This window comes from Phenylobacterium sp. 58.2.17 (assembly GCF_026411515.1).
In the GTDB taxonomy this organism is placed as follows: Bacteria; Pseudomonadota; Alphaproteobacteria; order Caulobacterales; family Caulobacteraceae; genus Phenylobacterium.
In genome coordinates this window covers 106,305-153,679 of sequence record NZ_JAPMTQ010000005.1, presented here as the reverse complement: position 1 = coordinate 153,679, position 47,375 = coordinate 106,305, and the positions used below count along the sequence as shown (strand labels likewise).

The window sequence follows — 47,375 nt, the reverse complement described above, 5'->3', positions numbered from 1 at the left end:
CCGGCGGCCGAACCGGCCGCGTCCCCCGCCCAGCGCCCGGCGCAGCCCGCGTCGACCGTGGAATCCATGGCCTATGCCGACGACGCCGACGATCTCGACGACGGCGACACCGTCGCCAGCCCGGTGGCGATCAAGCAGCCCAAGCCCGCGCCTAAGGAATCCGGCCGCGAGCAGCGCGAGGCCCAGGGCGCATTCGATTTCGTGAAGACCGGCGGCTTCGCGCTGCCCGAACTGGCCATGCTGGCCAAGCCCAAGCCGCGCGCCTCGCAGTTCGACGAAGGCGCCCTGCGCCAGAACGCCCAGCTGCTGGAAAGCGTGCTGGCCGAATTCGGCGTGCGCGGCACCATCGACCAGATCCGCCCCGGCCCGGTGGTCACGCTCTACGAACTGGTGCCGGCGGCCGGGGTGAAGTCGGCCCGCGTCGTGGCCCTGGCCGACGACATCGCCCGCTCGATGTCGGTCGCCGCCTGCCGCGTCAGCGTCGTGCCCGGCCGCAACGCCATCGGCATCGAACTGCCGAACGCGCGGCGCGAGACCGTCTATCTGCGCGACCTGCTGGCCAGTTCGGAGTACGAGCGCTCGACCCAGGCCCTGCCGATGGCGCTGGGCGAGAACATCGGCGGCGAGCCCTATATCGCCGACCTGTCGAAGATGCCCCACCTGCTGATCGCCGGCACCACCGGCTCGGGCAAGTCAGTCGGCGTCAACGCGATGATCCTGTCGATCCTGTACCGGCTGCCGCCGGACCAGTGCCGGTTCATCATGATCGACCCCAAGATGCTGGAACTGTCGGTCTATGACGGCATCCCGCACCTGCTGGCCCCGGTCGTCACCGACCCGAAGAAGGCCATCGTCGCGCTGAAGTGGACGGTCCGCGAGATGGAGGACCGCTACCGGCTGATGTCGAAGATCGGGGTGCGCAACGTCGCCTCGTACAACGAGCGCGCCAAGGAAGCGGCCGCCAAGGGCGAGCACTTCGAGCGCACCGTGCAGACCGGCTTCGACGACAGCGGCCGGCCGATCTACGAGAGCGAGCGGATCGACCCAAAACCGATGCCCTACCTGGTGGTGGTGATCGACGAGGTCGCCGACCTGATGCTGGTCGCCGGCAAGGACGTGGAAGGCGCGGTGCAGCGCCTGGCCCAGATGGCGCGCGCCGCCGGCATCCACCTGGTCATGGCGACGCAACGCCCGTCGGTCGACGTCATCACCGGCACCATCAAGGCCAATTTCCCGACCCGGATCTCTTTCCAGGTCACCTCGAAAATCGACAGCCGCACCATCCTCGGCGAGCAGGGCGCCGAGCAGCTGCTGGGCCAGGGCGACATGCTCTACATGGCCGGCGGCGGCCGCATCACCCGCCTGCACGGGCCGTTCGTGTCCGACGGCGAGGTCGAGGCGGTGGCCAAGTTCCTGCGCGACCAGGGCGAACCGCAGTACCTGGAGGACGTCACCGCCGGCGGCGACGACGAGGACGGCGGCGGCGAGGCCTTCGGCGACGAGGGCGGCGGATCGGGCGACGACCTCTATGACCGCGCCGTGGCCGTGGTCACCCGCGATCGCAAGGCCTCGACCAGCTACGTCCAGCGCCGGCTGCAGATCGGCTACAACCGCGCCGCCTCGCTGATCGAGCGGATGGAGAACGAGGGCGTGGTCAGCCCCGCCAACCATGCCGGCAAGCGCGAGGTGCTGGTCGGCGCGCCGCCGTAGTGCTTCTCCCTCCCCCCGAGGGGAGGGGAAAAGGGACGGTCTTCACCCCACCGCCGCAGCCACCGCCGCGCCGAGCTCGCCTGGGAACACCCCGCTCATGCCTTCGATGGCGGTGTTGGTCAGGGCCACGACCGTCGTCTCGCGGTCTGGGACGATCTGCCAGGAGTGGCCGTAGACCCCGCCCCAGCTGACCGTGCCCTGGCGCAGCGGCGAGCCGGCCGCAGCCGGGTCCTTCAGCACCGCCCCGGCGTAGCCGAAGCCCCAGCCGGGCCCGTGGGTGGTGACTGTCAACTCGCCGATCTGGTTGCTGAGCATGGATGCGGCCGAGTCCTGCGACAGGACCGGCCCGCCGCCGGTGCGGACCGCCTCCAGCAGCTTCAGCACGTCGCCCGCCGTGCCGACCATGCCGGCGCCGCCGGACGGGAACGAGGCCGGCCGCGTGGCGCGGGCCGGCGAATAGCGGATGCCGGACAGCTCGAAGAACGGCGAGACGTCCGGCTCCTGCATCGGGCGCGGCGGCCGGCCGTCGATATAGGGGGTGGCGAGCTGACCCGCGCTATCGACATAGAAGCCGCTGGCGCTCATGCCGAGCGGGCGCAGGATCAGCTCGTCGACCAGCTGCGGCAAGGGTTTGCCGACCGCCTGCTCCATGACCGCGCCCAGGACATCAAGGCCGACCGAGTAGTTCCAGGCCGCGCCGGGCGGGAAGAACAGCTCGATCTTGCCCAGCCGGGCCAGGTTGTCGGCCATTGCACGGTCGGGCAGGTCGAGGCCGTCGGAGACCCCCGCCGCCAGATAGGGGCCGCCGTCAGGCTGCAGGAAGCCGTAGCTGAGCCCGCTGGTGTGGCTCAGCAGCTGGCCGACGGTGATCTCAGCGGGCGCGCCGCCTGGGCCCGGGGGCCGGAAGTCCGGCAGCCAGCGGCTGACCGGAGCGTCGAGCGCCAGATCGCCGCGCTCGACCATCGCCAGGGCCGCGGCGGCGACGATCGGCTTGGTCACCGAGGCCAGGCGGAAGACCGTCTCCAGCGCCATCGGCAGGCCGCGTTCGCGATCGGCGTCGCCGGCGGCGCGGGCGTAGACGAGGTCGCCGCCGCGGGCGACGAGCACCACCGTCCCGACGATCCGCTGGTCGGACAGCGCCCGGTCGATGACGTCGTCGAGGCTGGCGTCGAGGTTGTGAGTCATGGCGCGCTCCATCCGGTTTCCAGATCAGATGGACGGCGCAGCTTGCAGCGCAAGCCTGCCGTGGCGTCAGCTCCCGGTCGACGCGCAAAGAAAAGGCCGGGGCGGCGAACCGCCCCGGCCAACTTGTCTGAAAGGCCCGACGCTACTCGGCGGCCTGGGCCTGGGCGCCGAGGCGGCGGCCGAGGGCGGCGTGCTGGTCCCAGAGGGCCTTAGGCAGGCGATCGCCGAATTTCTCGTAGAATTCGGGGATCAGGGCGGCTTCCTCGGTCCAGACTTCAGCGTCGACCGACAGCAGGGTGTCGAGCGCGGCCGGATCGATCGAGATGCCGGACAGGTCGAGCGAGTCCTTGCTCGGCACGCGGCCGATCGGAGTGTCGACGGCCTGGGCCTCGCCCTCGAGACGGCCGACGATCCACTTCAGGACGCGGGCGTTCTCGCCATAGCCCGGCCACAGGAACTTGCCGTCGGCGCCCTTGCGGAACCAGTTGACGAAGTAGATGCGCGGCAGCTTGGCGGCGTCGGCGCCGGCGCCGACCTTCAGCCAGTGGCCGAAATAGTCGCCCATGTTGTAGCCGCAGAACGGCAGCATCGCGAACGGATCGCGGCGCAGCTCGCCGACCTTGTTCTCGGCTGCGGCGGTGCCTTCCGAGGCGACGTTGGCGGCCAGGAACACGCCGTGCTCCCAGTCGAAGGCCTCGGTCACCAGCGGCACCGCGCTCGCACGACGTCCGCCGAACAGGATCGCCGAGATCGGCACGCCGGCCGGATCGTCCCACTCGCCGGCGATCACCGGGCATTGGTCGGCCGGCACGGCGAAGCGGGCGTTCGGGTGGGCGGCGGGCTCGCCGAGCTCGGGCGACCAAGCCCGGCCCTTCCAGTCGGTCAGGCCTTCGGGCGGCGTATCGGTCAGGCCTTCCCACCAGACGTCGCCGTCGGCGGTCAGGGCCACGTTGGTGAAGACGGTGTTGGCGTGCAGGGCGTCGACCGCGTTCTTGTTGGTCGCAACGCCGGTGCCCGGGGCCACGCCGAAGAAGCCCGCCTCCGGATTGATCGCATAGAGGCGGCCGTCGTCGCCGAAGCGCATCCAGCAGATGTCGTCGCCGACGGTCTCGGCCTTCCAGCCGGGGATGGTCGGCTGCAGCATCGCCATGTTGGTCTTGCCGCAGGCGCTGGGGAAGGCGGCGGCGACGTAGCGGACCTGCCCTTGCGGCGAGGTCAGCTTGAGGATCAGCATGTGCTCGGCCAGCCAGCCCTCGTCACGGGCCATCACCGAGGCGATGCGCAGCGCGTAGCACTTCTTGCCCAGCAGCGCGTTGCCGCCATAGCCCGAGCCATAGGACCAGATCTCGCGGCTCTCGGGGAAGTGAACGATGTACTTCTCTTCGTTGCAGGGCCACGGCACGTCGGCCTGGCCGGCCGCGAGCGGCGCGCCGACGGTGTGCAGGGCGGGGACGAAGAAGCCGTCGTCGCCGAGCATGTCGAGCGCGCCCTTGCCCATCCGGGTCATCACCCGCATCGAGATGGCGACATAGGCGCTGTCGGTGATCTCGACGCCCAGGGCGGAGATCTTCGAACCGAGCGGGCCCATGCAGAACGGCACGACGTACATGGTGCGGCCACGCATGGCGCCCTTGAACAGGCCCTGCAGCTTGGTCCGCATTTCCTGCGGGTCGAGCCAATTGTTGGTCGGGCCGGCGTCGGCCGGATCCTGCGAGCAGATGAAGGTGCGGCTCTCGACCCGGGCCACGTCGCGCGGGTCCGAGGCGGCGTAGAAGCTGTTGGGCCGCTTCTGCGGATTGAGCGGCTTGAGCGTCCCCGACTTCACCAGCTCGGCGGTGAGGGCGTTCCACTCCGCGTCGGAGCCGTCGCACCAATGGACCCGGTCGGGCTGGGTGAGTTCAGCGACTTCACGTACCCAGGCCAGGAGTCCGGCATGTTTGGTCGGGGCCTCGTCGAGACCCGGAATGGCCAAGCCCATCAGGCTGCGCCCCTTATGTTACCCACGCGTCATCGCCGGCCACGGAGACCCTCTGGCGGGGTCGCTCAGGCGGCCGACGGCCCGGTGATATGTACGATTTTTGACGCGCACAAGCTTGCTGCACTGCGGAATCGCTCCGGAGCGGGTGAAATGTCGCCTGCCTGGGGTAAGTTTTTGCTCACAATCAGGTGGGCGCAACCAAGCGCCAGCTTCGCCGTTCTTGCGCCCTAATGAGGCCCACGGCGCCGTATAGAAGGCTCGCCGAAACTGGAGTTCGCCCTCGCATGACCCGACTGACCCGCCGCGCCCTGGCGCTGGGCCTGGCCGCCCTGCCCCTCCCCGCCCTGGCCCAGCGCGCGCCCGCCGCGCCGCTGTCGGCAGCGGACAAGGCGCTGGTCGATCGCGCCGCGGCCTATCTGGAGGGCCTGACCGAGGCCAAGGGCCGGTTCGTGCAGACCGACGCGCGCGGGGCGATGACCCAGGGCTCGCTCTATCTGAAGCGCCCGGGCAAGGCGCGCTTCGAGTACGACAAGCCCTCCGGCCTGCTGGTGGTCTCGGACGGCGGCAATGTCTCGATTGCGGACTCGCGGCTGAAGACCTTCGACGCCTACCCGCTGATGGCCACGCCGCTTTCGATCTTCCTGGCCCGCCAGATCCGGCTCGACCGCGGGATCAACGTCACCCGCGTCGCACGGCTGACGGACGGCTTTTCGATCACCGCCCGCGACGCCAAGAAGCAGGCCGAGGGACAGATCACCCTCACCTTCTCGGACGGCCCGCTGGCGCTGGTCGGCTGGACGGTCACCGACGCGCAGGGCTCGTCCACGCGCATCCGCCTGACCAGCCTGACCAAGACCAGCGGCCTGGCCCCGTCGCTGTTCGTCCTCAAGGACCCGCGCCCGAAGAGCGTCGGCCGCGGCAAAATGTGACACATTCACAACAGGCAAGATGCCGCGTGATTTTTGATTGACTTTTTATCGCCGCGAGTGGCATTAATGACACTATTGGGTTCGCGCGATCGCGACCCCATTCCGTGCCGGACCCTATCCCCTCCCGGCGGCGGCATGAGAGACACACTTTACGCCCGGGCTTCTCCAGTGCCCGGGCGTTTCTTTTTGCCCGAAGCCCCTTAGAAACCCGTCCATGCGCCTTCGCCTCTCCACCTGGAACGTCAACTCCGTGCGCCTGCGGGCCGAGCAAGTGGCCCGCTTCGTCGACGAGCAGGCCCCTGACGTGCTGTGCATGCAGGAGATCAAGTGCCAGGAGGGCGAGTTCCCGCGCGCCGCCTTCGAGGCGGCCGGCCTGCCGCACATCAAGATCGCCGGCCAGAAGGGCTGGCATGGAGTGGCCATCGCCTCGCGGCTGCCGATCGAGGACGCCGCGCCGCTGGACGTCTGCCGAGAGGGTCATGCCCGCTGCGTCGGGGGCAAGGTGGCCGGGGTCGAGATCCGGAACTTCTACATCCCGGCCGGCGGCGACATCCCCGACCGCGAGCTCAATCCGAAGTTCGACCACAAGCTCGACTTCTTCGAGAAGCTGACCGCCGAGATGGCGCGCCGCGACCCTAAGGCGCCGCTGGCCATTGTCGGCGACCTGAACGTCGCGCCCGGCGAGTTCGACGTCTGGAGCCACAAGCAGATGTCGAAGATCGTCAGCCACACGCCGATCGAGCTGGAGGCGTTCGCCAAGCTGAAGGCCAGCCTCGACTTCATCGACCTGCCGCGCGCGGCGATCCCCGAGCCGGAAAAGCTGTTCTCGTGGTGGAGCTATCGGGCGGCCGATTTCCGCAAGTCCAACCGCGGGCTGCGGCTCGACCACATCCTGGTGACGCCCGGCCTGAAGGACGCGGCCTTCCACACCGGCAAGGCCGCCTCGCGGGTGCACGACGACGTGCGCGAGTGGGAACGCCCCAGCGACCATGCGCCGGTCAGCGCCGACTTCGCGGTCTAGAACTTCGCCGGAACCTTGGGGATCACGCAGGTCGGCACGCCGTCGCGCGTGGCCACCGTCGCCGGCCGGCCGACGCCCGGCGCGAAATAGAAGGCGCCCTTGCCGGTGGTCACCACCAGCTGGGCCGGGCCGCTGAACTGGCAGACCGGGACAAAGTCGTTCCCCGCCCCGCCGGCCTTGACGATGCTGCAGTCGGCATGGCCGTAGCGGCGATCATAGCGGATGTCGTTGGTGATGAAGCCGTGCTGGGCCTTGGCGCCGCGGGCGGCGTACTCGTCCTTGGTCAGCACGGCGCAGGGCTCGCCCTCAAGCGCGCCGGCCGGCAGGCTGGCCGTGGACTCGGCGATGACCGTAGCCCGGCGCAGGTGCGAGCCGACCGCCACCACGATCACCCCCACCACCACTGCGCCGATCAGCATCAGCGGAAAGGCGCGCGCGACCGTCCACTTTTTCTTCGCCACGCGCCGCCGCCCCCTAAGTCCGCCCTAAGGCGCCAGTCGATAGCCGCCGGCCTCAGTCAGCAGCAGGCGCGCGTTGCCCGGGTCGGGCTCGATCTTCTGGCGCAGGCGATAGACGTGGGTTTCCAGCGTGTGGGTGGTGACCCCGGCGTTGTAGCCCCAGACCTCGGCCAGCAGCTCCTCGCGCGAGACCGGCTTTTCGCCGGCGCGGTAGAGGTACTTCAGGATGTTGGTCTCTTTTTCGGTGAGCCGGATCTTCTTCTGGTTGGCGTCGACCAGCATCTTGGCCGAGGGCCGGAACTCGTAGGCGCCGAGATGGAACACCGCGCCCTCCGACTGTTCGGCGCTGCGCAGCTGGGCGCGGATGCGCGCCAGCAGCACCTGGAACTTGAAGGGCTTGGTCACATAGTCGTTGGCGCCGGCCTCCAGGCCGGAGATCTGGTCGTCGTCGGCGGCGGCCGCCGTGAGCATGATGATCGGGGCGACGACGCCCTTGGCGCGCATCTGGCGGCAGGCCTCGCGGCCGTTCATGTCGGGCAGGTCGACATCGAGCAGGATGAGATCGGGGCGGTTCTCGACCGCCGCCTTCACCCCATCGCCGGCGGTCGCCGCCTCGATGGCCGAGAAGTCCTCGGAGAGTTGGAGTTGTTCGGCGATCGCGCCGCGGAGTTCTTCGTTGTCGTCGACGACGAGCAAGGTCTTGCGTTGAGCCATGGACCCGAACATGCACCGTATCGCCCTAAAGAGCCAACCGCGGGAGTTCCCTTAAGTCATGATCTTCACGGCGATGTCAGATGGAAGCTTCCGCCTGGACGGACGCATCACCCGTTGCGCGCTGGGAAAAGGCGGGGTGATCGCGGCCGCCGACAAGCGCGAGGGCGACGGCAAGTCGCCGCTCGGGACCTGGGGCATCCGCCGGGTGCTGTTCCGGCCCGACAAGGGCGGCCCCCCGCAGACGCGGCTGCCGACCAAGGCGCTGGAACGCGACGACGGCTGGTGCGATGCGCCGGGCGATCCGGCCTACAACCGGGCGGTCAAGCTGCCGCATCCGGCCAGCGCCGAGCAGATGTGGCGCGAGGACGACGTCTACGACCTGGTCTGCATCCTGGCCCACAACGACGACCCGCCGGTTCCGGGGCTGGGCTCGGCGATCTTCCTGCACCTAGCCCGCCCCGGCTACGCGCCGACCGAAGGCTGCGTGGCGCTGTCGCGCGAGGACATGCTGGAACTGCTGTCGCTAGCCAAGCTGGGCGACGCCGTCGCCATCGAACAGGTCTAGCCGCGGGCGCCGAACAGGGCCGAGCCGACCCGCACGCTGGTGGCCCCGAAGCGGATCGCGGTCTCGAAGTCGTCGCTCATGCCCATTGAGAGCTTCGCAACGCCGTTGCGGGCGGCGATCTTGGCCAGCAGCGCGAAGTGCGGGCCCGGCGGCTCGGCGGCTGGCGGAATGCACATCAGCCCCTCGACCTGCAGGCCATAGGTCGTGCGGCAGGCGGCGATGAAGGCGTCCGCCTCGGCCGGGACGACGCCGGCCTTCTGCTGCTCCTCGCCGGTGTTGACCTGGACGTAGAGCCGCGGCGTGCGGCCTTGCTTCTGGATTTCCTCGGCCAGGGCGCGGGCCAGTTTCTCGCGGTCGAGGCTCTCGATCACCTCGAAGAACGCCACCGCCTCCTTGGCCTTGTTCGACTGCAGCGGCCCGATCAGCCGCAACTCGAGCGCCTCCTGGCGACCTGACCAGCGCTCCATCGCCTCCTGAACCCGGTTCTCGCCGAACACCGACTGGCCCGCCGCCAGGATCGGCGCCACCTTCTCCCAGGGCTGTTGCTTGGAGACGGCCACCAGGGTCACGTCGCCCGCACGCCGGCCGGACGCCTTCGCCGCGCGCGCGATCCGGTCTAGGACGTCGGTGAGGGCGGGAGGAACGGTCATCGCGGCGAACTTCTGGACAGTGACGAGAACGGCCCAAGCCATAGGTCGCCGCGCGGCCGGGCGAAAGCCCCCGCTGCCGCCGCTGCTGTTCTTCACCGATCCGGGCCGCACGCCCGACATCGAGGCGGCCGCCTGGCGGCTGCCGCGGGGATCGGCGATCGTCTTCCGCGCTTTCGGGGCGCCGGACGCCGAGCTACGCGCCCGACGGCTGGCCCAGATCGCCGCCGAGCGCGGCCTGATGCTGCTGATCGGGGCCGACGCCGGGCTGGCGGCGCAGGTCGGGGCCCACGGCGTCCATCTTCCGGAGCGGTTGGCGGGGCGGGCCCGGCGCATCCGGCGCACGGGCTGGATCGTCACGGCGGCGGCGCACAGCCTGTCGGCGGCCCGACACGGCCTGGCGTCCGGCGCCGACGCCGTGGTGGTCTCGGCGGTCTTTCCGTCAAGCAGTCCCTCGGCCGGGGCGCCGATCGGCCCCCTGCGCCTGGCGCAGCTGGCCCGCGCCGCCGGCGGCCCGGTCTATGCGCTGGGCGGCGTCAACGACAAAACAGCCCGCCGGCTGCTGCCTGCGGGCCTGGTCGGTCTGGCGGCTGTGGAAGCCCTTAGAACTTGAAGGCGGTCTCGAGCCGGACGCGCGGCGCAGATTCCTGCGGCTCGGTCTTCTTGTAGGCCGGCGCTTCCTTTTCACCGAGGGCGACGGCGCCCCCGACCCGGAGGCTCGGCGTGACCCGGAAATAGGCCCCGGCCTCGACGTCGTTCCACTGGGTGTCGCGCTCGCCCCGCTGTTCGAGATTGAGCGTGACCCCCCAGCGCCCCTTGCGCGTGTCCCACTTCAGCGACTTGTTCCCTTGCGGGGTCGTGGAAGTCTCGCTGCGCACGGTGAAATCGGCGGTCTTGCCCTTCGCGCCCGGAGCCGCGCTCGACTGGGCATGCGCCGCCGAAGCGCCGCTCACGAGGAGCGCCGCGCCGATCAACGAAATGACCAACCGCTTGGACATAACCACCTATATGGCCCCTTAGCCCCGACCACGCCACTTGGAGACGTGACCGTTGCCGCGATTAAAGTCCGCCGAGACGTCAGGTCAACCGACTCCAAGGGCCGGTTGCACGCTCCGCAGGCAGATCGTCGGCAGCTGTGGCGGCTGAGACACGCGATTCCTGTTTGGCGGTTCCACGGGCATTGTTATAGAGGGCGCGGCTGCGAGGGGGCGGCGCCGCGGCGCGAACCGACGCGGAAGAACGACTAGGAGCCGATATATGCCGTTTGTGCGCGGTGAGTTGATGCGTGGCGTGACGACCGGAGCCTTGGTGCTGAGCCTCACGGCGCTGGCAGCGTGCTCGAGCGGCGGTCCCCGGACCTTCCAGACCCAGGAGCCAGGCGGCTTCAGTGTGTTTGGACTGGGCGGCGACAAGAAGTCTGCTCCGGCCAATGCGAACCAGCCCGCGATCGGGGTGAACGGTTACCTGTGGCGGGCGACGCTGGACACCCTGTCCTTCATGCCGCTGGCCTCGGCCGACCCGTACGGCGGCGTGGTGATCACCGACTGGTACGTGAACCCGGAAAAGCCGGACGAGCGCTTCAAGTGCACCGTCTACATCCTGGATTCGCGCCTGCGCGCCGACGGCCTGAACGTGGCGGTCTTCAAGCAGGTCAAGGATGCGGCCGGGAACTGGACCGACGCGCCGTCGGCCGGCCAGACCGAAACCGACCTGGAAAACGCGATCCTTACCAAGGCGCGGCAGCTTCGGCTGTCGAACATCGGCTAAGGCCCTTTCGGGGCGCATTCAGCAAGGGTGGAAACCGGTTCGGATGCGCTCCCTCCCCAGGGCCAGCGCCATCCGCCGCTGGCCGACATCCTACTACTGAATTCGAGAGCCCTCCCCATGGCCCGCTACAACCCGAAAGAGACCGAGCCCAAGTGGCGTAAGGCCTGGGCGGACGCTGACGTGTTCCGGGCCGGTCCCCCGACGCCGGGCGTGCCGAAGTACTACGCCCTGGAGATGTTCCCCTATCCGTCGGGGCGTCTGCACATGGGCCATGTGCGCAACTACTCGCTGGGCGACGTGGTGGCCCGCTACAAGCGCGCCCGCGGCTTCAACGTGCTGCACCCGATGGGTTGGGACGCCTTCGGCCTGCCGGCCGAGAACGCGGCCATGGAGCGCGGCGTCGATCCGCGCGGCTGGACCTACGACAACATCGCCAAGATGCGGGCCGAGCTGAAGGAGCTGGGCCTGTCGATCGACTGGTCGCGCGAGTTCGCGACCTGCGACGCGGCCTACTACGGCAAGCAGCAGGACTGGTTCCTGGACCTGTGGAAGCGCGGCCTGGTCTACCGCAAGGAAAGCATCGTCAACTGGGATCCGGTCGACCAGACCGTGCTGGCCAACGAGCAGGTCGTCGACGGCCGCGGCTGGCGCTCCGGCGCGGTGGTCGAAAAGCGCAAGCTGAACCAGTGGTTCCTGCGCATCACCGACTACGCCGAGGAGCTCATCGAGGGTCTGAAGACCCTGGATCGCTGGCCGGACAAGGTCCGGCTGATGCAAGAAAACTGGATCGGCCGCTCCAAGGGGCTGAAGTTCAACTTCGGCTGGACCGGCGAGGCCCCGAAAGGCTTCGAGAACGGGCTGGAGGTCTACACCACCCGTCCCGACACCCTGTACGGCGCGAGCTTCGTCGGCATCGCCCCGGACCATCCGCTGGCCGAGCAGCTGGCCGCCGACCCGAAGGTCGCCGCCTTCATCGCCGAATGCCGCAAGGGCGGGGCCTCGGAGGCGGAGATCGAGACCGCCGAGAAGATCGGCTTCGACACCGGCCTGACCGTCGCCCACCCATTCGACCCGAACTGGCGGCTGCCGGTCTGGATCGCCAACTTCATCCTCATGGACTACGGTACCGGCGCGATCTTCGCCTGCCCGGCCCACGATCAGCGCGATCTGGATTTCGCCCGCAAGTACGGCCTGCCGGTCAAGGCCGTGGTGCTGCCGCCAGGCGAAGATGCGGCCGCCTTCGAAATCGGCGACGAGGCCTATACCGGCCCCGGCACGATCTTCCACTCGGACTTCCTGGATGGCCTGGAGATCGAACCGGCCAAGGCCGCGGCGATCGCCAGGATCGAGGCCCAGAACCAGGGCAAGGGCGCGACTGTGTTCCGCCTGCGCGACTGGGGCGTCGCGCGCCAGCGCGGTTGGGGTTGCCCGATTCCGGTCGTCCACTGCGCCAAGTGCGGGGTGGTCCCGCTGCCCAAGGACCAGCTGCCGGTCGTGCTGCCTGACGACATGGACTTCTCCAAGCCCGGCAACGCCCTGGCGCGGCACCCGACCTGGAAGAACGCCAGCTGCCCGCAGTGCGGCGGCGAGGCGACCCGCGAGACCGACACCCTCGACACCTTCGTCGACAGCTCCTGGTACTTCGCGCGGTTCGCCGACACCGAGACCAGCGAACCGATCGACAAGGCCGCGGCCGATTACTGGCTGCCGGTCGACCAGTATGTCGGCGGCATCGAGCACGCCGTGCTGCACCTGCTGTACGCCCGCTTCGTGACCCGCGCCCTGGCCGACGAGGGCATGCTGTCGGTGCGCGAGCCGTTCGCCGGCCTGTTCACCCAGGGCATGGTCACCCACGAGACCTATCGCCGGCAAAGCGGCGAATGGGTCGAACCGAGGGAAATCGAACTGCTGGCGGAAGGCGGGACCCGCCGCGCCGTCATGGTCGAGACCGGCGAGCCCCTGGTGATCGGCGACGTCGAGAAGATGTCGAAGTCCAAGCGCAACACCGTCGCGCCCGAGGAGATCTTCGAGGTCTACGGCGTCGACGCCGCGCGCCTGTTCGTGCTGTCCGACAGTCCGCCGGAGCGCGACACCCAGTGGTCGGCCGCCGGGGTCGACGGCGCCTGGCGCTTCGTCAACCGCGTCTGGAACGAGTTCGACAGCCAGCCGGCCGGTCCGGCGCCGGCCCCCTCCCCGGACCCGAAGGCCGACGAGCTGCGCGCCTTTACCCATCGCACCATCAAGGCGGTGACCGAGGCGGTGGAGACCTTCCGGTTCAACTCCGGGATCGCCCGAATGTACGAATTCCTGAATAAACTCAAGGAATTCCCGGCCGACAAGGCGACGGCGCCGGTGTTGGCTGCGCGCCATGAGGCCCTGTCGGCGTTCGCGCGCCTGATCTCGCCGTTCACCCCGCACCTGGCCGAGGAAGCCTGGGCGCGGATCGGCGGCGACGGCATGGTGGTCTCCGCCCCCTGGCCCGATTTCGACGCCGCCCTGACCCAGGACGCGGTCAAGGTCCTGCCCGTCCAGGTGAACGGCAAGCGGCGCGGCGAGATTTCGGTCGCCGCCGGTCTCGAACCGGCCGATGTTGAGAAGATCGTGCTTGACGATCCGGAGATCGCGCGGCGCCTTGAGGGCCTGGCGATCAAGAAGGTGATCGTCGTGAAGGACCGCATCATCAACATCGTGGCCGGGTGACCTGCATGAACCGCGTCGTTGCTTCCGCCCTCATCGCCGCCGGGGCCCTAACCCTGGCCGGCTGCGGGTTTACCCCGCTCTACGGCGATCCGGCGGTGACGGCGCAGCTGCACTCGGTGCAGGTGACCACCCCGCCCGGCCGCACCGGGCAGCTGATCCGCGAACACCTGGACGACGCCCTGGCCAACGCCAAGGGTCAGGCGCCGAAGTACCGCATGGACCTGGCCCTGTCGGAGACCCGCTATCCGCGCGGCCTGCGGGTCGACAATGTGGCCACCCGCTACGAGTACGTGCTGACCGCCAACTATACCGTGGTCTCAGTCACCTCCGGCGCGCCGGTCAAGAAGGGCTCGACCCGCGCCCAGGTCACCTATGACAGCGCCGACCAGCCCTATGCCTCGATCACCGCCCAGCAGGACGCCCAGGACCGCGCCGCGGCCGAGTGCGCACGCCTGATCCAGCTGGAGTTGGCCGCCTGGCTGGCGGCGCAGGGTAAATCGTAAGGATTTCAAGGCCGTGATCCTTTCCAAGCGGCCCGACATCGAGCGCTTTCTGGCCCGGCCGGAACCGCCGATCCGGGCGGCCGTGATCTATGGGCGCGACACCGGCGTGGTCCGCGACCGCGGCCTGCAGCTGGCGCGCAAGCTCGTTCCCAACCTCGACGACCCGTTCGACGTCGCACTGCTGACCGACGGCGACCTCGATTCCGACGGCGCCCGGCTGGAAGGCGAACTCGCCGCGCAGTCGCTGATGGGCGGCCGACGGCTGGTGCGACTGCGCTTCGCGACCGAAAAGACCGCCCTCGACAAGCAGGTCGCCGAGACGCTCGTCGCTCATGCCGAGGGCAAGCTGAACCCCGACGCCTTCTTCATCGTCGAGGCCGGCAACCTCGGCCGCGACTCCGCCCTGCGCAAGGCCGCCGAGAAGGCCGCCGAAGCCGTCGCCATCCCCTGCTACGAGGACGAGCCAGGCGACGTCGCGCGGCTGGTGCGCGAGGTGCTGGCCCAGGACGGGGTCGGCCTCGACGCCCAGGCCCTGCAGCTGTTCGTCGGGCGCCTGCCCAAGGAGCGCGGCGTCGCGCGCCAGGAGATCGAACGCCTGGCCCTCTACCTGGAGCCGGGCAGCGGCCGGACCGCCGCGCCGCGGGACCTGGACGACTTCCTCGGGGTGGAGCCAGAGGCCTCGCTCTCCGACGCCGCCGCCGACGCCTTCGGCGGCAAGCTGGCCGAAGCCCAGGCCGGCCTGCGCCGCGCCGCCGCCGAGGGCGAGGCCGGGGCCGCCGCGATCCGGGCGATCAGCATGTATCTCGGCCGGATGCGCCGCACTCTGACCCTGGCCAAGAACGGTGCTGGCCTGCAGGAGGCCGCCAAGGCCTCAGGCGTTTTCTGGAAGCAGGAGCGCGAGTTCCTGCGACAGGCCCGCAGCTGGTCGCTGGCCGAGCTCGACCGGCTGCAGCCCGACGTGCTCGCCGCCGACAAGGCCTGCAAGACCGCCGGCTCGCCCGACAGCCTGATCGCCGAGCGACTGGCCCTGACCATCGCCGGCCGCGCGCGCCGCCTGGGCCTCTAAATGGCCAGTTTTGAAATCGCCGCTGTGGCGCGCGAAGCCTCGTCTCGCCGTATCTCAGGACGCCCGCGTCGCGAGAACGCGAATTCCGATTTCACGCCCTTTTAAATCAATGACTTAGAGCTCAGGCTCGCGCGGTCAGTTTGCGGCACAGTTCGTCGAGCTGTTCGAGCGTCGCGTACTTGATCCGCAGCTCGCCGACTCCGCCCTTGTCGAGCACTTCGACGTCAAGGCCGAGCGCGTCGGCGAGGTCGACCTCGAGCGCCTGCGTGTCGGTGTCCTTGGCCGCCTTCTTCGAGCCCGACTTCGGACGGCTGGCGGCCGGTGCGCCGCCACGTGCCAGCACCTCGGCCTCCCGCACTGACAGGCCGCCGGCGATGATGCGCTCGGCCAGCGCGACGGGATCGTCGGCGGTCAGGATGGCCCGGGCGTGACCAGCCGAGAGCTTGCCCTCCAGCACATAGTTCCGCACCGGCTCCGGCAGGTTCATCAGCCGCAGGGTGTTGGCCACGTGGCTGCGGCTCTTGCCGATGCTTTCGGCGACCTCTTCCTGGGTGCGGCCGAACTTCTCGATCAAGGTCTGATAGGCGGCGCCCTCTTCGATCGGGTTCAGGTTGGCCCGCTGAACGTTCTCGATGACGCCGATCTCGAGCACCTGGACATCGTCCAACTCGCGGACCAGCACCGGCATGACCCGCAGGCCGGCCTTCTGGCTGGCGCGCCAGCGGCGTTCGCCTGCGACGATCTCCCACTCGCCTGGCAGGCCGGGAGCGGGCCGCACGAGGATCGGCTGCAGCACGCCCTTCTCGCGGATCGAGCTGGCCAGCTCCTCGACCTCGGCCTCGGTGAACACCCAGCGCGGCTGGTGCTCGTTGCGGTGGATCAGCTCGATGGGGATCTCGCGGACGCCGGAGATCTCCTCGGCCGGGGCCCCCGCCACCACCTTGGCCTCGTCAACATCGCCCAGCAGGGCCGACAGGCCGCGGCCCAATCCACGCTTCTCGACCATCATATTTCCTTACGCCGCCTTCTTGCGGCGATCGCGTTCCCGCAGCACGACCTCGCGCGCCAGCTTCAGATAGGCCTGCGAGCCCGTGCACTTCAGATCATAGACCAGCACCGGCTTGCCATAGCTGGGCGCCTCGGAGACCCGCACGTTGCGCGGGATGACCGTGTTGTAGACCGTCTCGCCGAAGTGCCCCCGGACATCGCGAGCGACCTGTTCCGACAGGCTGTTGCGGCGGTCGTACATGGTCAGCACCACCCCCTGGATCTCCAGGTTCGGGTTCAGGCTGCCGCGCACCAGGTCGACCGTGCGCAGCAGCTGGGTCAGGCCTTCGAGGGCGAAGAACTCGCATTGCAGCGGCACCAGCACCGCGTCCGAGGCGGCCATGGCGTTGACAGTCAGCAGGTTCAGCGACGGCGGGCAGTCGATCAGCACGTAGGTGTACTCGCCCGACGCGCGGATCGGCTCCAGCGCGTCGCGCAGCTTGAACGAGCGGCGGGCCTGTTGGCCCAGCTCCAGCTCGACGCCGGACAGGTCCGGGTCGGCGGCGACCAGGTCGAGGCCTGGCAGGGCGGTGTGGACCACCGCCGAGACGATCGGCTGCTCGCCCATCAGTACGTCGTAGAGCGTGACCTTGCGCTGGGCGCGGCCGACGCCGAGGCCGGTCGAGGCGTTGCCCTGGGGATCGGAGTCGATCAGCAGCACCTTCTCGCCAACGGCCGCCAGCGCGGTGCCGAGGTTGATGGCCGTGGTGGTCTTGCCCACCCCGCCCTTCTGGTTGGCGACCACCAGGACACGCAGACCTTGCTTAGCTTTTCCGGCCACGGCCGAGCCTCCTCACACGCACGATCCGGCCTCTGGCGTCGCTCAAGCTGGGCGCCACGTCCGCCTCGAAATCCCAGGTCCTCGCCGCGTCTTCGAGTTCGGACGCAACCTCCTGCCCCTTCAGGAACAGCGCCTGCGCGCCTCGCTTGAAGTAGGGCTGGGCATACCCCAGCAGCCGCGACAGAGGCGCGCAAGCCCGGGCCGTGACGATATCCACAGTCAGCGACAAGTCTTCCGCACGTGAATTGTGAACCGTCGCCGGCAGCTGCAAGCCGGTCACCACCTCGTTCAGGAACCGGCAGCGTTTCGTCAAGCTGTCGACCAGGTGCACGTGAAAGCCGGGACGGTCTTTTCCCATGATCGCCAACACGATGCCGGGAAGTCCTGCGCCGGTTCCAAGATCAGCCCAGGTCAGGGCGTCGGGCGCCAGGGGCAGGATCTGCGCCGAATCCCAGGCGTGCCGCGACCAGAAGACATCGAGCGTCGCGGGGCCGACGAGGTTCATCTTCTCGTTCCACTCGGCCAGGTATGACCGGTAGCGCTCGAGATCGGCGATGGCGTGGGGGCTGGCGCCCGTGGCGGCCGCGAAGGCGGCGGCGTCATTCACGTCTTGGGTCATGCGATCAGGCGGCGCGACGACGAACGTGGGCCAGCAGGGCCGTGAGCGCGCCGGGCGTGACGCCTTCGATCCGCGCGGCCTGGCCGAGGGTCAGCGGGCGGACGGCGATCAGCTTCTCGCGCACCTCGTTGGAGAGCCCGCCGACGCCGGCATAGTCGAGGTCGGCCGGCAAGCGCAGGTTCTCGTCGCGGCGGAAGGCGGCGGCGTCGGCGGCCTGGCGATCGAGGTAGCCGGCGTAGGCGGCGTCGATCTCGAGCTGTTCGCGCACCACCGGCGACCATTCGGCGGCCTCCGGGAACACGCGGGCCAGGTCGTCGAAGCCGATGGTGGGGTAGGCGAGCAGCTGCACGAAGTCGCGCATCACGCCGTCGGCCTTGACCGGCAGGCCGGCCTTCTGGGCCATGTTCGGAGACAGGATCAACTCCCCTGCCCGCTGGCGCGCGCGGGCCAGTTCGGCCGCCTTGGCGAGGTACGACGTTTCACGTGAAACACCGACGACGCCCAAGGCCATACCGCGCGCGGTCAGCCGCTGGTCGGCGTTGTCGGCGCGCAGGGTCAGGCGGAACTCCGCCCGGCTGGTGAACATCCGATAGGGCTCGGTGACGCCGCGCGTGGTCAGGTCGTCGATCAGCACGCCGATATAGGCCTCGTCGCGACCGAAGGCGGCCGCGTCCTGGCCCGAGGCGGCGCGGGCGGCGTTGAGGCCGGCGACCAGCCCCTGGGCCCCCGCCTCCTCATAGCCCGTCGTGCCGTTGATCTGGCCGGCCAGATAGAGGCCCGGCAGCTTCTTCACTTCCAGGGTCGGATAGAGCTCGCGCGGATCGACGTAGTCGTACTCGATCGCGTAGCCGTAGCGCTTCACCCGGACATTCTCGAGGCCGGGGATGGTGCGCAGGAACAGGTCCTGGGTCTCGCTCGAGACCGAGGTCGAGATGCCGTTCGGATAGACGGTGTCGTCGTCCAGGCCCTCGGGCTCCAGGAAGATCTGGTGGCTGTCCTTGTCGCCGAAGCGGACGACCTTGTCCTCGATCGACGGGCAGTAACGCGGGCCCCGGCCGTTGATGCGGCCGCCATAGACCGCCGACTCGGTCAGCCGCTCGGCGATGATCTGGTGGGTCTGGGCGTTGGTGTAGGTCACCCCGCAGGAGATCTGCGGCACGGTGATCTTGTCGGTCAGGAACGAGAACGGCGCCGGCTCGTCGTCGGCGGCCTGCATTTCCAGGCCGTCCCAGGCGATCGTCGAGCCGTCGAGCCGCGCCGGCGTGCCGGTCTTCAGGCGGCCCATGGTCAGCCCCGAGGCGTAGAGCCGGTCCGAAAGGCCGATGGCCGGCGCGTCGCCGACCCGGCCGGCCGGGACGCGTGTGTCGCCCTGATGGATCAGGCCCTTGAGGAAGGTGCCGGTGGTCAGCACCACGCGGCCGGCCCGGTATTCGGTCCCGGTGGCCCCGACCACGCCCTGGACGACGCCGTCCACGACGATCAGGTCCTCCACCGCCTCGGCCATCACGGTGAGGTTCGGGGTGGCGGCGAGCTCGGCCTGCATCGCCTGGCGATAGAGCTTGCGGTCGATCTGGCTGCGCGGGCCGCGCACCGCCGCCCCCTTGGAGCGGTTGAGCATCCGAAACTGGATACCGGCCTGGTCGGCCAGCCGGCCCATCAGGCCGTCGAGCGCGTCGATCTCACGGACCAGGTGGCCCTTGCCAAGCCCGCCGATGGCGGGGTTGCAGCTCATCTCGCCGATGGTCTCGAGCTTGTGGGTCAGCAGCAGGGTCTTGGCGCCGACGCGCGCGGAAGCCGCAGCAGCCTCGCAGCCGGCGTGCCCTCCCCCGATGATGATGACGTCCCAGGCGCTCAAGCTCGTCTCCACGGAAGACGCCCCCGGGACGGCCGGGGGCGTGATCAGCAGCTATATAGCGAACAAAGGGGGGGTTTTCACGTGGGATTCCGTTAACGCGCGAAGGGGTGTTTCACGTGAAACAGCGATCAGTTCCTCCCCCAACGGGGGAGGCGGATCGACGCAGAGCGTCGAGACGGAGGGGGTCTGCTGACTCAGCAAGCCCCCTCAGTCAGCCGGTCGGCTGACAGCTCCCCCAACGGGGGAGCAATTGGAGGCCGTGTTTCACGTGAAACGGCGGCTATTTGCCGATGCAGAAGCTGGAAAACACACGGTCGAGCACGTCTTCCGGGTCGATCCGCCCGGTGATCCGGTCCAACGCCCGTCCCGCCAGGCGCACGTCCTCCGCCGCCAGCTCCAGGTCGTCGTCCAGCGCCAGGGCTCGGTTAAGCCGCTCAAGCGCCTCGGACAGCAGTTCGCGGTGACGCAGGCGCGTGGCGGTCGGCGGCTCGGCCCCGGCCAGGGCGTCGACCACCCGCTGCTCCAGCGCCTTTTCCAGCGCCGAGATATCGTCAGGTTTCCAGGCCGAGAGTCTAAGAACCTCCACATTCAGCGCCCGGGCCTCGACCAGGGCGTGGCCGGTCTCGGCCCCCTGCCCGAGGTCGGCCTTGTTGATCAAGCAGAGGTCATGCGGATGCAGAGCCGGGACGGTGGCGGCCGCGTCGCTGGCGCCGTCGACCACCCAGATCCGCAGATCGGCCTCATCGGCCCAGGCCCGGGCCCGGCGCACGCCCTCTGCCTCGATCTCGTCGTGAGTGTCGCGCAGGCCGGCGGTGTCGGCGAGCAGCGCCTTGTATCCGGCCAGCCGCATCGGCACCTCGATGACGTCGCGGGTCGTGCCGGGCGTGGCGGTGACGATCGCCGCCTCCCGCCCGGCCAGGGCGTTGAGGATAGTGCTCTTGCCGGCGTTGGGGGCCCCAACCAGGGCGACCCGGAATCCTTCACGGACCCGCTCGCCGCGTTTCACGCCGGCGACGGCGTGCTCCAGCTCGGCGATCAGGCTCTGCAGCGCGGGCCGGGCCCGGGCGGCGACATCGGCGGGCACCTCCTCGTCCGGGAAATCGACGGCGGCCTCGAACATGGCCAGCGCCTCGATCAACCCGTCGCGCCAGCGGGTCTGGGCCTGGCCGAGCGCACCGCCCAGTTGGTCCAGCGCCTGGCGGGCCTGGGCCTCGGTCTCGGCCTCGATCAGATCGGCGACCCCCTCGGCCTGGGCCAGGTCGAGCTTGCCGTTCTCGAAGGCCCGGCGGGTGAACTCTCCGGGTTCGGCCAGCCGCAGCCCCTGGGCGGCGATCGCCTCCAAGAGCCCGGCGACCACGGCCGGGCCGCCGTGCACGTGAAACTCGGCGGCGTCCTCGCCGGTATAGCTGGCCGGTCCTTCGAACCAGAGCACCAGGGCCTGATCGAGGGCGCGCCCGTCCCCGTCGCGCAGAGTGCGCAGCACCGCTTCGCGCGGTCGGGGCAGCTTGCCGGCCAGGGCCTTCAGCGCCGCGCCGGTCGCCGGTCCCGACAGCCGCACGACCGCGACCGCCGATCGCCCGGCGGCGGTGGCGGGCGCAAAGATGGTGTCGGTCATTTGGAGCGGGCGGCGCCCATGCCGACGTCGACCGCGGCGTTCATCAGGTTGCGGAACTGCTCCTGCGCCCCAACCCCAAACGCGGTCCAGTTCTTGATCAGCTCGTCTGGCGACAGCATCGCCATGTTCGCCGTCATGCGTTTCTGCATCTCTTCGACCAGTTTGTCGTTGAGACCGGACACGTCCGGAAGACCGAGGAAGGCGCGGGCCTCCTGGGGCGAGCAGTCGATTTCAATCGTCATCTTCATTCGGATAACCCTACAGCCGACGTGATGCTTGACCACATCGTTATGAGCGCAGCCGGGGCGTCCGCGCCATCCCTATCCAGCCGGGCTCGATAGGGACCACTCGTAAAAGTGAGCGCGCGGCGGTCGCCGAAACCGGTATCCACTCTCGGCTGCCGCGCGCTAGTAGCGCGCAGGGCCTAAAGTTTTCTGAGACGGGAGTTACCGATGGGTGAGACCACCACCATCAAGACCGACGACGGCCAGTTCGCCGCTTACGTGGCGCGACCGGGCAATCCGAAGGCGCCGGCCATAGTGGTCATCCAGGAGATCTTCGGCGTGAACGCGGTGATGCGCGGCGTCTGCGACGAGCTGGCCGCGGCCGGCTTCCTGGCGGTCTGTCCCGACCTGTTCTGGCGGATCGAACCGGGGATCGACATCACCGACCAGTCCGAGGCCGAATGGAAGAAGGCCTTTGAACTGTACAACGCCTTCGACGTCGAGGCCGGGGTGAAGGACATCGCCGCGACCATCGACCATGTGCGCGCGCTGCCCGAGGTCAACGGCAAGGTCGGAGCGGTCGGTTTCTGCCTGGGCGGCCTGCTGGCCTATCTGACGGCGACCCGCACGGACGCGGACGCGTCGGTCGCCTACTACGGCGTCGGTATCGAGAAGCACCTGGTCGAGAGCGAGAAGCAGGCCCATCCGCTGCTGATGCACATCGCCGAGGAAGACCAGTTCGTGCCGAAGGAAGCCCAGGCCCTGATCCTCGCCCAGTTGAAGAACCATCCGCAGGTCGAGATCTTCACCTATCCCGGCCGCGACCACGCCTTCGCCCGCGAGGGCGGCGAGCACTATGACGCCGCCGACGCCAAGCTGGCGGGCGGCCGCACGCTGGCGTTCTTCAATCAACACCTGGCCTGAGAGGCAACGATGAAAGCGATCCGTATCGAGCGCACCGGCGGGCCCGAGGTGCTTGAACTGGTGGAGGTGGAGGTCCCCTCCCCCAAGGCCGGGGAAATCCTGGTGCGGCATGAGGCGGTGGGGGTGAACTTCATCGACACCTACCACCGCACCGGCCTCTATCCGGTGAAGCTGCCGTCGGGCCTCGGGCTGGAGGCCGCCGGGGTGGTGGAGGCGGTGGGCGACGGCGTCGAGCGCTTCAAGGCCGGCGACCGCGTGGCCTACGCCTCCGGACCCATCGGCGCCTATTCGGAGCTGCACGTCACCAACGCCGCCCGGGCGGTGAAGGCGCCCGAAGGCGTCGACATCAAGGTCGCGGCCGCAGCGCTGCTGAAAGGTATGACCGCCGAGTTCCTGGTTCGGCGCACATTCCCCGTGAAGGCCGGCGACACCATCCTGGTGCACGCGGCGGCCGGCGGCGTCGGCTCGATCCTGGTCCAGTGGGCCAAACACCTGGGGGCGCGGGTGATCGGCACCGCCGGGTCCGAAGCCAAGGCCGAACTGGCTCGCGGCCACGGCGCCGACCACGTCATCCTCTATCGCGATCAGGACGTCGCCGCCGAGGTCCGGCGGCTGACCGACGGCCGGGGCGTGCCGGTGGCCTATGACTCGGTCGGAGCCGCGACCTTCGAGGGCACCCTGGGAAGCCTGGCGCGGCGCGGGATGTTCGTCTCGTTCGGCAACGCCTCGGGACCTGTGCCGCCGTTCGCGCCGCTGCGGCTGTCGCAGGCCGGCTCGCTGTTCTTCACCCGCCCGACGATGTTCGACTACACGGCGACGACAGAGGAGCTGGACGAGAGCGCCGGCGCCCTGTTCGACGTGATCAAGTCCGGCGCGGTGAAGATCGACATCGGCCAGACCTTCGCACTGGGCGACGCCCGCAGGGCGCACGAGGCCCTGGAGGGCCGCGAGACGGTCGGGGCTAGTTTACTGATCCCGTAGGGGTCTTCCGTCCCCGCGGCGCGCAGCGGGGCGACACCCCGGGACAATACCGGGTGTTCCACGTGAAACATGTTTAGAGTCAGTTAGTTGGCTCAAAACAAAGGGGCCCGCGTCGCCGCGAGCCCCTTTTTCGTGTCCGCTAAGGCGTGACGCCCTAGGTGTTCATCGACTGGAAGAAGTCTTCGTTGTTCTTCGACTGGCGGAGCTTGTCGAGCAGGAACTCGATCGCGTCCTGGGCGCCCATCGGAGTGATGATGCGGCGCAGGATGAACGACTTCTGCAAGTGCTCCTTCGGGGTGATGAGATCTTCCTTGCGGGTGCCCGACTTGATGACGTCGACGGCGGGGTAGATCCGCTTGTCGGCGACCTTGCGGTCCAGGATGATTTCCGAGTTACCGGTGCCCTTGAACTCTTCGAAGATGACTTCGTCCATCCGGCTGCCGGTGTCGATCAGGGCGGTGGCGATGATGGTCAGCGAGCCGCCTTCTTCGATGTTCCGCGCCGCGCCGAAGAAGCGCTTGGGGCGCTGCAGGGCGTTGGCGTCGACACCGCCGGTCAGCACCTTGCCCGACGACGGGACGACGGTGTTGTACGCGCGGCCGAGACGGGTGACCGAGTCCAGCAGGATGACCACGTCGCGCTTGTGCTCGACCAGGCGCTTGGCCTTTTCGATGACCATTTCGGCGACCTGCACGTGGCGGGTGGCCGGCTCGTCGAAGGTCGAGGACACCACCTCGCCGCGGACGGTGCGGCGCATGTCGGTGACTTCTTCCGGGCGCTCGTCGATCAGGAGGACGATCAGATAGCACTCGGGGTGGTTGGTCTCGATCGACTTGGCGATGTTCTGCAGCATCACCGTCTTACCGACCCGCGGCGGAGCGGTGATCAGGCAGCGCTGGCCCTTGCCGAGCGGGGCGACGATGTCGATGACCCGGCCGGTGCGGTCCTTCAGGGTCGGGTCCTCGATCTCCATCTTCAGACGCTGGTCCGGATAGAGCGGCGTCAAGTTGTCGAACAGGACCTTGTGGCGGACGTTTTCCGGCGCTTCGAAATTGATCTGGTCGACGCTGACCAGGGCGAAATAGCGCTCGCCCTCACGCGGGGCGCGGATGCCGCCGTCGACGGTGTCGCCGGTGCGCAGGCCGAACTTCCGGATCTGCGAGGGGCTGACATAGATGTCGTCGGGGCCGGAGAGGTAGTTGGCTTCCGGGCTGCGCAGGTAGCCGAAGCCGTCCTGCATGACCTCCAGCGTGCCGGAGCCGGAGATCTGCACGCCTTCCTCGGCCAGGGCCTTGAGGATCGCGAACATCATGTCCTGCTTGCGCATGGAGTTCGCGTTCTCGATCTCCAGCGTCTCGGCGAAGGACAGCAGGTCGGCGGGCGACTTGTCCTTCAGCTCCTGCAGCGACATGCGGGTGAGGCCCATGGCGGCGATCGCTGCGGCGACCTCCGAGGGGCCCTCGTCTTCTTCGTCCTCGGCCTCGGCGCCGGCTTCGACCTGGGCGTCCTCGAGGACCGGGGTTTCCACGTTTTCGACCGGGGTTTCCTCGGTCGGGGCGGGGGTGTCTTGGCTCATGATATTACTCTGATGGTCCCAGGCGGGGGCCGAACGGACTTCGGGCGCCGGGGGAATCGAACATGGCGCGGGGTGCGCGCCGATGAATTTTTCTAGGACCGGGCCGCAGCGGCTGATGTTCAGCGCGCGGCGCACGGGAAAAGGCGGGGCGTGGCTTCGCGGCGCGACTCCACGTGCGGTCAGCGGAACCACATGCCGGGCGGCTGGTCAAGCGTGGCTGCGGTCGCGGGGCTGGCGTTCAAGACGTCGCCCCGGTTTGCGAAGCCAGACTGGGGCCCATGAACACCGTATAGACCAGGGCTCGCCCCAGCCGCGTCCTACGCAGCCGGCGCGGGTCCCGGTCTTCGCCTGCGGCGAAACCGGGATGACGCGCCGAAGCGCAAATAGGATCAGCGCTGGCCGAATTGAAGGGTCACGGCCAGGACGGCGACCACCGCAGCCAGGAACGGCAGTTCGTTGGTGGCGCGCCAGAACTTCGCCGACTTCGGACGCTGGCCGGCCAGGAACTTCTTGTAGGAGCCGGCCAGGAAACCGTGCCAGCCGGAGATGAACAGCACGGCGGCCAGCTTCACGATCATCCACGGCTGCAGCAGGAAGCCCCACCCCTCGCCCACCGCATAGACGTGATAGAGGATCAGGCCGACGCCCAGCGCCCAGACGATGATCATCGCCGGATTGATGATGATCTTCAGGAGCTTGCGCTCCCAGACCAGGAAGTGCTTGTCGAACTCGCTGCCCGGAGGCGCGGTCTCGGTGTGGTAGGCGTAGAGCCGCGGCAGGTACATCATGCCGGCCATCCAGGCGATCACCGCGATGATGTGCAGGCCGCGCAGCAGGTCGAAGTGGTTCATCGGCTCCCCCTAGCCCATCTTACAGGCGCATTTGCCATGCGCCGCCGGACAACGCCACGTCCCGAACGGCGCCGGCGCGGCGCCGCGACCTAGCGCCTCCAGCGTCGCGGCCGCCAGGGTATCGATCAATGCGCCGTCGATCGTCGGGGTCGGGGCGCGCAGATAGGGCGCGCAGCCCAGCGTCCGGGCCAGTTCGGCGTACTCGTGGTCGAGCTCGACCAGGGTCTCGACATGCTCGGACACGAAGGCGATCGGGCTGACCAACACGCCCTGGCCGTCGGCGGCGGCCTGGCGGATCGCCTCGTCGGTCGAGGGGCCGATCCATTTCAGGCGGCCGACCCGGCTCTGGTAGCAGACGCTCCAGTCGGGCAGTTCGGGCAGCAGCTCGGCCACGGCGCGGGCGGTGGCCTCGACCTGAACCTGGTAGGGGTCGCCAGCCTTGATCACCTTTTCCGGCAGGCCATGGGCCGAGAACAGCAGCCGCACATTGTCCGGCCGTCCGGCCTTCAGCCAGGTCTGGCTGATCGCGCGGGCGTGCGCCTCCACCAGCCCCGGGGCGGTCGGATAGCAGCAGACCGCGTGGCTGGCCCCAGGGCCGCGATAGGCGCGCGCCCAGTCCTTCAGCGACGAGGCCGTGGTCGTGGTCGAGAACTGCGGATAGAGCGGCAGCAGCACCACCTGGTCGGGCGCGAACTCAGCCACCTCGCGGGCGGTCTGGTCGGCGAACGGCTTCCAGTAGCGCATCGAGATGAAGACCCGCGTCTCCAGCTCCGGACGGGCGGCGGTGAGCGCGGTCTGCAGGGCCTCGGCCTGGCGCTTCGTCTCCGGCAGCAGCGGCGAGGCGCCGCCCATGATCGCGTAGTTGGCCTTGGCGGTGTCCTCGCGGCCCGAGGCGATCATCCGGGCCAGCGGCAGGCGGACGATGCCGGGCAGGCTGATGATCGCCGGGTCGCTGAACAGGTTGGTGAGGAACGGCTTCACCGCCTCGGGCCCGTCCGGTCCTCCGAGGTTGAAGAGGACGACGGCCAGCTTCATCATTTACCGGTCACCCTGCGGATCGTCCGCTCGATATGCTCGATCGGCGTATCGGGCATCACCCCGTGGCCGAGGTTGAAGATGTAGGGGCCGCCGTTCCACTGCTCGATCAGGGCGTCGACCCGGGCGTCGAGGGCCGGGCCGCCGGCGCGCAGCAGCAGGTTGTCGAGCGCGCCCTGGATGGTCTTGCCGCCGGCCTGGATCTGGCGGCCGAGCGCGGCGGTGGCCTGGGTGTCGAGGGCGACGGCCTGGACCGGGACCTTGGCCGCGTAGTTGGCGACCTGGGCGCCGGCCCCGCGCGGGAAGCCGATGAACGGAACTTCGATCCCGGCGGCGCGGACCTTCTCGATGATCGCCGTGTGCGGGCGAATGACGATGCGCTCGAACATGTCCTCCGACAGGCTCTCGGCCCAGCTCTCGAACAGCTTCAGCACCTGGGCGCCGGCCTTGGCCTGCATGACCAGGTAGCGGGCGGTGGACTCCACCAGCACGTCCAGCAGGGCGTCGAGCTTTTCGGGGTTGCGATAAGCATAGGCGCGGGCGGCCTCGCGCTGCGAACCGCGGCCTTCGATCATGTAGGTGGCGACGGTCCACGGCGCGCCGGCGAACCCGATCAGGGCGCGCTCGGGCTCAAGCTCGGCGCGGACGCGGCTCAGGGTCTCGCCGATCTCCGACAGCCGGCCGGTGGAGGCCTCGATCTGGTCGGCCAGCGCCTCGATCGGCGGTAGCTCGCCAAGCCGCGGCCCCTCGCCGGCCTCGAACCAGACGTCCTGGCCCAGCGCACGCGGGATCAGCAGGATGTCGGCGAACACGATGGCCGCATCCAGCGGGAAGCGGCGCATCGGCTGCAGCGTCGCCTCGGCGGCCATCTCCGGATTGTGGCAGAAGGCGATGAAGTCGCCGGCCCGGGCCCGCAGCTCGCGGTACTCCGGCAACGAACGGCCGGCCTGGCGCATGAACCAGACCGGCGGCCGATCGAGGGTTTCGCCTGCGAGCGCCCGCAGGAGGCGCGGTGTTTCATGTCCCGACATGCGGCTCGTTAAACCGGCTTCGGACGAAAGGCTCAAGCCCGCCTGCCCTTCTTCTTCTTATCTAAGATTCTTAAATGGGAAGTGGAGTTAGAGGTTGGCCCTTGGAGAAGTGGGGACAACTTCCCCCGGCCATACCGCGCCAACCCCTTTTCAACAAGGCGATCGGGCGGTTTCCAACATGGTTAAGCCATACCTGTGAGTTGCGGGGAAAACCGCTAAACCCCAACTGCCGTTTACCTTTCGTTAAAGGGTTAACAGGGAGTCAACGATGACGAACGGGAGTCGTTAGACCGCTCTCGGAAGCAGGCCCTGTTCATCCTTTTTTAACTAACGGAGCCGTGGACGAGCCGGGCGCAAACTGCGGCTGTTTTCCCGTCCGTTCACAACCGGCCCGCCGCCGCGGCGACTCTTCCCCAAAACGGTCCGGCTTCGTTAAGAAGGTTTCGACTCTTTCATCCCCAGCTTTGCGATCCGCACCCTGCAGATTCCCCTTTACGCGCCGGCAAAGGCTCCATGACCCGCTTTGCGACCTACTTCCACGTCCACCTCGTGTCGGACTCCACCGGCGAGACGCTGAACGCGATGGCGCGGGCGGTGTGCGCCCGGTTCGAGAACGTGCTGCCGATCGAGCACATCTACGCGCTGGTCCGCTCGCCCCGGCAGCTGGAGCGGGCGCTGACCGACATCGAGGAAGCGCCCGGCGTGGTGATCCACACCATCGTCGACGACCAGCTGCGCACGGCGTTGGAAGAAGGCGTGCGGCGGCTCGACATGCCGTGCATCGCCGCGCTCGACCCGCTGGTCTCCTCGCTGCAGCGCTATCTGGGCGCCTCGATCAGCCGGCGGGTGGGCGTGCAGCACGCGCTCGACAACGACTATTTCAACCGCATGGACGCGCTGAACTACGCGATCGGCCATGACGACGGCCAGGGCGGCCAGGACCTGGAGCAGGCCGACGTGGTGCTGGTCGGCGTCTCGCGGACCTCCAAGACCCCGACCTGCATCTACCTGGCCCATCGCGGGGTGCGGGCGGCGAACGTGCCGCTGGTGCCGACCCGGCCGCCGCCGGAAAAGCTGTTCGACCTGAAGAACACCCTGGTGGTGGGGCTGACCATTTCGCCCGACCGGCTGATCCAGATCCGCCGCAACCGGCTGCTGAGCCTTAAGGAGGATCGGGAGTCGAGCTACATCGACATCGAAGCGGTGCGCGAGGAGACGGTGAAGGCGCGGCGGCTCTATGAGCGCCAGGGCTGGCCGGTGATCGACGTCACCCGCCGCAGCGTCGAGGAAACGGCCGCGGCGGTGCTGAACCTGCTGCACGGCGGCCATGGCCAGGTCGAGGTGCTGGGCTGATGGGCGAGCAGATCATCCTGGCCTCGAAGAGCGCGGCGCGGCGTGCGGTGCTGACCGGGGCCGGCGTGCCATTCGAGGTGGCGGTGGCCGGCGTCGACGAGGACGCGGTCAAGACCGCGATGCTGGCGCAAGGCGCGACCCCGCGCGACGTCGCCGACGCCCTGGCAGAGATCAAGGCGGTGAAGATCTCCGCCGGCCGTCCCGGCTTCGTGATCGGCTCGGACCAGACCCTGGAGTTCGAGGGCCAGCTCTACGACAAGGCCGAGACGCTGGAGGCGGCGGCCGAACGGCTGAAGACCATGCGCGGCAAGCCCCACAAGCTGCATTCGGCGGTGGTGGTGGCCAAGGACGGGACGCCGATCTGGCGCGAGATCGTCTCGGCGACCCTGACCATGCGCGACTTCTCCGACGACTTCCTCGACGCCTACCTGGCGCTGGAGGGCGAGGAGATGCTGGGCTCGGTCGGCTGCTACCGGCTGGAAGGCCCGGGCGCGCAGCTGTTCTCGAAGATCGAGGGCGACTATTTCGCGATCCTGGGCCTGCCGCTGATGGGCCTCCTGGATCTCTTCCGCCGGCATGGGGTGCTGACGCCATGAGCATCTCCGGCGCGACCAAGGTCGCCGGGGTGGTCGGGCGTCCGATCGTCCATTCGATGAGCCCGATCCTGCACAACGCGTGGCTGGCGGCGGCGGGGATCGACGGGGTCTATGTGCCGTTCTCCACCCAGCCGGGCCGGTTCACGGCCTTTGCCGAAGCCCTTCGCGGCGGCGGCGTCGCGGGGCTGAACGTCACCCTGCCGTTCAAGGGCGAGGCGCTGGCCCTGGCCGACGAGGCCAGCTTCCGGGCCAGGAGCGCGGAGGCCGCCAACGTACTCGTGTTCCGCGACGACGGCACGATCTTCGCCGACAACACCGACGGGTTGGGGATGCTGGGCGCGTTCGCCGAGCAGGCCCCGGGCTTTGATCCGAAAGCCGGGCCGGTGGCGATCCTGGGCGCCGGCGGCGCGGCGCGCGGCGCGGCGGCGGCCTTCGTTGAAGCCGGCTGCCCGCAGGTCCGCATCGTCAACCGCACCTTGCTGAAGGCGCAGGAGATCGCCCAACCGCTGGGCGCGCAGGCCTATCCGCTGACCGAGGCCGCTGCAGCGTTCGAGGGCGTGATCGCGGTGGTCAACGCCACCTCGGCCGGGCTGTCCGGCGCGGCCGGGCTGGAGGTTCCGCTGGACGCGACGCCGGCGGACGCGGTGGTGATAGACATGGTCTACAAGCCGCTGAAGACCCCGTTCCTGGCGCAGGCCGAACAGCTGGGGCGGCGGACGGTCGACGGCTTGGCCATGCTGATCGGCCAGGCCGTCCCGAGCTTCGAGTATTTCTACGGCCAGAAGCCGCCGAGCGATGTCGATGTGCGGGCCTTGGCGATCAAGGCGCTGGGGTTGTGAGACCCACAACCCATTGCCTCCGTCGCTGAATGGCTTGGGCGACATCGGGCGCCATCTGGTGTTCATAGGTCCCGGCCTTCGACCTTCGGTCGAAACCGGGAAGACACTTCTGAGTGCGAGGACTGCATGCTCATCATCGGCCTGACCGGCTCCATCGGCATGGGCAAGTCGACGACCGCCAAGATGTTCCGCGAGGCGGGCATCCCGGTCTACGACGCCGACGCGGCGGTGGCCGACCTGTATGAGACGGGCGGCGCGGCGGTCGAGCCGCTGGAGGCGGCGTTTCCGGGCGTGACCAAGGACGGCGCCGTCGACCGCGAAGCCCTGCGCCAACGGGTGCTGGGGAACGACGAGGCGATGGCCAAGCTCAATTCCATCGTCCATCCGCTGGTCGGCGCCGACCGGATCCACTTCTTCAAGGCGGCGGAGGACGCCAAGGCCGACATGGTCGTGCTGGACATCCCCCTGCTCTACGAGACCGGCGGCCACGCCAATATGGACGCGGTGGTGGTGGTTTCGGCCCCGGAAACCCAGCAGCGCGAACGGGTGCTGGCCCGACCCGGCATGACCGCCGAGCGGCTGGACGCCATTCTGTCGCGGCAGATGCACGACGCTGAAAAGCGCGCTCGAGCCCATTTCGTGGTCGACACCGGCCGCGGCCTGGAGCGGGCCCGCGAACAGGTGGCGGAGATCATCGCGACCATGCGCGATCCACAGCGCAGGCCCGAGAGCGCGCGGAGCTCCGCGCCCTGATTTTGTCCAAAGCTAAAGGGTCTTCGCGACAAGCCGCCGGGTTGAAGCGCGGCTCGAAGCAGCCGAAGTAGTTTCCATGGCGCGTGAGATCGTTCTCGACACCGAAACCACCGGCTTCGAGCCGCATCTGGGCCACAAGCTGGTCGAACTCGCCTGCCTGGAGATCGAGGACTACCTGCCGACCGGGCGCAGCTTCCACGTCTATATCGATCCCGAGCGCGACATGCCGCCCGAGGCCGAGAAGGTCCACGGGCTGTCGGCGAACTTCCTGCGCGGCAAGCCGAAGTTCCGCGACAAGGAGATCCATCAAGACTTCCTGGAGTTCGTCGGCGACGCCCCGATCATCGCCCACAACGCCACCTTCGACCGGACGTTCGTGAACTACGAGCTGGAGGGGCTGGGCTTGGCTGGCATTCCGGAGGAGCGCTGGATCGACACCCTGGCTCTGGCGCGAAAGCGCTTTCCAGGGATGCACAACTCGCTCGACGCACTCTGCAAGCGCTTCAAGATCTCGCTCTCCGAGCGGGAAAAGCACGGGGCGCTCATCGACGCCCGGCTGCTGGCGGCGGTCTACCTCGAGCTGAAGGGCGGCCGCGCCCTAACCCTGGAGCTGACCACCCGCGAAATGGCGGCCCACGCCGTCGCCGTGGCGAAGGCTGCGGTCTATGGCGCCCGGCCGCGCCCCCTGCCCTTCCGCTCGACCGACGCCGAGCGCGAGCTACATGCCAAGTTCGTGCGCGAAGTGGTCAAGAACGAGGAACTCTGGGGCAAGTTCGGGCTCTAGAGCCGACGCTTCAGATCCACCGTTCGTCGGCCGTGAAGTCGACGGTCAGCCAGTAGCCGGGATTGAGCCCGCCCATCGCCAGCGCGATCTCGCGGCGGATGGTGTCGAGCTGCTCGAAGCTCATGGTCGTCTGTCCGGACGGGGCGACGAAGCCGATCTCGATGAATTGCTGGCGGCCCGAGCGCACGACGTGGGAGCTGTAACCGGAAAAGCCGTAACGGGCGGCGACCTCAGCGGCGAGTTCGCGCACCTGCTGGTCGAGCGCAGTCGGCGCGATCATCAGGATGTCCTGACTGGCGCGCCAGAGGGTCAAGGCCGGGAACGGGGCGAGGCAGACCGCAACGATCACCAGGATCATCGGGTCGACATAGGGGGCCATCCACTCGGCGCCGCTGCCGGTCAGCGCGCGGCCGATCAGGAAGCTGAGGCACAGGGCGGCGCTGAGCACCCCGCCCATCAGCCAGGAGCGGGAGTCGACGTCGAGCATCTGGGAATTCAGGTGGCGGGCCGAACTGCGCACATAGGCGAACATGCCGAAGCTGAGCACGCTGCTGGCCCCCGCATAGACCGCGCCGAGGCCGAACTGCACATTTCGGCCGCCGGCCAGCAGCCCGTTCAGCCCGTCGAGGAAGGCGTAGGCGCAGGCGAAGCTGAGCACCAGACCGTTGAGCAGGGCCAGCATCGGCTCCAGATGCCAGTAGCCGTACTGGAAGCGGCGGTCGTCGCCGCGCGCGATCAGCCGCACGGTCAGCAGGGCGATGGCGGTCATCGCCGCGTCGATCAGGTCGTAGAACCCGTCGAAGGTCACCGACTTGGAGCCGAGCCAGAGCCCGAACCCGATGCTGGCCACCGCGAAGACGATGGTCGTCGCCATCGAGGTCGCGAGCAGACGTTCCTCCCTGGCCGACGGGTGCGGCGTGGTCGATTGCAGCGTCATGCGGCGGGCGCACCTGTTGGCTCAACCGCCGCCAGGAGAGCTCATCGGCGGCCGTCCGTCGAGGGCCAAGCGCTTGTCGCGGACCGGCGTTACGTCATAGCTTGCCTTCATGCCCTCACAGCGCATCCAGGTCCAGACCGTAGCCATCCCCGCCCCGGGGATGCAGGACCGCGCTCGGCCATAGCCTTTCGCGCCACCGATCCCCGCAAATCTGCGGATGGATCGGCGCGCTCTCCATCCGCATTCCGATGGAGACCCGACATGCAGACCCCGCCAATCCCGAACGCCTATGACTGGTGGTACGACGACGCCCGCCAGGTCGGCCTCGATTTCGAGGACGAGCAGGAAGTCGCCACCTATGACGCCAGACAGGGCGGCTCGGCCGAGCGCGACCGGGCGTTGCTGAGCGAGCTCGGGCTGAAACCGCACATGACCATGGCCGACATCGGCTGCGGCACCGGCATCCTGGCCCGCGAAGCGGCGCGGATGTGCCGTTCGGTGGTGGCGATCGACGTCTCGGCCGCGATGCTGGCGGCGGCGCAGGCGCGGGCCGAGGACCTGCCCAATCTCAGCTTCCAGCGCGCCGGCTTCCTGTCGTTCGAGGCGCCCGAGCAGGGCTTCGACCTGGTCACCGCCAAGAACGCCCTGCACCACCTGCCCGATTTCTGGAAGGCCATGGCCTTGGCGCGGATCTATGCCGCGCTGAAGCCTGGCGGCCGGCTCTATCTGCGCGACGTCATGTTCACTGAAGCGCCGGGCGAACTGGCGCAGGCGGCCGAGGGCTGGATCGTCTGGTTGAGCGAGAACACCGGCTATTCGCGGGCCGAGGGCGCCTGTCATATCCGCGAGGAGTATTCGACCTTCGCCTGGGCGATCGCGCGGATGCTGACCGACTGCGGATTCGAGATCGTCGAGCACGTGCAGGACGGCGTCTATGCCAGCTTCGTCGCCGAACGGCCGGGTTGAGGCCGCTTAAGGCTGGGTCTCGCGCTTGCGGGGCTCGGCCGTCCGGGCCCGCGTATTGCGGACCGCATCGTCGAAGACCGCGGCGACGGCGTCGTTGGGCGCCGAGCCGGGAGGCTGCTGGCGCGGCGGCGCCTCGGCCTTCAGCTTCAGGGTGTCGAGCGCATGGTCGCCCTCGCGCCCGAACAGGTTGCGAAGGCGCAGATCGAGCTGCGGCGAGGCGCTCTTGACGCCGGCCGCCCGCAGGGCCTCGTGGATCGCCCAGGTGTAGGCGGCATGCATCGAGGATGGGTGGCGCGAAGATTCCGCGCTCGGCCAGACGATCAGCTCGAAGTCGAGGCCGTCGCCGCCGAAGCCGGTCATCCAGACCTGGGTCCGGCGGTGAGCGAGGTCGGTCTGGGTGAACGGCAGCGCCTCGGCCGCGGCCAGCACCACGTCGCGGACCCGCGCCTTGTCGGATTCCTCGGCCACTGTGAACGGCACGTGGATGCGGCGGGATTCCTCGTTGTAGGTCCAGTTCACCACCTGGCTCTGCATCAGCTTGGAGTTGGGGATCACGACATTGACGTCGTCGTTGGTGCGCAGCCGGGTGGCCCGGGCGCCGATCTCGACGACCTCGCCGCGCAGGCCGCTTTCCAGCTCGATGAAGTCACCGACCTGGAGGGTCGGGTCGAAGATCAGCACCAGGCCGGCGACGAACTCCTTGACCACGCCCTGCAGGCCCAGGCCGACGCCGACGCCGGTGGCGCCGGCGAAGACCGTGAACGAGCTGAGGTCGAGGCCGAGCGTGGCCAGGCCGGCCAGCACCCCGACCACCAGCATGGCGTAGCCGGCGACCTGCTCGAAGATGTAGATCAGCGGCGAGGCGGCCTTGGAGCGTCGTCGCACGCGGTCCAGAAGCGCGCGCATCAGCCGCACGAGCCCGTAGGCGGCGGCCACGATGGCGATGGCCGTCAGCGCCCGCCCGCCGAAATGCAGCCAGGCCCCGGAGCTCAACCAGTCACCGACCGCCGCGAATGTGGTGTTCATCGTCCCGCTCTCGCATCGAGGAAGCCTCGATCAAGGCGCAGAAGCGACCGGCTGAATATTCGGGGAAACCCTGGCCCCGGCGGGGCCGAGCTTGCGCTGGCGCGGACGCGGCCTCGAGCGATTTCCGATCCAATCGGATCGGAGATCGCTCCGGAATCCTTGAATCGGGCGCATTTTCTTCGCCGAACCGGTAGCCACTTCGGCGGAAAATGCTCTAGCTAAAGCGCTTCCTCGAACCGGGATGGGACCCATGACCGAGTCCGCAAGCAGGTAGGCCGCAACAACACCCCTTCGTTGTTGCGGCGGTCGACACCCAGCTCCAGAGCCAAGGCAGACCGCCGCCAAATCTCCTGATTTGAGTGGATGCAAAGTCATGCCTGGTTCCAAAGCCAGACCCTGGAACTATTCCCTGCCCGCCGCGCTGGCCCTGCTGGCGCCGTTCGACGTCCTGGCCTCGCTGGCCATGGACATCTATCTGCCGGTCGTCCCCGACATGCCCGGCGAGCTTTCGACGACGCCCGCCGTCGTCCAACTGACGCTCAGTCTCTACATGGCCGTGCTCGGCCTGGGCCAGCTGGCGTTCGGGCCGCTGTCCGACCGCGTCGGCCGTCGCCCGGTGCTGCTCGGCGGGGCGGCGCTGTTCGCCGCGGCGAGTCTGGCGCTCACGCTGACTGGCAGCGGTCCGGCGTTCGTCGGCTGGCGGGCGCTGCAGGCGGCGGGCGCCTCGGCGGCCCTGGTCGCGACCTTCGCCATCGTGCGCGACGTCTATGCCGAGCGGGCTGAGGCCGCGAGCATCTACGGCCTGCTCGGGGCGATCCTGTCCTTCGTGCCGGCGCTGGGTCCGATCGCCGGAGCGCTGATCGCCAAAGGGCTCGGGTGGCGGGCGATCTTCTTCGTCCTGGCCGCGCTGATGGTCGTCGCAGGCCTTCGCGCCGCCCATGACCTGCCGGAGACCCGGCCGGTCGCCGCTGGTCGCGTCCGATCTCCGTTCGTCTCGGTCCTGCGCAGCGGCGACTTCTGGACCTATACGCTGGGCTTCAGCGCCGCGATGGGGACGTTCTTCGTGTTCTTCTCGACCGCGCCGCGGATCCTGATCGGCCAGGCTGGCCTGTCGCAGCTCGCGTTCAGCCTCGCCTTTTCGACCGCGGCGCTGGCGATGATCCTGGCCTCGCGGTTCGTCGGGCGGGCGGCGGCGCGCTGGGGGACGGCGGGGAGCCTGGCGCGGGGCATGGGCCTGCTGCTCATCGGCGCGGCGCTGCTGGCGGCGGGCCAGATCTGGGGCGCGCCGTCGTTCTGGACGCTGCTGCCGCCGATGTGGGTGATGGCCGTCGGGATGGTGCTGGCGCTTGCGGTCTGCGCCAACGGCGCGCTGGCGGCGTTCGGCGGGGCGGCCGGGACCGCGGTGGCGCTCTACTTCAGCATCGAGAGCGTGATCGTCGGCGTGCTGGGCTCGGCGGCGGTGGTCTGGCTGGGCGGGGACAGCGCCTGGCCGTTGGCCGGGTTCGCGGCCGGCATGGCTCTGCTGGTGCTGGGAATGCTGGCCGCCAGGCGACCGGCGGGCTAGCAGAAGCGAGGGGGATGGCCTGGGCCGTCCCCCTCAATGTCGTCAGGCGTTGCCGATGGTCTCGCCGCCCAGGGCCTGGGCCTTGCGCGCGGCGTAGACGCCGCCGAAGTCGATCGGGTCGAGCATGAAGGGCGGGAAGCCGCCGTCCGAGGTCACCGAGGCGATGATCTGGCGGGCGAACGGGAACATGAAGCGCGGGCACTCGACCAGCAGCACCGGCTCGAGGTCTTCCTGGCTGACGCCGGTGATCTGGAACACGCCGCCGTAGAGCAGCTCGACGTGGAACACCGGGCCGTCGTCGCGCTCGGCGCGGGCCGACAGCTTCAGGTCGACTTCGAACAGGCCGTCTTCGCGGCCGCGGGCGTTCATTTCGACGCCCATTTCGATCTGCGGCTGGACCGCGTTCTGGGCGCGCAGCGTCTCGGGCGCGCGCGGGTTCTCGAACGACAGGTCACGGATGAACTGGGCGAGGATGCGGATGCCGGGCTCGGGGGCGCCCGCACCATTGGTCTCGGGGCCGGCGGCGTCGGTATCGGTCATAGTCGGGAAAATCCGGTTGGTGGACGCGCATTCACGTCCTGTTGTGGCCTGGGCTGCTATCATGCGCCCTATGCCATGGCAACGTCGCCCCTGACGTGGGCGTTACGGTGTCCTATATTGAAGATTACGTTCGTTCCGTGAGCCTGAAGAATTGCAAGTCCTCGAACTGATCATTTTCGCCGGCCTGGCCGGAGTCGTGCTGTACCAGCTCTATGCGGTGCTGGGTCGGCGCGTCGGCCGTCAGCCTGAGGACACTCCCGCCGCGGACTCCGTGGCGGCCGGCGCGCGCCAGGCCCCGGCGATGGACCAGATCGACGACGGCGTCGACCTGACCGGGCTGCCGGCGATCAAGCATCGCGACCCGTCGTTCGACCTCTCGCGCTTCCTGGGCGGGGCCAAGGGCGCCTATGAAATGGTCGTGCGCGCCTTCGCCGCCGGCGACCGCGAGACGCTGCGCAACCTGCTGGCCCCGAACGTGCTGACCAGTTTCGAAGGCGCGATCGAGGAGCGCGAGGCCCAGGGCCGCAGCGAGGCCGTCGAGTTTCTGCATCCGCCGCGCGCCGACATGGAGCGCGCCGACCTGCATGGCGACATGGCGCGGATCACCGTCCGCTTCCTGGCCGAGTTCCGCAGCCGCACCAAGGGCCCGGAAGGCGAGGCGGTGGACGACAAGCGCACCGCCGAACTGTGGACCTTCGAGCGCAGCCTGAAGAGCCGCGACCCCAACTGGCTGCTGGTCAACGTCGCCGCCGCCGAAGCTTAAGCGCGGCGAAAACCGAGCGGCGGCAAGGGTTTGTTAACCCTTACGCCGTTTTCCCGCCCCTAACGCAGGACTATGAAGGGAGGCTGGCGCGCGGTGTGCGCCGGGCGTTCGTTTCTTTGAGTTCGAGCGGGCGGCGGACCGATCGCCGCGATTTCGACGACAGCGCTGGGGGCCACCTTGAACATCCGACCTGCAAGCCGCCTGGTTCCGGCCCTGCTGCTGACCTTGCTGGTCGCGGCCTGCGCCACGCCGAAGCCCCCCGCCCCTGGTCCCGGCCCGCAGCCGCCGCGTCCGACCCCGACCCAGCCGCCGCAGCCGAAACCGCCGCCCGCGCAGCCGGAGAGCTTCGCCGAGGTGCCCGGCTGGGCGCAGGACGACCATGGCGCCGGCTACGAGGCGTTCCGCACCACCTGCGGCGTGGCCCGCGACCCGGCGCTGGGCGAGGTCTGCCGCCGCGCCCGGGCGATCGGCGCGCTGGACGGCCCGCGGGCCCGCGCCTTCCTGGAGGAGAACTTCCGGCCCGAGCTGCTGGTCGGCGAAGGGGTGCTCACCGCCTATTTCTCGCCGGAGTACGAGGCGCGCGAGCGCCAGAGCGTCGAGTTCTCGGCCCCCGTGCGGCCCAAGCCCGACGACCTGGTCGGCACCGGCGTCGGCGGCAAGGCTGCCCAGCAGCGCGGAGCCGGCGGCCAGCTCGGCCCCTATCCCGACCGCGCGGCCATCGAAAAGGCCAGCGCCGGGCCGGCCCTGGCCTGGATGCGGCCTGAGGACCTGTTCTTCCTGCAGATCCAGGGGTCCGGGGTGCTGACCTTCGAGGACGGGCGGCGCGCCAAGGCGGTGTTCGCGGCCACCAACGGCAAGCCGTTCCAGGGCATCGCCAACCCGATGCGCGACCGCGGGCTGCTGGCCGCCAGCAACACTTCCGGCGAAGCGATCCGCAGCTGGCTGGCCGACAACCGCGGCCCGCGCGCCGACGAGATCATGCGGCTGAACCCGCGCTACGTGTTCTTCACCCTGGCCCCCGACGACGGCCGCCAGCCGGTGGGCGCGGCGGGCGTCCCGCTGCCGCCCGGGCGCTCGATCGCCGTCGACACCGGGCTGAACGCCCTGGGCGGGCTCTATTACATCGAGGGCGTGGCCCCGACCCTCTCGGGAGCCTTCCCGGCCTATCGCCGCACGGTGATGGCGCTGGACGCCGGCGGGGCGATCAAGGGCCCGGTGCGCGCCGACCTCTATCTGGGCATCGGCGCCCAGGCCGGCGCCGAGGCCGGCCGGGTGCGCCACACCCTGCGCATGCACCGGCTGGTCCCGAAGGTCGGCCCCTATCGATGAAACGGCCCATCCGCCCTGATGAGCAGAAGCTCTGGGCGATGGTGGCGGCCACCGTCCACCCGCATCCGGGCCGCCAGACCGACGCGCCGCCGCCGCCGGCCGAGCCGGCGATCCCGGCGCTGAAGGCCAAGGGACGGGTGACCGATCCGGCCGCGCGGCTGCCGCTGGCCGAGCTGCTGCCGCCGCTGCAACCGCCGCTGCGCGGCGAGCCGGAGAGCATCGAGCCGCGCCGCAAACACCGCATCGCCAAGGAGCGCGACCCGATCGGCGCGCGCATCGACCTGCACGGCATGGATCAGCAGCGCGCCAAGGCGGCGCTGGAGGCCTTCGTGCTGCGGGCCTGGGACGAGGGCTATCGGGCGGTGCTGGTGATCACCGGCAAGGGAACCCTGGGCGACGGCGTGCTGCGCCGGCGCGCGCCCGAATGGCTGGGCGGCATGGCCCTGCGCGGGGTGGTGGCGGGGATTTCCGAGGCCCATCGGCGGCACGGCGGCGAAGGGGCGCTCTATGTGGCGCTCAAGCGCAAGCCGAGGGGCTAGCGGTCACAACTGCGTATGAGACGCATGGCCCCCCTGGAAATCGGCAGGGCGGCGCACGACATACGCCCGGACAAGTAAAAGGAAACGCTGCTTTGACTTCCCGACTTCCGAAGATCTTCGCCGTCAGCGGCCTGTCGCTGGCCATGGGGCTGGCGCTCGTGACCGAGGCGGACGCCCGCCGCGGGGGCAGCTTCGGCAGCCGCGGAGCGCGCACCTACCAGGCGGCGCCGCCCACCAAGACCTCGCCGACCCAGACCGCGCCGGTGCAGCGCTCGATGACCGAACGCCAGCCGGGCGCCCCGGCCACGGCGCCGGCCCGTCCGAACGCCGCCAACCCGGCCGCGGCCCCCAAGCCCGGCCTGTTCGGCAATCCGCTGGTCCGCGGGCTGATGCTCGGCGGCCTGATCGGGCTGCTGCTGGGCCACGGGTTCGGCGCCGGCATGGCCGGCATGCTGGGCGGCCTGCTGCAGATCGCGGCGATCGCCCTGGTGGCGATGCTGGCCTTCCGCTTCTTCGCCTCGCGCCGCAAGCCGGCCCAGGCCGCGGCGGCCAGCCATAACGCCGCCTTCCGCTCGCCGTTCGACATGCAGCAGCCGGTCCAGCCGGCCGCCGCCCCGCCGACCTATGCGCCGCCGGCCGATCTCGGCCAGGACTTCGCAGTGACCGGCGCCGACCGCGAGACCTTCGAGCGGCTGCTGCGCGAGATCCAGGAGGCGTTCGGCCGCGAGGACTACGCCGCCATCCGCGAGCGCACGACGCCGGAGATCATGGGCTACCTGGCCGAAGAGCTCGGCCAGAACGCCACCGCCGGCCGCCGCAACGAGGTCCGCGACGTGAAGATGCTGGAAGGCGACGTCGCCGAAGCCTGGCGCGAGGGTCCGGTCGACTACGCTACCGCCGCCCTGCGCTATTCGAGCATCGACGTGATGGTCGACCGCCAGAGCGGCGCGGTGGTCGAGGGCGACGCCGATCGCCCGACCGAGACCACCGAGCTTTGGACCTTCGTGCGGCATCCGAACGAGGGCTGGAAGCTGTCGGCGATCCAAGAGGCCTGATCTTGACGGCGCGCTTATGCGGCGCGCCGTCTTCCGCCATCGAACCCTGACGGGGTTCGGCGCCAGATTTGACGCAAGGCCGGCTCACCGCCGGCCGATCGCGTCAAAGAGGCGACCATGTCCCAGGCGTTTCCGCGGCCGACCATCGGCCTTTCCCAACTGCTTACAGAGGCGGGTCTCGACGCCGCCAGCGCCATCCGGGTGACCGGGCCCGGCGCCCTGCCCGCGCTGATCTGGCTGTGCCGACGCGGCTACGAGAACGTCGGCTGCCTGCAGGCCGGCGCGCGCGCCCCGGCCGACGAGGCCGACGCCCTGCTGGCCGCACACACCGCCAGCGGCGACTGGCTGGGCGCGTTGCTGGACAACGGCCCGCATGTGCGGCGCGGCGGCGTGGTCATCGTCCAGACCGCGCCCAGCGTCGGCGGCGGCGCGGCCGCCCGCATCTTCCACGGCCATGGCTTCGACCTGGTCCGCCGCCTGCCCGGCGCGCACCGCGACGTGCTGGTTGCGCGGCGATCCAGCCGCCAGCTCAAGGAGGCCGCCTGAGCCATGGATCTTTCCTATCGCGGTCTGCACGCCACGCCGGTCGCGCGGCCCATGCGGCGAGAGCGCTTGACCCTGGGCGTGGCGTGCTCGCTGAACTGGGGGCCGTTGCGGCGGCTGATCGGGACGTTCCGGGCCAAGGTCCCCGACATCGACCTGATCGTCGAGGACCTGGACGACCAGGGCCTGACGGAACGCGTTCCCGGACGCGGCGTCGACCTGGCCGTGGCGCTGCACGACGCCGGGAGCCGCGGCTGGCGCTCGGCGCCGCTGTGGTCCGAACCGCTGATGGTGTTCATGGCCGAGGGCCATCCGCTGGCGGCGCAGAACGCCGTCCAGCCGGGCCAGCTGCGGGAGGCCCATCTGCTGATGGCCGGCAACGGATCCGGCGACCGCGCCCTTCAGCGGGCGATCATCCGAGCGCTGGGCGGGCCGCCGAACTTCCTTCACTACGCCGTGCAGCGCGACAACCTGCTGGACCTGGTTTCGCTGGGGTTCGGCGTGACCCTGGCCGGGGGTTCGGCGATGGGCGCCTTCTATCCCGGCGTCTGCGCCCGGCCGCTGGAGAGCGAGAGCGGTTGGCTGGCCTATTGCGGGTTCTGGGCGGCGGAGAATGAGCGCCCCGCCCTGCGCCGGTTCCTGGAGCTGCGCGATGCCTGACCGCGGAAATCTGGCCACAGCGCTGGGCGCCGTCGCCATGCTCGTGCTGCTGATCGGCGCCCTGGTCGTGGCGGCGAGCGCCGACCAGGCCGACCGGGCCGCGCCGCAAAGGCCTGCGGTGAGCGGGAGCGCTTGAGCGGCCAGGCCGTTATTAGGGGCTGGAGGACCAGCCCATGGCCAAGCCCGTCGTCGTCACCATCCCCCATGAGCTCGGCAAGGAGGAGGCGCGCAAGCGCATCGAAGAGGGCGTCGGCAAACTGATCCACCAGTTCGGCGAAGGCGTGAAGCTGACCCGCACGTGGGAGGGAGACCGCCTCTCCTTCGCCGCCAAGGTGGTCGGTCAGGCGGTGGCCGGGCGACTGGATGTGGCCGAGGACGCGGTGCGCATGGAGGTCGACCTGCCGCCGTTCTTCGCGATGATCGCCGACAAGGTGAAGGGCCGGCTGAAGAAGGAAGGCCAGCTTATGCTGGAGAAGAAGTAGACCCGAACGGCGCCATCAGCCGCGGCGAGCGGCGCACCAGTTCGACGACCAGCACCATGTAGAGCGCCAGCAGCACCTCGATGACGGTCTCGTCGAGGCCGCCCGTCACCTCCGGATCGTCGGGCAGCATCGGCGCCTGGAAGAAGGCGATCATCAGGTTGGTCGCGACGTGGGCCCCGATGGCGAACTCCAGGCCGCCGAGCCGCAGGGCCGCCCAGGCGAAGGCCGCCCCGGCCAGGGCTCGCGCCGCCAGGGCGCCTGGATCGAATTCCAGGTGCGCCAGGGCGAAGGCTGCGGCGTTGACCGCGATCAGCACCCAGACGTTGCGGGTGAAGGCGGCGGTCTGCTGCAGCAGGTAGCCGCGGAACACCGCCTCCTCGGCCGTGGCGGCGACCAGCAGGCCGGCGACCACGGCCAGGGCGTAGAACCCCTTCAACGCCAGGCTGGAGTTCGGGTCGAAGAGCGGCATCTGGAACTGGCCGGGATGGAGCAGCAGGTCGCCGGTCATCAGCACCCCGACGCCGAGCGCGGTCAGCGCCGCCCCGGCCAGCAGCAGCCGCCAGCGGAAGTACAGCGCAGCGGTCAGCCAGGTGACGACCGGGCGGCCGAACACGTAGCGGGCGGCAAGCAACACCGCCAAGCCCATCGATCCGAGCCCGAGCCCGAGCTGCAGCACGTAGACCGCCGAGCGCTGCAGCCGCGGGCCGCCCGTGTCCTCGAACATCGCCCCGCCGGTAAGCGTCCCCAGCACGATGGCGAACAGCAACGACAGGAGCAGCACGGCGGCCGGCGTCGCGGCGGCCATGGCCGCGACCCGCGGCCAGCGGCGGTCGCGTTCGGTGACGGCCTGCAGAAATGGGAACGGAGCGAGCACTAAAGGACTATGCCCTTCGCCGCGATCTTTCGCCATCGGCGCGGGACCGCCGCAGCGATTCCCGCCAGGATGTTTTCGAGACTAATTCGCCTATAGGGTGAATTTTGCCTTGACCGGAACGCTGCAGACCGACGTTGTGTCAACGATGCTTGGGCTGGGTGACCTTAATCTGCGCGAGAGGCTCGCGCCGGACGTCCCCATTTGGGTGACCGAGTGGGTCTGCGCGGGGGTGTGCGCGGCGCTGTCCGGGCTGTTGCGGGCGCTCATCTCGCTGGTGGTCGTCGCCCCGCCTTACGTCTTCCTCTATCCGCTGGTCCTGCTGGCGACGCTGCTCGCCGGGTGGCGTTCGGGCGTCTACGGCCTGACGATGATCCTGCTCGGCGTCTGGTACATGGTCCTGCACCCTGCCCAGTTCGGCCCTCTGACCCCCGGCGAAGGCGCGGCGCTGGTGCTCAACGCCTTGAGCGGTCTGGCGGTGATCGCCGTGGCCCAGGCGTTCCGAACCTCCTATCGGGTGGCCGAGGCCGAGCGCGCCGCCAAGCTCGAGGTCCGCGACCTGCTGCTGCGCGAACTGAACCATCGGGTGAAGAACAATTTCCAGATGGTCGAAAGCCTGCTCGACATGCAGCGCCGCCGGGCGGCGGCGGCCAGCACCGAACAGGCCCTGGCCGACGCCCTGCGCCGGGTCCATTCGATGGCGCAGGCGCACGCCAACCTCTATTCGCCCGAGGAAGCCGGCGAGGCCATCGATCTTGGCGCCTATCTGGGCGACCTGTGCGAGAACCTGTCCGACAGCCTGCTGCTGACGGGCGACGTGCGGCTCGACAGCTGGCTGACCTCGTGTCGCTGCGACCGCGACCGAGCGGTGGCGGTGGGGCTGGTGGTCAACGAACTGGTCACCAACGCGGCCAAGTACGCCTTCCCGGGCGGTCGCAGCGGGCGCATCCTGGTGTCGCTGAAGCAGATCGAGGTCGGCTGCGAGCTGACGGTCGCCGACAACGGCGTCGGCATGCCGCCCGAAGCGCAGATCAACAGCCGCGGGCTCGGCCGCAAGCTGGTCGAGGGCTTTGCGCGCCAGACCGGCGGAATCCTCACCCGCGGCGGCGGTCCAGGGGTCAGCCACACCCTGGTGTTGCCGCACTGACGCCATTGCAAGGTTTGCGATAGCCCGCGCCGCCGCTATTCGTTAACGGCGCGAGGGAGGACGTCGATGACGCTGCGCCGTGATTTGAACCCGATGCCCGACGAGGTGCGCCAGGCGCTGGAAGCGCGGGCGCTGGTCGACGCCTACCAGGCGCGGCCGCCGTTCCAGCGCAACGACTACCTCGGCTGGATCGCCCGGGCCCGCAAGCCGGAGACCCGTAAGAAGCGTCTGGCCCAGATGCTGGACGAACTGGAGGACGGCGACATCTATATGAAGATGCGCTGGAACCCCTGACGCGACGAGCACCCCAGCCGACAAGCAGATCCTGGAGCCGGGCCTGCAGATCGCCTGCCACCGGCATGACGCCGAGGGCGCCGATGAGGAAGCCGGCGAAGGGGTAGGATTGGCCGCGCGCTTGTGGGTCGGAGAGCCGGCCTAGGTCCCTGCTTTCGCCGGGATGAGCGGCGTTAGGAGGTCCGCGAGGCCTTCTCGGCCAGCCCTGAGGTTCCCTCGCGGGCTTCGAGCTTGGCGGCGACGTCGTCGAGGCTGACGCCGGCGCGGGCCAGCAGCACCAGCCAGTGGTAGATCAGGTCGGCGCTTTCGGCGGCCAGGCCGTCCTTGTCGCCTTGAGCTGCGGCGATCACCGCTTCGACCGCCTCCTCGCCGAACTTCTTGGCGGCGCGCTCGACGCCTTCGCTCAGCAGCTTGGCGGTGTAGGAGCTGGCCGGATCGGCGCCCTTGCGGGCCTCGATGGTCGCGGCGAGGCGCTCGAGAGTCTGCGAGAAGCGGCTCATGCGGCCTCCGTGATGCGGACCGGGATGTGGGCCTTGGCCATTTCGCGCTTCACCTCGGCGACGGAGACCTCGCCGAAGTGGAAGATCGAGGCGGCGAGCACCGCGTCGGCGCCGCCCTTGGTGACCGCGTCGACCATGTGCTGGGCGGAGCCGGCCCCGCCCGAGGCGATCACCGGCACGTTGACCGCGCTGGTCACCGCCTTCAGCAGGTCGAGGTCGTAGCCGGTCTTGGCGCCGTCGCGGTCCATGGAGGTGAGCAGGATCTCCCCTGCCCCGCGCTTCACCGCGTCCACCGCGTATTCGACCACGTCGAGCCCGGTGTCGGTGCGCCCGCCATAGGTGAAGACCTTCCAACCGTCGGCAGTGCGCTTGGCGTCGATGGCTACGACGACCGCCTGAGAGCCGAAGGCGTCGGCGCAGGCGCTGATCAGGTCGCGGTTCTCGACCGCGGCGGTGTTGACGGAAATCTTGTCGGCCCCGGCCAGCAGCAGCCGGCGGGCGTCCTCGACCTGGCGGATGCCGCCGCCGACGCTGAGCGGCATGAAGCAGACGTCGGCGGTGCGGGCGATGACGTCGAGGATCGCCCCGCGCCGCTCGTGGCTGGCGGTGATGTCCAGGAACATCAGCTCGTCGGCGCCGGCGGCGTCATAGGCCGTGGCCTGTTCGACCGGGTCGCCGGCGTCGCGCAGCGAGACGAAGTTCACGCCCTTCACCACGCGGCCGTCCTTGACGTCCAGGCACGGAATGACGCGGACTTTGAGCATCAGGCGGCGACCTTCAGGGCTTCTTCCGGATTGATCGCGCCGTTGTAGAGCGCGCGGCCGAGCACGGCGCCGGCGATCGGCACGCCCTTGCGGGCCTTGATCTTGACGATGTCGTCGATGGTGGCCAGGCCCCCGGCGGCGATCACCGGGATCGCCACGGCGTCGGCGATGGCCCCGAACGCCTCGACGTTGAAGCCCATGACGGTGCCGTCGCGGTCGATGTCGGTGATGATCAGGGCGCCGACGCCGGCGTCCTCGAAGCGCTTGGCGACGGTGACGGCGTCGAGGTCGGAGCTCTCGGTCCAGCCCTGGGTCGCGACCTTGCCGGCGCGGACGTCGACCGAGACGGCGATCTGCTCGGGCCACAGGCGGGCGGCCTCGCGGACGATCTGCGGCTCGGTGACCGCGACGGTGCCGAGGATGACGCGGCTGACGCCGGCTTCGATCCAGCGCTCGACGTCCTTCAGGCTGCGGATGCCGCCGCCCAGCTGGACCGGGATCGAGACCGCCTCGAGGATCGCCTCGACGGCCTTTTCATTGACCGCCTTGCCCTGCACCGCGCCGTTCAGGTCGACGACGTGGACCCAGTGGAAGCCGGATTCGACGAAGCTGGCGGCCTGGGCCGCGGGCGAGGTGTTGAACACCGTGGCGGTGTCGAGGTCGCCGTGCAGCACACGGACGCACTGGCCGTCTTTAAGGTCGATGGCCGGATAGAGGATCACGGTCGCCACTCCAGGAAACGCGCCAGCAGGGCGAGGCCGGCGCTTTGCGACTTTTCAGGGTGAAATTGTACGCCCGCGACATGGCCCTTGGCGACGGCGGCCGGGAAGCGGCCTCCATGGTCGACATAGGCGGCGACGTCGGCGGGATCGTCCGGGAAGAACGCGAACGAATGGGTGAAGTACATGGGCGCCTCGCCGACGCCGGCGATCGGCGCAGGGCCGTGCGGGTCGATCAGGGTGTTCCAGCCCATGTGCGGGATCTTGGCGGCCGGGTCGGTCGGCTCCACGCGGCGGACGTCGCCGGGGATCCAGCCGAGGCCGGGGGTCTCGCCGAACTCCAGGCCGCGGGTGGCCAGCAGCTGCATGCCGACGCAGACGCCGAGGAAGGGGCGGCCCTTGACCTGGACCGCCTCGGTCATGGCCTCGATCAGGCCGGGCCGCTCGGACAGGGCCTTCATGCACGCGGCGAAGGCGCCGACGCCGGGCAGCACCACCCGGTCGGCGGCGGCCACGGTTTCGGGATCGCTGGTGACGACGATCTGGCTCGTTCCCGCCGCAGCGCGGAC

The 47,375-nt window shown here is 69.4% G+C and carries 52 protein-coding genes (1 of these 52 only partly in view); 28 read left to right on the top strand and 24 right to left on the bottom strand.

What is annotated here, in order from left to right:
• Positions 1-1,710 (top strand): DNA translocase FtsK (locus OUA97_RS06485; protein ID WP_267231004.1); only part of this gene is annotated, 1,710 nt, incomplete at its 5' end.
• Between the two features lie 42 nt (positions 1,711-1,752).
• On the opposite strand, the gene OUA97_RS06480 is transcribed toward OUA97_RS06485, so the two are convergent.
• Positions 1,753-2,895, bottom strand: a complete 1,143-nt coding sequence (locus OUA97_RS06480) for a serine hydrolase domain-containing protein (RefSeq protein ID WP_267231003.1) — start codon at positions 2,893-2,895, stop codon at positions 1,753-1,755.
• 142 nt (positions 2,896-3,037) lie between these two features.
• On the bottom strand, positions 3,038-4,873 hold the full coding sequence (locus OUA97_RS06475; protein ID WP_267231002.1) for a phosphoenolpyruvate carboxykinase (GTP): 1,836 nt from the start codon (positions 4,871-4,873) through the stop codon (positions 3,038-3,040).
• 284 nt (positions 4,874-5,157) lie between these two features.
• Here OUA97_RS06475 and OUA97_RS06470 point away from each other — a divergent pair, with 284 nt between their 5' ends.
• Positions 5,158-5,802, top strand: a complete 645-nt coding sequence (locus tag OUA97_RS06470; protein WP_267231001.1) for a LolA family protein — start codon at positions 5,158-5,160, stop codon at positions 5,800-5,802.
• A gap of 214 nt (positions 5,803-6,016) precedes the next feature.
• Complete coding sequence (locus OUA97_RS06465; RefSeq protein ID WP_267231000.1) at positions 6,017-6,823, top strand: exodeoxyribonuclease III; 807 nt, start codon at positions 6,017-6,019, stop codon at positions 6,821-6,823.
• Here OUA97_RS06465 and OUA97_RS06460 read toward each other — a convergent pair.
• Together OUA97_RS06460 and OUA97_RS06455 are read right to left on the bottom strand one after the other, a co-directional pair.
• Positions 6,820-7,284, bottom strand: coding sequence for a hypothetical protein (locus OUA97_RS06460; protein ID WP_267230999.1), 465 nt, complete (start codon positions 7,282-7,284; stop codon positions 6,820-6,822). The genes OUA97_RS06465 and OUA97_RS06460 overlap by 4 nt on opposite strands.
• A gap of 24 nt (positions 7,285-7,308) precedes the next feature.
• Positions 7,309-7,995: a response regulator transcription factor gene (locus OUA97_RS06455; protein WP_267230998.1), complete on the bottom strand. Its 687-nt coding sequence runs from the start codon at positions 7,993-7,995 to the stop codon at positions 7,309-7,311.
• A gap of 58 nt (positions 7,996-8,053) precedes the next feature.
• Between OUA97_RS06455 and OUA97_RS06450 the strand changes: the two genes are divergently transcribed.
• Positions 8,054-8,560, top strand: coding sequence for a L,D-transpeptidase family protein (locus OUA97_RS06450; protein WP_267230997.1), 507 nt, complete (start codon positions 8,054-8,056; stop codon positions 8,558-8,560).
• On the opposite strand, the gene OUA97_RS06445 is transcribed toward OUA97_RS06450, so the two are convergent.
• Complete coding sequence (locus OUA97_RS06445; protein ID WP_267230996.1) at positions 8,557-9,210, bottom strand: YggS family pyridoxal phosphate-dependent enzyme; 654 nt, start codon at positions 9,208-9,210, stop codon at positions 8,557-8,559. The genes OUA97_RS06450 and OUA97_RS06445 overlap by 4 nt on opposite strands.
• A 19-nt stretch (positions 9,211-9,229) precedes the next feature.
• Between OUA97_RS06445 and OUA97_RS06440 the strand changes: the two genes are divergently transcribed.
• Positions 9,230-9,820: a thiamine phosphate synthase gene (locus OUA97_RS06440; RefSeq protein WP_267230995.1), complete on the top strand. Its 591-nt coding sequence runs from the start codon at positions 9,230-9,232 to the stop codon at positions 9,818-9,820.
• On the opposite strand, the gene OUA97_RS06435 is transcribed toward OUA97_RS06440, so the two are convergent.
• On the bottom strand, positions 9,810-10,205 hold the full coding sequence (locus OUA97_RS06435; protein ID WP_267230994.1) for an NtrZ family periplasmic regulatory protein: 396 nt from the start codon (positions 10,203-10,205) through the stop codon (positions 9,810-9,812). The genes OUA97_RS06440 and OUA97_RS06435 overlap by 11 nt on opposite strands.
• Positions 10,206-10,464: 259 nt before the next feature.
• Here OUA97_RS06435 and OUA97_RS06430 point away from each other — a divergent pair, with 259 nt between their 5' ends.
• From OUA97_RS06430 to holA, 4 genes are all read left to right on the top strand, one after another.
• The gene (locus tag OUA97_RS06430) at positions 10,465-10,974 is read left to right on the top strand and encodes a DUF3576 domain-containing protein (protein WP_267230993.1); all 510 of its coding nucleotides are present in this window, start codon (positions 10,465-10,467) and stop codon (positions 10,972-10,974) included.
• A gap of 117 nt (positions 10,975-11,091) precedes the next feature.
• A complete protein-coding gene (leuS, locus tag OUA97_RS06425) occupies positions 11,092-13,674 on the top strand; it encodes a leucine--tRNA ligase (RefSeq protein WP_267230992.1) in 2,583 nt (860 codons plus the stop codon).
• 5 nt (positions 13,675-13,679) lie between these two features.
• Positions 13,680-14,177: an LPS assembly lipoprotein LptE gene (gene lptE, locus OUA97_RS06420; protein ID WP_267230991.1), complete on the top strand. Its 498-nt coding sequence runs from the start codon at positions 13,680-13,682 to the stop codon at positions 14,175-14,177.
• A 13-nt stretch (positions 14,178-14,190) separates the two neighbouring features.
• Entirely contained in the window at positions 14,191-15,243 is a 1,053-nt protein-coding gene (gene holA, locus OUA97_RS06415) for a DNA polymerase III subunit delta (RefSeq protein ID WP_267230990.1), read from the top strand.
• A 121-nt stretch (positions 15,244-15,364) separates the two neighbouring features.
• On the opposite strand, the gene OUA97_RS06410 is transcribed toward holA, so the two are convergent.
• The 6 genes from OUA97_RS06410 to OUA97_RS06385 all read right to left on the bottom strand — a co-directional run bounded on the left by OUA97_RS06410 (position 15,365) and on the right by OUA97_RS06385 (position 21,408).
• Positions 15,365-16,252, bottom strand: a complete 888-nt coding sequence (locus OUA97_RS06410; RefSeq protein ID WP_267230989.1) for a ParB/RepB/Spo0J family partition protein — start codon at positions 16,250-16,252, stop codon at positions 15,365-15,367.
• A gap of 6 nt (positions 16,253-16,258) precedes the next feature.
• Complete coding sequence (locus OUA97_RS06405; protein ID WP_267231009.1) at positions 16,259-17,047, bottom strand: ParA family protein; 789 nt, start codon at positions 17,045-17,047, stop codon at positions 16,259-16,261.
• Positions 17,048-17,054: 7 nt separating this feature from the next.
• A complete protein-coding gene (rsmG, locus tag OUA97_RS06400) occupies positions 17,055-17,690 on the bottom strand; it encodes a 16S rRNA (guanine(527)-N(7))-methyltransferase RsmG (protein ID WP_267230988.1) in 636 nt (211 codons plus the stop codon).
• Positions 17,691-17,694: 4 nt separating this feature from the next.
• Positions 17,695-19,545 carry a tRNA uridine-5-carboxymethylaminomethyl(34) synthesis enzyme MnmG gene (mnmG, locus tag OUA97_RS06395; RefSeq protein ID WP_267230987.1) on the bottom strand — a complete coding sequence of 617 codons (1,851 nt, stop codon included), beginning with the start codon at positions 19,543-19,545 and terminating at the stop codon, positions 17,695-17,697.
• 280 nt (positions 19,546-19,825) lie between these two features.
• Entirely contained in the window at positions 19,826-21,160 is a 1,335-nt protein-coding gene (gene mnmE, locus OUA97_RS06390; protein WP_267230986.1) for a tRNA uridine-5-carboxymethylaminomethyl(34) synthesis GTPase MnmE, read from the bottom strand.
• On the bottom strand, positions 21,157-21,408 hold the full coding sequence (locus OUA97_RS06385; protein ID WP_267230985.1) for a DUF6489 family protein: 252 nt from the start codon (positions 21,406-21,408) through the stop codon (positions 21,157-21,159). The genes mnmE and OUA97_RS06385 overlap by 4 nt, the downstream gene beginning before the upstream one ends.
• A 204-nt stretch (positions 21,409-21,612) precedes the next feature.
• On the opposite strand from OUA97_RS06385, the gene OUA97_RS06380 reads away from it, so the two are divergent.
• On the top strand, positions 21,613-22,308 hold the full coding sequence (locus OUA97_RS06380) for a dienelactone hydrolase family protein (RefSeq protein WP_267230984.1): 696 nt from the start codon (positions 21,613-21,615) through the stop codon (positions 22,306-22,308).
• A gap of 9 nt (positions 22,309-22,317) precedes the next feature.
• Positions 22,318-23,289: a quinone oxidoreductase family protein gene (locus OUA97_RS06375; RefSeq protein ID WP_267230983.1), complete on the top strand. Its 972-nt coding sequence runs from the start codon at positions 22,318-22,320 to the stop codon at positions 23,287-23,289.
• Positions 23,290-23,443: 154 nt separating this feature from the next.
• On the opposite strand, the gene rho is transcribed toward OUA97_RS06375, so the two are convergent.
• The 4 genes from rho to hemE all read right to left on the bottom strand — a co-directional run bounded on the left by rho (position 23,444) and on the right by hemE (position 27,782).
• Positions 23,444-24,865 (bottom strand): transcription termination factor Rho, encoded by a 1,422-nt coding sequence (gene rho / locus OUA97_RS06370; RefSeq protein ID WP_267230982.1) that lies wholly within the window; start codon positions 24,863-24,865, stop codon positions 23,444-23,446.
• A gap of 389 nt (positions 24,866-25,254) precedes the next feature.
• Positions 25,255-25,716 carry a CopD family protein gene (locus OUA97_RS06365; RefSeq protein WP_267230981.1) on the bottom strand — a complete coding sequence of 154 codons (462 nt, stop codon included), beginning with the start codon at positions 25,714-25,716 and terminating at the stop codon, positions 25,255-25,257.
• A gap of 9 nt (positions 25,717-25,725) precedes the next feature.
• Entirely contained in the window at positions 25,726-26,751 is a 1,026-nt protein-coding gene (gene hemH, locus OUA97_RS06360) for a ferrochelatase (protein ID WP_267231008.1), read from the bottom strand.
• On the bottom strand, positions 26,751-27,782 hold the full coding sequence (gene hemE / locus OUA97_RS06355; RefSeq protein ID WP_267230980.1) for a uroporphyrinogen decarboxylase: 1,032 nt from the start codon (positions 27,780-27,782) through the stop codon (positions 26,751-26,753). The genes hemH and hemE overlap by 1 nt, the downstream gene beginning before the upstream one ends.
• Before the next feature lie 513 nt (positions 27,783-28,295).
• On the opposite strand from hemE, the gene OUA97_RS06350 reads away from it, so the two are divergent.
• The 5 genes from OUA97_RS06350 to dnaQ all read left to right on the top strand — a co-directional run bounded on the left by OUA97_RS06350 (position 28,296) and on the right by dnaQ (position 32,107).
• On the top strand, positions 28,296-29,135 hold the full coding sequence (locus tag OUA97_RS06350; protein WP_267230979.1) for a pyruvate, water dikinase regulatory protein: 840 nt from the start codon (positions 28,296-28,298) through the stop codon (positions 29,133-29,135).
• Complete coding sequence (locus tag OUA97_RS06345) at positions 29,135-29,731, top strand: Maf family protein (RefSeq protein ID WP_267230978.1); 597 nt, start codon at positions 29,135-29,137, stop codon at positions 29,729-29,731. The genes OUA97_RS06350 and OUA97_RS06345 overlap by 1 nt, the downstream gene beginning before the upstream one ends.
• Positions 29,728-30,570, top strand: coding sequence for a shikimate dehydrogenase (gene aroE, locus OUA97_RS06340; RefSeq protein ID WP_267230977.1), 843 nt, complete (start codon positions 29,728-29,730; stop codon positions 30,568-30,570). The genes OUA97_RS06345 and aroE overlap by 4 nt, the downstream gene beginning before the upstream one ends.
• A 126-nt stretch (positions 30,571-30,696) precedes the next feature.
• Positions 30,697-31,323, top strand: coding sequence for a dephospho-CoA kinase (coaE, locus tag OUA97_RS06335; protein ID WP_267230976.1), 627 nt, complete (start codon positions 30,697-30,699; stop codon positions 31,321-31,323).
• A gap of 76 nt (positions 31,324-31,399) precedes the next feature.
• Positions 31,400-32,107, top strand: coding sequence for a DNA polymerase III subunit epsilon (dnaQ, locus tag OUA97_RS06330; protein WP_267230975.1), 708 nt, complete (start codon positions 31,400-31,402; stop codon positions 32,105-32,107).
• A 10-nt stretch (positions 32,108-32,117) separates the two neighbouring features.
• Here the strand turns inward: dnaQ and OUA97_RS06325 are convergent, their stop codons facing one another.
• Positions 32,118-33,044 (bottom strand): cation diffusion facilitator family transporter, encoded by a 927-nt coding sequence (locus OUA97_RS06325; RefSeq protein WP_267230974.1) that lies wholly within the window; start codon positions 33,042-33,044, stop codon positions 32,118-32,120.
• 261 nt (positions 33,045-33,305) lie between these two features.
• On the opposite strand from OUA97_RS06325, the gene OUA97_RS06320 reads away from it, so the two are divergent.
• The gene (locus OUA97_RS06320; RefSeq protein ID WP_267230973.1) at positions 33,306-34,010 is read left to right on the top strand and encodes a class I SAM-dependent methyltransferase; all 705 of its coding nucleotides are present in this window, start codon (positions 33,306-33,308) and stop codon (positions 34,008-34,010) included.
• Positions 34,011-34,016: 6 nt separating this feature from the next.
• Here OUA97_RS06320 and OUA97_RS06315 read toward each other — a convergent pair whose 3' ends face one another.
• Entirely contained in the window at positions 34,017-35,036 is a 1,020-nt protein-coding gene (locus tag OUA97_RS06315) for a mechanosensitive ion channel family protein (RefSeq protein ID WP_267230972.1), read from the bottom strand.
• A 373-nt stretch (positions 35,037-35,409) separates the two neighbouring features.
• On the opposite strand from OUA97_RS06315, the gene cml reads away from it, so the two are divergent.
• Positions 35,410-36,600: a CmlA/FloR family chloramphenicol efflux MFS transporter gene (gene cml, locus OUA97_RS06310; RefSeq protein ID WP_267230971.1), complete on the top strand. Its 1,191-nt coding sequence runs from the start codon at positions 35,410-35,412 to the stop codon at positions 36,598-36,600.
• Between the two features lie 42 nt (positions 36,601-36,642).
• On the opposite strand, the gene secB is transcribed toward cml, so the two are convergent.
• Positions 36,643-37,140, bottom strand: coding sequence for a protein-export chaperone SecB (gene secB, locus OUA97_RS06305; RefSeq protein ID WP_267230970.1), 498 nt, complete (start codon positions 37,138-37,140; stop codon positions 36,643-36,645).
• A 151-nt stretch (positions 37,141-37,291) separates the two neighbouring features.
• Between secB and timA the strand changes: the two genes are divergently transcribed.
• From timA to OUA97_RS06265, 8 genes are all read left to right on the top strand, one after another.
• The gene (timA, locus tag OUA97_RS06300; protein ID WP_267230969.1) at positions 37,292-37,903 is read left to right on the top strand and encodes a TIM44-related membrane protein TimA; all 612 of its coding nucleotides are present in this window, start codon (positions 37,292-37,294) and stop codon (positions 37,901-37,903) included.
• Between the two features lie 177 nt (positions 37,904-38,080).
• Positions 38,081-39,232 carry an MltA domain-containing protein gene (locus OUA97_RS06295; RefSeq protein ID WP_267230968.1) on the top strand — a complete coding sequence of 384 codons (1,152 nt, stop codon included), beginning with the start codon at positions 38,081-38,083 and terminating at the stop codon, positions 39,230-39,232.
• Positions 39,229-39,771 carry a Smr/MutS family protein gene (locus OUA97_RS06290; protein ID WP_267230967.1) on the top strand — a complete coding sequence of 181 codons (543 nt, stop codon included), beginning with the start codon at positions 39,229-39,231 and terminating at the stop codon, positions 39,769-39,771. Before OUA97_RS06295 ends, OUA97_RS06290 begins: the two co-directional genes overlap by 4 nt.
• A 92-nt stretch (positions 39,772-39,863) precedes the next feature.
• Positions 39,864-40,826, top strand: a complete 963-nt coding sequence (locus OUA97_RS06285; protein ID WP_267230966.1) for a Tim44 domain-containing protein — start codon at positions 39,864-39,866, stop codon at positions 40,824-40,826.
• A 117-nt stretch (positions 40,827-40,943) separates the two neighbouring features.
• The gene (locus tag OUA97_RS06280) at positions 40,944-41,372 is read left to right on the top strand and encodes a hypothetical protein (RefSeq protein WP_267230965.1); all 429 of its coding nucleotides are present in this window, start codon (positions 40,944-40,946) and stop codon (positions 41,370-41,372) included.
• A gap of 3 nt (positions 41,373-41,375) precedes the next feature.
• On the top strand, positions 41,376-42,029 hold the full coding sequence (locus OUA97_RS06275; RefSeq protein ID WP_267230964.1) for a LysR family substrate-binding domain-containing protein: 654 nt from the start codon (positions 41,376-41,378) through the stop codon (positions 42,027-42,029).
• Positions 42,022-42,165, top strand: a complete 144-nt coding sequence (locus OUA97_RS06270; protein ID WP_267230963.1) for a hypothetical protein — start codon at positions 42,022-42,024, stop codon at positions 42,163-42,165. Before OUA97_RS06275 ends, OUA97_RS06270 begins: the two co-directional genes overlap by 8 nt.
• 37 nt (positions 42,166-42,202) lie before the next feature.
• Positions 42,203-42,511 carry a polyhydroxyalkanoic acid system family protein gene (locus tag OUA97_RS06265; RefSeq protein ID WP_267230962.1) on the top strand — a complete coding sequence of 103 codons (309 nt, stop codon included), beginning with the start codon at positions 42,203-42,205 and terminating at the stop codon, positions 42,509-42,511.
• Here OUA97_RS06265 and OUA97_RS06260 read toward each other — a convergent pair.
• Complete coding sequence (locus OUA97_RS06260) at positions 42,492-43,385, bottom strand: type II CAAX prenyl endopeptidase Rce1 family protein (protein ID WP_267230961.1); 894 nt, start codon at positions 43,383-43,385, stop codon at positions 42,492-42,494. The two genes, OUA97_RS06265 and OUA97_RS06260, sit on opposite strands and share 20 nt — an antisense overlap.
• Positions 43,386-43,590: 205 nt before the next feature.
• Here OUA97_RS06260 and OUA97_RS06255 point away from each other — a divergent pair, with 205 nt between their 5' ends.
• Positions 43,591-44,529: a sensor histidine kinase gene (locus OUA97_RS06255; RefSeq protein ID WP_267230960.1), complete on the top strand. Its 939-nt coding sequence runs from the start codon at positions 43,591-43,593 to the stop codon at positions 44,527-44,529.
• A 66-nt stretch (positions 44,530-44,595) separates the two neighbouring features.
• Positions 44,596-44,823 carry a YdeI/OmpD-associated family protein gene (locus OUA97_RS06250; protein WP_267230959.1) on the top strand — a complete coding sequence of 76 codons (228 nt, stop codon included), beginning with the start codon at positions 44,596-44,598 and terminating at the stop codon, positions 44,821-44,823.
• Between the two features lie 173 nt (positions 44,824-44,996).
• Here OUA97_RS06250 and OUA97_RS06245 read toward each other — a convergent pair whose 3' ends face one another.
• The 4 genes in view from OUA97_RS06245 to hisH are tightly spaced (each overlapping or abutting the next) and all read right to left on the bottom strand, a layout consistent with a single transcriptional unit that may run on beyond the window.
• On the bottom strand, positions 44,997-45,323 hold the full coding sequence (locus tag OUA97_RS06245) for a phosphoribosyl-ATP diphosphatase (protein WP_267230958.1): 327 nt from the start codon (positions 45,321-45,323) through the stop codon (positions 44,997-44,999).
• Positions 45,320-46,087: an imidazole glycerol phosphate synthase subunit HisF gene (gene hisF / locus OUA97_RS06240; RefSeq protein WP_267230957.1), complete on the bottom strand. Its 768-nt coding sequence runs from the start codon at positions 46,085-46,087 to the stop codon at positions 45,320-45,322. The genes OUA97_RS06245 and hisF overlap by 4 nt, the downstream gene beginning before the upstream one ends.
• Complete coding sequence (hisA, locus tag OUA97_RS06235; RefSeq protein ID WP_267230956.1) at positions 46,087-46,809, bottom strand: 1-(5-phosphoribosyl)-5-[(5-phosphoribosylamino)methylideneamino]imidazole-4-carboxamide isomerase; 723 nt, start codon at positions 46,807-46,809, stop codon at positions 46,087-46,089. Before hisA ends, hisF begins: the two co-directional genes overlap by 1 nt.
• Positions 46,806-47,375: the 3' portion of an imidazole glycerol phosphate synthase subunit HisH gene (hisH, locus tag OUA97_RS06230; RefSeq protein ID WP_267230955.1), read on the bottom strand. 63 nt of this gene lie beyond the right edge of the window; the window shows 570 of its 633 coding nt (coding positions 64-633); its start codon lies off the right edge, out of view — the gene reads right to left on this strand; it ends in the stop codon at positions 46,806-46,808. The genes hisA and hisH overlap by 4 nt, the downstream gene beginning before the upstream one ends.

Coding starts and splice junctions, on each gene's coding strand:
- OUA97_RS06480 (WP_267231003.1), bottom strand. CDS start 2,895: ATGACTCACAACCTCGACGCCAGCCTCGACGACGTCATCGACCGGGCG.
- OUA97_RS06475 (WP_267231002.1), bottom strand. CDS start 4,873: ATGGGCTTGGCCATTCCGGGTCTCGACGAGGCCCCGACCAAACATGCC.
- OUA97_RS06470 (WP_267231001.1), top strand. CDS start 5,158: ATGACCCGACTGACCCGCCGCGCCCTGGCGCTGGGCCTGGCCGCCCTG.
- OUA97_RS06465 (WP_267231000.1), top strand. CDS start 6,017: ATGCGCCTTCGCCTCTCCACCTGGAACGTCAACTCCGTGCGCCTGCGG.
- OUA97_RS06455 (WP_267230998.1), bottom strand. CDS start 7,995: ATGGCTCAACGCAAGACCTTGCTCGTCGTCGACGACAACGAAGAACTC.
- OUA97_RS06450 (WP_267230997.1), top strand. CDS start 8,054: ATGATCTTCACGGCGATGTCAGATGGAAGCTTCCGCCTGGACGGACGC.
- OUA97_RS06445 (WP_267230996.1), bottom strand. CDS start 9,210: ATGACCGTTCCTCCCGCCCTCACCGACGTCCTAGACCGGATCGCGCGC.
- OUA97_RS06435 (WP_267230994.1), bottom strand. CDS start 10,205: ATGTCCAAGCGGTTGGTCATTTCGTTGATCGGCGCGGCGCTCCTCGTG.
- OUA97_RS06430 (WP_267230993.1), top strand. CDS start 10,465: ATGCCGTTTGTGCGCGGTGAGTTGATGCGTGGCGTGACGACCGGAGCC.
- leuS (WP_267230992.1), top strand. CDS start 11,092: ATGGCCCGCTACAACCCGAAAGAGACCGAGCCCAAGTGGCGTAAGGCC.
- lptE (WP_267230991.1), top strand. CDS start 13,680: ATGAACCGCGTCGTTGCTTCCGCCCTCATCGCCGCCGGGGCCCTAACC.
- OUA97_RS06410 (WP_267230989.1), bottom strand. CDS start 16,252: ATGATGGTCGAGAAGCGTGGATTGGGCCGCGGCCTGTCGGCCCTGCTG.
- rsmG (WP_267230988.1), bottom strand. CDS start 17,690: ATGACCCAAGACGTGAATGACGCCGCCGCCTTCGCGGCCGCCACGGGC.
- mnmE (WP_267230986.1), bottom strand. CDS start 21,160: ATGACCGACACCATCTTTGCGCCCGCCACCGCCGCCGGGCGATCGGCG.
- OUA97_RS06385 (WP_267230985.1), bottom strand. CDS start 21,408: ATGAAGATGACGATTGAAATCGACTGCTCGCCCCAGGAGGCCCGCGCC.
- OUA97_RS06380 (WP_267230984.1), top strand. CDS start 21,613: ATGGGTGAGACCACCACCATCAAGACCGACGACGGCCAGTTCGCCGCT.
- OUA97_RS06375 (WP_267230983.1), top strand. CDS start 22,318: ATGAAAGCGATCCGTATCGAGCGCACCGGCGGGCCCGAGGTGCTTGAA.
- rho (WP_267230982.1), bottom strand. CDS start 24,865: ATGAGCCAAGACACCCCCGCCCCGACCGAGGAAACCCCGGTCGAAAAC.
- OUA97_RS06365 (WP_267230981.1), bottom strand. CDS start 25,716: ATGAACCACTTCGACCTGCTGCGCGGCCTGCACATCATCGCGGTGATC.
- hemH (WP_267231008.1), bottom strand. CDS start 26,751: ATGAAGCTGGCCGTCGTCCTCTTCAACCTCGGAGGACCGGACGGGCCC.
- hemE (WP_267230980.1), bottom strand. CDS start 27,782: ATGTCGGGACATGAAACACCGCGCCTCCTGCGGGCGCTCGCAGGCGAA.
- OUA97_RS06350 (WP_267230979.1), top strand. CDS start 28,296: ATGACCCGCTTTGCGACCTACTTCCACGTCCACCTCGTGTCGGACTCC.
- OUA97_RS06345 (WP_267230978.1), top strand. CDS start 29,135: ATGGGCGAGCAGATCATCCTGGCCTCGAAGAGCGCGGCGCGGCGTGCG.
- aroE (WP_267230977.1), top strand. CDS start 29,728: ATGAGCATCTCCGGCGCGACCAAGGTCGCCGGGGTGGTCGGGCGTCCG.
- coaE (WP_267230976.1), top strand. CDS start 30,697: ATGCTCATCATCGGCCTGACCGGCTCCATCGGCATGGGCAAGTCGACG.
- dnaQ (WP_267230975.1), top strand. CDS start 31,400: ATGGCGCGTGAGATCGTTCTCGACACCGAAACCACCGGCTTCGAGCCG.
- OUA97_RS06325 (WP_267230974.1), bottom strand. CDS start 33,044: ATGACGCTGCAATCGACCACGCCGCACCCGTCGGCCAGGGAGGAACGT.
- OUA97_RS06320 (WP_267230973.1), top strand. CDS start 33,306: ATGCAGACCCCGCCAATCCCGAACGCCTATGACTGGTGGTACGACGAC.
- OUA97_RS06315 (WP_267230972.1), bottom strand. CDS start 35,036: ATGAACACCACATTCGCGGCGGTCGGTGACTGGTTGAGCTCCGGGGCC.
- cml (WP_267230971.1), top strand. CDS start 35,410: ATGCCTGGTTCCAAAGCCAGACCCTGGAACTATTCCCTGCCCGCCGCG.
- secB (WP_267230970.1), bottom strand. CDS start 37,140: ATGACCGATACCGACGCCGCCGGCCCCGAGACCAATGGTGCGGGCGCC.
- OUA97_RS06290 (WP_267230967.1), top strand. CDS start 39,229: ATGAAACGGCCCATCCGCCCTGATGAGCAGAAGCTCTGGGCGATGGTG.
- OUA97_RS06280 (WP_267230965.1), top strand. CDS start 40,944: ATGTCCCAGGCGTTTCCGCGGCCGACCATCGGCCTTTCCCAACTGCTT.
- OUA97_RS06275 (WP_267230964.1), top strand. CDS start 41,376: ATGGATCTTTCCTATCGCGGTCTGCACGCCACGCCGGTCGCGCGGCCC.
- OUA97_RS06270 (WP_267230963.1), top strand. CDS start 42,022: ATGCCTGACCGCGGAAATCTGGCCACAGCGCTGGGCGCCGTCGCCATG.
- OUA97_RS06265 (WP_267230962.1), top strand. CDS start 42,203: ATGGCCAAGCCCGTCGTCGTCACCATCCCCCATGAGCTCGGCAAGGAG.
- OUA97_RS06250 (WP_267230959.1), top strand. CDS start 44,596: ATGACGCTGCGCCGTGATTTGAACCCGATGCCCGACGAGGTGCGCCAG.
- OUA97_RS06245 (WP_267230958.1), bottom strand. CDS start 45,323: ATGAGCCGCTTCTCGCAGACTCTCGAGCGCCTCGCCGCGACCATCGAG.
- hisF (WP_267230957.1), bottom strand. CDS start 46,087: ATGCTCAAAGTCCGCGTCATTCCGTGCCTGGACGTCAAGGACGGCCGC.